This is a genomic window from Tenacibaculum sp. MAR_2009_124 (genome assembly GCF_900105455.1).
GTDB lineage: Bacteria > Bacteroidota > Bacteroidia > Flavobacteriales > Flavobacteriaceae > Polaribacter.
In genome coordinates, this window is sequence record NZ_FNSF01000006.1 from 1 (window position 1) to 57,671 (window position 57,671).

At 28.4% G+C, this 57,671-nt stretch carries 64 protein-coding genes and 1 pseudogene (1 of these 65 running past the window's edge); 41 read left to right on the plus strand and 24 right to left on the minus strand.

The genetic code is table 11. From position 1 onward, the window contains the following. Positions 1-160: 160 nt before the first annotated feature. The 13 genes and pseudogenes from BLW23_RS16390 to BLW23_RS16445 all read right to left on the minus strand — a co-directional run bounded on the left by BLW23_RS16390 (position 161) and on the right by BLW23_RS16445 (position 9,508). On the minus strand, positions 161-451 hold the full coding sequence (locus BLW23_RS16390) for a hypothetical protein (protein ID WP_093671885.1): 291 nt from the start codon (positions 449-451) through the stop codon (positions 161-163). A 4-nt stretch (positions 452-455) separates the two neighbouring features. Continuing rightward, positions 456-710: a hypothetical protein gene (locus BLW23_RS16395; protein ID WP_093671887.1), complete on the minus strand. Its 255-nt coding sequence runs from the start codon at positions 708-710 to the stop codon at positions 456-458. A 67-nt stretch (positions 711-777) separates the two neighbouring features. Then, the gene (locus BLW23_RS16400; RefSeq protein ID WP_176829857.1) at positions 778-1,002 is read right to left on the minus strand and encodes a PRTRC system protein C; all 225 of its coding nucleotides are present in this window, start codon (positions 1,000-1,002) and stop codon (positions 778-780) included. A gap of 90 nt (positions 1,003-1,092) precedes the next feature. Further along, positions 1,093-1,467 (minus strand): annotated as a pseudogene (locus tag BLW23_RS16405) (PRTRC system protein E); the annotation flags it as partial. Between the two features lie 35 nt (positions 1,468-1,502). Next, positions 1,503-1,835, minus strand: coding sequence for a hypothetical protein (locus BLW23_RS16410; RefSeq protein WP_093671893.1), 333 nt, complete (start codon positions 1,833-1,835; stop codon positions 1,503-1,505). 321 nt (positions 1,836-2,156) lie between these two features. Next, positions 2,157-2,669, minus strand: a complete 513-nt coding sequence (locus BLW23_RS16415) for a hypothetical protein (protein WP_143032205.1) — start codon at positions 2,667-2,669, stop codon at positions 2,157-2,159. Positions 2,670-3,103: 434 nt separating this feature from the next. Beyond that, the gene (locus BLW23_RS23925; RefSeq protein WP_093672117.1) at positions 3,104-3,604 is read right to left on the minus strand and encodes a helicase C-terminal domain-containing protein; all 501 of its coding nucleotides are present in this window, start codon (positions 3,602-3,604) and stop codon (positions 3,104-3,106) included. Continuing rightward, positions 3,526-4,164: an SNF2-related protein gene (locus BLW23_RS16425; RefSeq protein ID WP_093671897.1), complete on the minus strand. Its 639-nt coding sequence runs from the start codon at positions 4,162-4,164 to the stop codon at positions 3,526-3,528. Before BLW23_RS16425 ends, BLW23_RS23925 begins: the two co-directional genes overlap by 79 nt. Before the next feature lie 359 nt (positions 4,165-4,523). Next, positions 4,524-4,865: a hypothetical protein gene (locus BLW23_RS16430; RefSeq protein WP_093671899.1), complete on the minus strand. Its 342-nt coding sequence runs from the start codon at positions 4,863-4,865 to the stop codon at positions 4,524-4,526. Positions 4,866-5,037: 172 nt separating this feature from the next. Next, positions 5,038-5,163 carry a hypothetical protein gene (locus BLW23_RS23730; protein WP_255362820.1) on the minus strand — a complete coding sequence of 42 codons (126 nt, stop codon included), beginning with the start codon at positions 5,161-5,163 and terminating at the stop codon, positions 5,038-5,040. Between the two features lie 824 nt (positions 5,164-5,987). After that, positions 5,988-7,019, minus strand: a complete 1,032-nt coding sequence (locus tag BLW23_RS16435; RefSeq protein ID WP_093671901.1) for an N-6 DNA methylase — start codon at positions 7,017-7,019, stop codon at positions 5,988-5,990. A gap of 378 nt (positions 7,020-7,397) precedes the next feature. Further along, complete coding sequence (locus BLW23_RS16440) at positions 7,398-8,672, minus strand: hypothetical protein (RefSeq protein ID WP_093671903.1); 1,275 nt, start codon at positions 8,670-8,672, stop codon at positions 7,398-7,400. Positions 8,673-8,707: 35 nt separating this feature from the next. Then, on the minus strand, positions 8,708-9,508 hold the full coding sequence (locus BLW23_RS16445) for a M23 family metallopeptidase (protein WP_093671905.1): 801 nt from the start codon (positions 9,506-9,508) through the stop codon (positions 8,708-8,710). 91 nt (positions 9,509-9,599) lie between these two features. On the opposite strand from BLW23_RS16445, the gene BLW23_RS16450 reads away from it, so the two are divergent. The 6 genes from BLW23_RS16450 (at position 9,600) to BLW23_RS16480 (ending at position 17,000) form a co-directional block, all read left to right on the plus strand. After that, positions 9,600-10,838 carry a hypothetical protein gene (locus BLW23_RS16450; RefSeq protein ID WP_093671907.1) on the plus strand — a complete coding sequence of 413 codons (1,239 nt, stop codon included), beginning with the start codon at positions 9,600-9,602 and terminating at the stop codon, positions 10,836-10,838. A 170-nt stretch (positions 10,839-11,008) separates the two neighbouring features. Continuing rightward, positions 11,009-11,869, plus strand: coding sequence for a DUF3945 domain-containing protein (locus tag BLW23_RS16455; protein ID WP_143032206.1), 861 nt, complete (start codon positions 11,009-11,011; stop codon positions 11,867-11,869). An 83-nt stretch (positions 11,870-11,952) separates the two neighbouring features. After that, entirely contained in the window at positions 11,953-13,458 is a 1,506-nt protein-coding gene (locus BLW23_RS16460; protein ID WP_093671911.1) for a hypothetical protein, read from the plus strand. A gap of 2 nt (positions 13,459-13,460) precedes the next feature. Then, a complete protein-coding gene (locus BLW23_RS16465) occupies positions 13,461-13,718 on the plus strand; it encodes a hypothetical protein (protein WP_093671913.1) in 258 nt (85 codons plus the stop codon). Positions 13,719-13,958: 240 nt separating this feature from the next. After that, positions 13,959-14,429 (plus strand): hypothetical protein, encoded by a 471-nt coding sequence (locus tag BLW23_RS16475; RefSeq protein WP_093671917.1) that lies wholly within the window; start codon positions 13,959-13,961, stop codon positions 14,427-14,429. A 30-nt stretch (positions 14,430-14,459) separates the two neighbouring features. Continuing rightward, on the plus strand, positions 14,460-17,000 hold the full coding sequence (locus tag BLW23_RS16480; RefSeq protein WP_093671919.1) for a type IV secretory system conjugative DNA transfer family protein: 2,541 nt from the start codon (positions 14,460-14,462) through the stop codon (positions 16,998-17,000). Positions 17,001-17,050: 50 nt separating this feature from the next. Here BLW23_RS16480 and BLW23_RS16485 read toward each other — a convergent pair whose 3' ends face one another. Beyond that, the gene (locus BLW23_RS16485; protein WP_093671921.1) at positions 17,051-17,674 is read right to left on the minus strand and encodes a GLPGLI family protein; all 624 of its coding nucleotides are present in this window, start codon (positions 17,672-17,674) and stop codon (positions 17,051-17,053) included. Between the two features lie 168 nt (positions 17,675-17,842). Here BLW23_RS16485 and BLW23_RS16490 point away from each other — a divergent pair, with 168 nt between their 5' ends. From BLW23_RS16490 to gwsS, 11 genes are all read left to right on the plus strand, one after another. After that, positions 17,843-18,247, plus strand: coding sequence for a helix-turn-helix domain-containing protein (locus tag BLW23_RS16490; protein ID WP_093671923.1), 405 nt, complete (start codon positions 17,843-17,845; stop codon positions 18,245-18,247). A 154-nt stretch (positions 18,248-18,401) separates the two neighbouring features. Further along, on the plus strand, positions 18,402-19,349 hold the full coding sequence (locus BLW23_RS16495) for a hypothetical protein (protein WP_143032207.1): 948 nt from the start codon (positions 18,402-18,404) through the stop codon (positions 19,347-19,349). A 48-nt stretch (positions 19,350-19,397) separates the two neighbouring features. Beyond that, a complete protein-coding gene (locus tag BLW23_RS16500) occupies positions 19,398-19,613 on the plus strand; it encodes a hypothetical protein (protein ID WP_093671927.1) in 216 nt (71 codons plus the stop codon). Between the two features lie 119 nt (positions 19,614-19,732). Then, positions 19,733-19,960, plus strand: a complete 228-nt coding sequence (locus BLW23_RS16505; RefSeq protein WP_093671929.1) for a hypothetical protein — start codon at positions 19,733-19,735, stop codon at positions 19,958-19,960. A 73-nt stretch (positions 19,961-20,033) separates the two neighbouring features. Continuing rightward, positions 20,034-20,321, plus strand: a complete 288-nt coding sequence (locus BLW23_RS16510; RefSeq protein WP_093671931.1) for a hypothetical protein — start codon at positions 20,034-20,036, stop codon at positions 20,319-20,321. Between the two features lie 90 nt (positions 20,322-20,411). Continuing rightward, a complete protein-coding gene (locus tag BLW23_RS16515) occupies positions 20,412-20,762 on the plus strand; it encodes a DUF2158 domain-containing protein (protein ID WP_093671933.1) in 351 nt (116 codons plus the stop codon). A 21-nt stretch (positions 20,763-20,783) separates the two neighbouring features. Next, on the plus strand, positions 20,784-20,951 hold the full coding sequence (locus BLW23_RS16520; RefSeq protein ID WP_093671935.1) for a DUF1737 domain-containing protein: 168 nt from the start codon (positions 20,784-20,786) through the stop codon (positions 20,949-20,951). Positions 20,952-20,996: 45 nt separating this feature from the next. Continuing rightward, complete coding sequence (locus BLW23_RS16525) at positions 20,997-21,236, plus strand: hypothetical protein (RefSeq protein WP_093671936.1); 240 nt, start codon at positions 20,997-20,999, stop codon at positions 21,234-21,236. A gap of 62 nt (positions 21,237-21,298) precedes the next feature. After that, the gene (locus BLW23_RS16530) at positions 21,299-21,676 is read left to right on the plus strand and encodes a hypothetical protein (RefSeq protein ID WP_093671938.1); all 378 of its coding nucleotides are present in this window, start codon (positions 21,299-21,301) and stop codon (positions 21,674-21,676) included. 9 nt (positions 21,677-21,685) lie between these two features. Then, positions 21,686-22,627 carry a grasp-with-spasm system ATP-grasp peptide maturase gene (gene gwsG / locus BLW23_RS16535; RefSeq protein ID WP_093671940.1) on the plus strand — a complete coding sequence of 314 codons (942 nt, stop codon included), beginning with the start codon at positions 21,686-21,688 and terminating at the stop codon, positions 22,625-22,627. A 148-nt stretch (positions 22,628-22,775) separates the two neighbouring features. Beyond that, positions 22,776-23,819, plus strand: a complete 1,044-nt coding sequence (gene gwsS, locus BLW23_RS16540) for a grasp-with-spasm system SPASM domain peptide maturase (RefSeq protein ID WP_093671942.1) — start codon at positions 22,776-22,778, stop codon at positions 23,817-23,819. A 53-nt stretch (positions 23,820-23,872) separates the two neighbouring features. Here the strand turns inward: gwsS and BLW23_RS16545 are convergent, their stop codons facing one another. Continuing rightward, a complete protein-coding gene (locus tag BLW23_RS16545) occupies positions 23,873-24,280 on the minus strand; it encodes a hypothetical protein (RefSeq protein ID WP_093671944.1) in 408 nt (135 codons plus the stop codon). A 73-nt stretch (positions 24,281-24,353) separates the two neighbouring features. Further along, the gene (locus BLW23_RS16550) at positions 24,354-24,788 is read right to left on the minus strand and encodes a DUF7659 family protein (RefSeq protein ID WP_093671946.1); all 435 of its coding nucleotides are present in this window, start codon (positions 24,786-24,788) and stop codon (positions 24,354-24,356) included. A 304-nt stretch (positions 24,789-25,092) separates the two neighbouring features. Here BLW23_RS16550 and BLW23_RS16555 point away from each other — a divergent pair, with 304 nt between their 5' ends. The 4 genes from BLW23_RS16555 (at position 25,093) to BLW23_RS16565 (ending at position 27,957) form a co-directional block, all read left to right on the plus strand. Further along, the gene (locus BLW23_RS16555) at positions 25,093-25,734 is read left to right on the plus strand and encodes a hypothetical protein (RefSeq protein ID WP_093671948.1); all 642 of its coding nucleotides are present in this window, start codon (positions 25,093-25,095) and stop codon (positions 25,732-25,734) included. A gap of 36 nt (positions 25,735-25,770) precedes the next feature. Then, positions 25,771-25,947 (plus strand): hypothetical protein, encoded by a 177-nt coding sequence (locus tag BLW23_RS23310; RefSeq protein WP_176829858.1) that lies wholly within the window; start codon positions 25,771-25,773, stop codon positions 25,945-25,947. Positions 25,948-25,987: 40 nt separating this feature from the next. After that, positions 25,988-26,860 (plus strand): GIY-YIG nuclease family protein, encoded by an 873-nt coding sequence (locus tag BLW23_RS16560; RefSeq protein ID WP_093671950.1) that lies wholly within the window; start codon positions 25,988-25,990, stop codon positions 26,858-26,860. Positions 26,861-27,459: 599 nt separating this feature from the next. Continuing rightward, positions 27,460-27,957 carry a DUF6169 family protein gene (locus BLW23_RS16565; protein WP_093671952.1) on the plus strand — a complete coding sequence of 166 codons (498 nt, stop codon included), beginning with the start codon at positions 27,460-27,462 and terminating at the stop codon, positions 27,955-27,957. Between the two features lie 217 nt (positions 27,958-28,174). Here BLW23_RS16565 and BLW23_RS16570 read toward each other — a convergent pair whose 3' ends face one another. The 3 genes from BLW23_RS16570 to BLW23_RS16580 all read right to left on the minus strand — a co-directional run bounded on the left by BLW23_RS16570 (position 28,175) and on the right by BLW23_RS16580 (position 31,850). Further along, a complete protein-coding gene (locus BLW23_RS16570) occupies positions 28,175-28,945 on the minus strand; it encodes an N-6 DNA methylase (RefSeq protein ID WP_093671954.1) in 771 nt (256 codons plus the stop codon). A 246-nt stretch (positions 28,946-29,191) separates the two neighbouring features. Continuing rightward, positions 29,192-31,474, minus strand: coding sequence for a relaxase/mobilization nuclease domain-containing protein (locus BLW23_RS16575; RefSeq protein WP_093671956.1), 2,283 nt, complete (start codon positions 31,472-31,474; stop codon positions 29,192-29,194). Further along, entirely contained in the window at positions 31,452-31,850 is a 399-nt protein-coding gene (locus BLW23_RS16580; protein ID WP_093671958.1) for a plasmid mobilization relaxosome protein MobC, read from the minus strand. Before BLW23_RS16580 ends, BLW23_RS16575 begins: the two co-directional genes overlap by 23 nt. Before the next feature lie 845 nt (positions 31,851-32,695). On the opposite strand from BLW23_RS16580, the gene BLW23_RS16585 reads away from it, so the two are divergent. The 13 genes from BLW23_RS16585 to BLW23_RS16645 are packed head-to-tail and all read left to right on the plus strand — an operon-like array spanning position 32,696 to position 50,981. Beyond that, positions 32,696-33,382 carry a ParA family protein gene (locus tag BLW23_RS16585; RefSeq protein ID WP_176829859.1) on the plus strand — a complete coding sequence of 229 codons (687 nt, stop codon included), beginning with the start codon at positions 32,696-32,698 and terminating at the stop codon, positions 33,380-33,382. Positions 33,383-33,390: 8 nt separating this feature from the next. Continuing rightward, a complete protein-coding gene (locus tag BLW23_RS16590; RefSeq protein ID WP_093671962.1) occupies positions 33,391-33,822 on the plus strand; it encodes a hypothetical protein in 432 nt (143 codons plus the stop codon). A gap of 6 nt (positions 33,823-33,828) precedes the next feature. Beyond that, positions 33,829-34,188, plus strand: a complete 360-nt coding sequence (locus BLW23_RS16595; protein ID WP_093671964.1) for a hypothetical protein — start codon at positions 33,829-33,831, stop codon at positions 34,186-34,188. Next, a complete protein-coding gene (locus BLW23_RS16600) occupies positions 34,124-34,480 on the plus strand; it encodes a hypothetical protein (RefSeq protein WP_093671966.1) in 357 nt (118 codons plus the stop codon). The genes BLW23_RS16595 and BLW23_RS16600 overlap by 65 nt, the downstream gene beginning before the upstream one ends. An 11-nt stretch (positions 34,481-34,491) precedes the next feature. Next, positions 34,492-34,812, plus strand: coding sequence for a DUF4133 domain-containing protein (locus BLW23_RS16605; RefSeq protein ID WP_093671968.1), 321 nt, complete (start codon positions 34,492-34,494; stop codon positions 34,810-34,812). Next, the gene (locus BLW23_RS16610) at positions 34,797-37,328 is read left to right on the plus strand and encodes a TraG family conjugative transposon ATPase (RefSeq protein ID WP_093671970.1); all 2,532 of its coding nucleotides are present in this window, start codon (positions 34,797-34,799) and stop codon (positions 37,326-37,328) included. The genes BLW23_RS16605 and BLW23_RS16610 overlap by 16 nt, the downstream gene beginning before the upstream one ends. A 31-nt stretch (positions 37,329-37,359) precedes the next feature. Beyond that, positions 37,360-38,001: a hypothetical protein gene (locus BLW23_RS16615; protein ID WP_093671972.1), complete on the plus strand. Its 642-nt coding sequence runs from the start codon at positions 37,360-37,362 to the stop codon at positions 37,999-38,001. 3 nt (positions 38,002-38,004) lie between these two features. Beyond that, a complete protein-coding gene (locus tag BLW23_RS16620; RefSeq protein WP_093671974.1) occupies positions 38,005-38,922 on the plus strand; it encodes a type IV secretion system protein in 918 nt (305 codons plus the stop codon). Positions 38,923-38,928: 6 nt separating this feature from the next. After that, on the plus strand, positions 38,929-39,549 hold the full coding sequence (locus BLW23_RS16625) for a hypothetical protein (RefSeq protein ID WP_093671976.1): 621 nt from the start codon (positions 38,929-38,931) through the stop codon (positions 39,547-39,549). A 4-nt stretch (positions 39,550-39,553) separates the two neighbouring features. After that, positions 39,554-40,516 carry a conjugative transposon protein TraM gene (gene traM, locus BLW23_RS16630; RefSeq protein WP_093671978.1) on the plus strand — a complete coding sequence of 321 codons (963 nt, stop codon included), beginning with the start codon at positions 39,554-39,556 and terminating at the stop codon, positions 40,514-40,516. Positions 40,517-40,519: 3 nt separating this feature from the next. After that, positions 40,520-41,422, plus strand: a complete 903-nt coding sequence (locus BLW23_RS16635; protein ID WP_093671980.1) for a DUF4138 domain-containing protein — start codon at positions 40,520-40,522, stop codon at positions 41,420-41,422. A 3-nt stretch (positions 41,423-41,425) separates the two neighbouring features. Continuing rightward, entirely contained in the window at positions 41,426-41,980 is a 555-nt protein-coding gene (locus tag BLW23_RS16640) for a conjugal transfer protein TraO (RefSeq protein WP_093671982.1), read from the plus strand. Positions 41,981-41,999: 19 nt separating this feature from the next. Further along, the gene (locus BLW23_RS16645; RefSeq protein WP_093671984.1) at positions 42,000-50,981 is read left to right on the plus strand and encodes a TraQ conjugal transfer family protein; all 8,982 of its coding nucleotides are present in this window, start codon (positions 42,000-42,002) and stop codon (positions 50,979-50,981) included. 115 nt (positions 50,982-51,096) lie between these two features. Here the strand turns inward: BLW23_RS16645 and BLW23_RS16650 are convergent, their stop codons facing one another. The 4 genes from BLW23_RS16650 to BLW23_RS16665 form a co-directional block, all read right to left on the minus strand. Further along, a complete protein-coding gene (locus tag BLW23_RS16650) occupies positions 51,097-51,441 on the minus strand; it encodes a hypothetical protein (protein ID WP_093671986.1) in 345 nt (114 codons plus the stop codon). A gap of 10 nt (positions 51,442-51,451) precedes the next feature. Continuing rightward, the gene (locus tag BLW23_RS16655) at positions 51,452-51,844 is read right to left on the minus strand and encodes a hypothetical protein (RefSeq protein ID WP_093671988.1); all 393 of its coding nucleotides are present in this window, start codon (positions 51,842-51,844) and stop codon (positions 51,452-51,454) included. Positions 51,845-52,121: 277 nt separating this feature from the next. After that, complete coding sequence (locus BLW23_RS16660) at positions 52,122-52,352, minus strand: hypothetical protein (RefSeq protein ID WP_093671990.1); 231 nt, start codon at positions 52,350-52,352, stop codon at positions 52,122-52,124. 60 nt (positions 52,353-52,412) lie between these two features. Beyond that, positions 52,413-52,757, minus strand: coding sequence for a hypothetical protein (locus tag BLW23_RS16665; RefSeq protein ID WP_093671992.1), 345 nt, complete (start codon positions 52,755-52,757; stop codon positions 52,413-52,415). 736 nt (positions 52,758-53,493) lie between these two features. On the opposite strand from BLW23_RS16665, the gene BLW23_RS16670 reads away from it, so the two are divergent. From BLW23_RS16670 to BLW23_RS16685, 4 genes are all read left to right on the plus strand, one after another. Next, a complete protein-coding gene (locus BLW23_RS16670; RefSeq protein ID WP_093671994.1) occupies positions 53,494-54,171 on the plus strand; it encodes a response regulator transcription factor in 678 nt (225 codons plus the stop codon). A 111-nt stretch (positions 54,172-54,282) separates the two neighbouring features. Further along, entirely contained in the window at positions 54,283-55,038 is a 756-nt protein-coding gene (locus BLW23_RS16675) for a hypothetical protein (protein WP_093671996.1), read from the plus strand. A 134-nt stretch (positions 55,039-55,172) separates the two neighbouring features. Further along, positions 55,173-55,769, plus strand: a complete 597-nt coding sequence (locus BLW23_RS16680) for a tyrosine-type recombinase/integrase (protein ID WP_093671998.1) — start codon at positions 55,173-55,175, stop codon at positions 55,767-55,769. A 78-nt stretch (positions 55,770-55,847) separates the two neighbouring features. Then, positions 55,848-56,099, plus strand: coding sequence for a helix-turn-helix domain-containing protein (locus tag BLW23_RS16685; protein WP_093672000.1), 252 nt, complete (start codon positions 55,848-55,850; stop codon positions 56,097-56,099). Positions 56,100-56,313: 214 nt separating this feature from the next. Here BLW23_RS16685 and tnpA read toward each other — a convergent pair whose 3' ends face one another. After that, positions 56,314-56,757, minus strand: coding sequence for an IS200/IS605 family transposase (gene tnpA / locus BLW23_RS16690; protein ID WP_093667899.1), 444 nt, complete (start codon positions 56,755-56,757; stop codon positions 56,314-56,316). A 320-nt stretch (positions 56,758-57,077) separates the two neighbouring features. On the opposite strand from tnpA, the gene BLW23_RS16700 reads away from it, so the two are divergent. The 3 genes in view from BLW23_RS16700 to BLW23_RS16710 are tightly spaced (at most 40 nt apart) and all read left to right on the plus strand, a layout consistent with a single transcriptional unit that may run on beyond the window. Next, on the plus strand, positions 57,078-57,260 hold the full coding sequence (locus tag BLW23_RS16700) for a hypothetical protein (RefSeq protein WP_093672005.1): 183 nt from the start codon (positions 57,078-57,080) through the stop codon (positions 57,258-57,260). 40 nt (positions 57,261-57,300) lie between these two features. Further along, complete coding sequence (locus BLW23_RS16705) at positions 57,301-57,495, plus strand: hypothetical protein (RefSeq protein ID WP_093672007.1); 195 nt, start codon at positions 57,301-57,303, stop codon at positions 57,493-57,495. An 18-nt stretch (positions 57,496-57,513) separates the two neighbouring features. Continuing rightward, positions 57,514-57,671, plus strand: the 5' portion of a protein-coding gene (locus BLW23_RS16710) for a hypothetical protein (RefSeq protein WP_093672009.1). Its footprint extends 136 nt past the window's final position; 158 of the gene's 294 nt are visible here — the first part of the coding sequence; its start codon is at positions 57,514-57,516; its stop codon lies beyond the right edge, outside the window.

Genomic DNA, 57,671 nt, shown 5'->3' on the forward strand with positions numbered 1-57,671 from the left:
AAGTATTCTTTAAGGAAGCTATCGACAATTTCGAAGCTATTTTTATGGCTGTTGTTGGGGGCAACGAAAGAACTGGCTATACTTTTTAGATTTTGTCATTTATAAATACATCTTATTATTAAGATGTTGGAGTCTTTCAGATCATTAGAGGTACAGAAATTTATACTTCACCGTATCCGTACCCTTTGAATTGCAGCTCATCGGAAAGGGTTTTCCACGTAGCTTTTCTAAGTTTGGCTACACTCCAATGTTTTGGTGCTGTCAGTGGATTTTCTTTCATGTTATCCAGTTCCCATTGTAGGTACTGTATGTTATTGATAATTGGTATTTCGAAATTATCCACCTTTACTTTAGGCGCTTGAAACTCATTGATAAAAGCTGTATTAATAAGCTCAATGGTTTGTTCGTTTTGATATTGCTCTTTCAGGCAAGCTTTATAGAACCTACTCATATTATTATCTTTTAAGTTCAAATAGTTCGTTGGTGCATGGTACTACTTTAATACCATCATATAGAAAGACATCTATTTTCTGAGCTCCTACTTTTTTGGCTTGTTTATAGAAGTCATCGTAGTTATATTGAATAGAGGCGTTATCATAGGAGTTAATCCCGATAGAGACAAGCTCAAGTCTTAATTCTTTATTACGTTCTTGTTTATTGAGTTGTCTAAAAGGTTGAAATTCTAGACCATTGTACTTAAATTTTTTCATGACGTTATATTTTTTTAAAGAGGGGAAGTCCCTTACCTCTTCCCCTCTCAGTATATACAGGAACTAGCTATCCTTTAGTTCCTGCAATGGTTCTAAACTCTATTTTATTCTCCCCATCCACAAAACCAAGGTCTACTATTTTGGCTGTTGTCAGCTCTGGGTAAAGATTTGAAAAGTGGTTTAAGATATCTTCATTGGATAGTGTTGGATTGATATCATCTAGGGTTATTTTTTCGCTTCCATTTACAAACAGAAGTTTCTTTTGATTTGATCTATTTTCATAACTATTCACTAAAAAGAGAGGGTTTGTTATACTTTTTCATGGTCTCTATGATATCGAGAGCCTTTTTATTCTTAGGGTCAATGTCTAGGACTTTTTGTGCTAGATTGATTGCCTTTTGGTGATCTTTAAGAGCATTAAATTCTTTATGGTCTGTACATTCAGTAAGAGCGAGAATTGTTTTTTTGATTTTCTCCTTTTATCTTTATTGTATTGAGAATTTTTTTGAGCTTGTTCTAGATTTTTTTCATATTCTTCTATATTGGAGATTATTTCAGATGTTTTCTCCATTGGTTGTTGAATGATATCAAAGAATTTTTGATCTAGTTCTTCTGCTGATGCAGTAAGGGTCAATTGCTTGATTTTGGTAATGGCTTTATCCTGAGCATTTACCTTTGGCAGTACCGACACAGAAACGATTTTGTCGGTACTTATAGTGATTGCCAAGGTAACTTGCTTCACATTGAGTGTTTGCGAGTTTTTGAAAAAACATAATACTTAAACTTAAAAAATTAAAAAAGTGGGGTATAGATATTATCTTGATAACCTTCGGTTACTTCTACGAAATTGATCATTCGTTTAATAGTTTCAGTAAGATTTACGGCATTTTCCAGCACGTATTTTTTGACTTCTTCTTTGGAGTTTCCTAATAAGTTCAGGCGTGCATTTCCGATAAACTGATTGGTTTCGGTATCGGCTTTAATGGGGAGTTCCCAACCGACAAAAAGTAGATTTTGTGGGTCATTTATAAGGTAGACCTTTTTACGTTTGCCTTTAATCTTTCCGTAGTAGCCTTTTTCATTGTGTCCGTGTATGGTTGATTCGGTTTTACAAGTTATTGCCATAGCTTCGCCGACAGTAAAAAAGGGTAATTTTCGTGCCTTTTTTCAGGCTTTGAGAGTTTAGATTTTCCATAATTAGTGAGATTTAGAATATTCTTATATATATATATAAAGATACGAACAAACCTTTGTTTTTCTTGGAAAAACAAGGGTAAAACCCACCTTACTCTTCTTTTCCCTAACCATAAAAAGTGTTGGATTTAGTTAGGGCTAGCGTTCTTGATTGTAGAGATATTAAAGCCTTTGCTTTGTAAATTTTTGTTAGGAGGAAAAGCGACTTTAGAAGCTCTTTCTTTTGTTACAAAATCCAATGGCAAAGGCTTTTTATATAAGCGTAAAGCAAGGTGAAACGTCTTTATAAAACAGGTCCTTTATTTGATTGTTTTTCTTTGTTTTTGTTTTTCTTTTTATTTGATCATTTTTAGAATCTTCACTAGGAGTGTTTTCTTCTTGAATTTTATCTAACTTTTTATTGATCTGTGCTATTCTGCTTTCGATGCTATGTATTTGATCTTGTTTTTGAAAATCGGTATCTATGATAATTTGGTTTCCTTTAATTTCTTTTTTTGTCTTTTCTACTAACTCTTTATACTCTTTGAGTAATGGAGTTACTTTTAAAAGAGCATTTTTAATATACATTGCAACATCTTTTTCATTTTTATTAAGTTGTCTTTTGCCATATCCATAGGTGTTTTCACTATTAGTTCTTACTAGAATGTTTCCGTGAGAATAGAATAAAGTTGCTTTATAAAAAGTAGCAATATCAAATTCCTGTTGCTTTTGAGATTTTTCTTGACAGTATTCAATAATATGTTTTCCGAGTACTTTAGGTTTCATAAAATTTTTTCCATTGATAAGAATAATGTTTTGGTAATAGTTTGAGTCTTCCAATATGGTTTGAGGGAAATCTTTATGGTCTATTTGAAGATTTTTTTCTATGTCTTGATAATTCTTGAAACGTTCCTTTTGGCGATATTGGGCAAACTTTGCGCTCTGATGATTTTTTTTAAATACTTCTTTTTCAATTTTTAAAGACTCCAGTTCTTTTTTAAGATTTTCTTTTTAAAAAAGAGGGCTATCGTGTGCCAGGGCTAATAAGGAGTTATAGTCCATTTCACCTTTATCATCGATAGGACCTAAATCAATAGAATTAAGTTTAATAGAAACCGTTGACTAGTTGGCTAATAAAACGGGCTTTGGTATTTACATGGTTTAACATGACAGCATCGGAAGTGTTTTTGGTTATATAGAAATTGACTTTTACTTGGTTATTATAATGAGATTTGGCAAAAAACATTATCTGGTCTTGCTCCTCTACCGTTTCTCTGATCTATTTTAGAGGGGTCAAAAGGAATATCTACATGATGAATATGAATAAGTCTATTTTGAAAATTTGTTCCAGTACCTAGTTTATCGGTTGAACCGATAACAATACGATAAATACCTGCATTTAAATCTTTAAAGCACTGTTCTCTTTGAAGGTCATTTTTAAAGTCATGAATAAAAATGATTTCATTAGGATTAATTTTGTGTTTATCAATTAAAGTATTTTTAATATGATCATAGACATTAAAACTATCCTTGGGAGTTCCTATATCAGAGAATATGGCTTGTACTCCTTTAAATTCGTTCGTTTCATAGTAAGTATTGGCAACATGCTCTGAGATAATTGATAGTTTATTATTTTCATTTTCTATAAGGTCTTGGTTAAGTAATCGTACATCAATAGAGAATACCTCATGTGATGGAGTGCTATTAAAGATACTGCTGATAGTTCATAATTTTTACTATCACCTGTATTGATAAAGTCTCTAATATTTTCAAAATAGTTGTTTTGAAGTTTTGTAGGTTTAATTTGAATGGCCTCGACAACGATTTGAGGCTTGTCTACTTTATGAGTAGTTGAATTGACAATAATAGAGACTTGTCTATAAAGAGAGGCAAGGAGGCGTAATTTTTTAAATTCTCTAAAACGCTCTTTTACTTTAAAATCACCATTAATAGTAGGTTCAAATTCATAGGTTTTATTGGCAAACATTTGAGCCCATTGATCAAAAGATTCTATGTTGAGTTGTTTAAGTTTTTCAGGAATTAGGTATTTAAAAATTACATAAGCTTCAGTGATAGAGTTTTTAATTGGTGTACCAGAAAAAAAAGAGGCTTGATAATCTTTACCTGATATTTTTTGAAGTGTTCGAAGTGATGCTAATAGATTCTTACTTCTTTCAGATCCAGAGGAGGTATTTAAACCACCAACACGGTTGTGTCTAGTGGTATACATTAAGTTTTTGAATTTATGGTATTCATCCACCATAATATGATTGATTTTCATACTTTCAAAATCCAGTGTATTGTCTTTTTTAAATTCTAGTTTAGCATAAATTTCTTTTAATTCAACGGTTAAATTTTGTTTTTCTTCGTTCTAGGCCGTGTAAGGTCGCTTTATGTATTTTAAATGAATTATTATGAATTACTGAAAGGTCTTTTTCCAAGTGATTTAATTCATTTTGAATAATTTCAACAATGGTATGAACAGATTGGGGGATCTGTTTAAAAGTTTCATGACTCATCAATATAATATCATAATCATTGTGAGCAATGTTTGCAAAAGCGATTTCTCGTTTAGTTTTGGTTTTTGCGTTTTTGTCATCTAGTACGAAAAGATTGGCATTAGGAAAAGCGTTTCTAAAGTTAGATTCTAGCTGTTTTAACGTGGGTTTTAAACCAACAATAAGTGTTTTTTTTAGAAATCCCTAACTCTTTTAATTTCATTGCGGAAATAGCCATAGAAAGCGTTTTTCCGAAGCCTACTTCTTTATGAACTAAGAGTCCTTCATTTTGTAAGATACCGGCGGTAGTGTTGAGTTGATAATTATAAGGGGTAAAGTGTTCAAGACCTTTAAAGGTTAGATGTTTTCCATCATATACAGGATTGAGATGAGCTTCATATTTATTATAGAAAATCGTTTCTATTTTATCTTTGATTGTTGGATTGTCTAATACGTATTGTTTGAATCTTGTAGAGTAGTTCAAATTTAATTTTGAACTCGGTCATTTTAACCTTATCTGTTTTCTTATTGTCTTTATCCCCTTTAGTTACATAAGGTATAGATTGGTTAAGAGCAGCTGCGAGTACTTTTTCAAAATCGTAATAAATGTTTTGAGTTTGAATGGTAAATCTTTTGGTAAGATCGAAATCTAATGATCAACTCTGACCATATATTTGAACTACTTTGATTAAATCGAATGACAACCTGAGTAAAGTATTTATATCAATAAAATCTTCAACCATATCATAGGGCATCCATGATTCGTGAAGCTTAATATCCATGTCTTCAAAAGAAGTTATGGGTGGTTTAACCTCTTCGAGTTTAGCAATGGTTTTATCTAAGTAGGATTTGTCTATATAACTTTGTATTTTCCAAAATCCCCATTTTTATAGAGATCTATTTTTTGATAGATCAAACCGCTGAAGAATTCTTGTGAAGTAACGATATTCACTTTTGGTTCTTTTGAAAATCGAAGTAGAAAAGTTGCTCCGAAATTCCTTGTTCTATAATTTGTTTTTGAGGTATATTTAAAAGAGATGAAATTTCTTTGATATCTAATCTATTGTATTTATTTAAACTATAAAAATAGCATCGTTGAGAGAATCAATTTTTACTTCAGATTCCTTGATTCTTTGACTTGATGAGAAGATATCGGATTTGATAATGTTTTTGTTCTAGTTTTTCAAGACCTAGAATAAGTGGAGCTTGTCTATCAAGAGCTACAAATGTCTATTTCTTTTTCATTAAGAGCACCGTATTGAAAGAAAAACAAATCGTAATCATAATTAAGTTCTTTTTGTATGGAGTTAAAAAGTCTCTATTTTTGATTCATTGATAAGATCTATATAACGATCTCTGATGTGAATAATTTAGATAATTTATCAAATTCAAGGGGTTTGTTTAATGTAATCAAGAGTTTTGAAGCTGATATTTTAGCAATTATTTTTGATCAACGATAATATTGCCAGGTTGTAATTCGCCTCTATATAGAACAGCACTTGGCAAGTTAGTTTCTACTGCTACTTCTTGGTTTCTAGGGTTCTTGAGATTTAAGAGAAAGGTAAAGTCTATGCTTTTAAAATTAGAAAATTGATCAAAACTATGCTTAGGTAATGTTCAATACTATTGTTAAAAGAGTCGATAGTATAATCCTATTATGATAAAGTCCGCCTTCTATGATTTCACCAAGTACATTCTCTGGATATTCCTTAAAATAGGCACTATAGGAGACTTTATTGTCTCCAACATTAATGGCTTTAGTATCAATAAAGAGTTGGTTTAAATCCTTTTGTTCTTTAGTGGTAATAAGTCCTTGATTATTTTGAAAAAAAAGGAGATCTGTTACAACTTTAGTGTTTTCCTTTTCAAAGGTATCATTTGGAAGTCTGAAACCTCCAATAAAATTGGATTGGTTAATAATTTGTTGTCTAATTTTTTGGTTTTTCTCTCTATCCAATAGATTTTTAGTAGTAATAATAACGGCAATTCCTTTGGGGTTTAATAGTGTATTGATTTTAAATGAGAAATAGCCATGTAGGCTTTTTTTAATTACGTAATCGTCTTCATAATGTGATATGGAAGGGTCAAAAACGGATGCACTACCGAAAGGTATATTAGAAATTATCAGATCATAGGTTTTAGGTGCATCGGTATTGGCGTGTACTTCAAAAGGAATTCCATAGAGAGTAACGTTTTTATTGTTTTGAAAATTGTGAGAGAATATAGAGGAGGTGATAACATCTTTTTCAAAGGCAGTGTATTTAGCTTGAGGAAAAACTTTGAGAAGAGATTTTACAAAAGCACCGTTTCCTGCGGCAGGTTCTAATATGGTTTTAGGAAGAAAGGTATTGTTTTTATTTAAAAAGTTCACAATAAGATCGACCAGTGGATCGGGAGTAAAATAAGAAGTTAAAGAAGCTTGCTTTAGGCTACTTAAAACAGTTTGAGAATATTGTTCTCCGTAAAATTTATTTAGTGTTTGTTCGAGTAATTGAAAGTCTTTTTCAGATTTAATAATATCAAATATTCGTCCGAAACCAGGGTTATTAATAAAAGTATTTTTAAAGTTATTACTATTATTTATAGCTTCAATAGTTTGAATGATGTACTGTAAGTACTTCTTTTTGGATAGCTTCATAATTTTGAGATGAGATTTAGAATAATACTAAGTAAAACAGGGAAGGGATGCTGTTTTACTTAGTTAGTTTTAAAATATATTATTGAGTAATAAGGGAGTTAGTTTTCTTGATAGTTTTGCATCTTTTCGATAACTATATTCATGATTTTATTTTTGAGCTCATTTGTCTTTGAGATGTTATTACAATAGATGATAATGTGGGTTTTATTTTCAGAAGAAATTTTTAAGGAAAAGTTACCTTTACTATTACGATAGCTTTTAGAGAAATTGAGTTTTTCTATAAGTTCTGTAACGGAATCAAAAAAAATTAGAGTATTGAATACTTCTTGTTTTGTTTGATGATTTTGAATTGATAATGTGAATTGCATTGAGTGAGTTTTATAATGAGATTTCTTTTTTTTTGTCTTTAGGCAGATATTTTGATATTTGATTTAGTTTATGATAGTTCTTATCATTATTAAATTCTTTAACCAATTTATCAAAAGATTTTTTATTGAGTGGTTCAAACTGAATATCTCTATTATTAGCGATATGTTTTGTTATGAAATATTTTTGAGTTTGAAAGTGTTTTTTTATTTCAACTGATTTTTGGTTTTTATTTAGTGAAATACTTTCAGATTCGAGAAAGAAGTTTTTGTCGAAAATTACATTTTTATGAATGTTGTTTCGAACCTTTAGAGGAATATTTTCATTGGAGAGAAACTGTTCCATTGAATACCATTTAGTTTGAGATTGCCCTTTTTCACTGATAATAGTTCCTATTTTAAGTTCTCCATGGCTTTGCCCTAAATAATATTTAGAATTTAGTTTTGAAATAAGTTGTATATTATTTTGATTGACTTGGTGTTGTATATCCTTTGGAGTAAGAAGGTATATATTATTTTGATTTGATTTTTGAATTAGGGGTTCAATAGAAATAAAATCTTTGTTGATTTCATTGACCGTTCCTATGATTGATTTTCCTTTGTGATCAAATTTAATATTTTGATGAAGGTATTTGTCTTTGTTTTGGAAAATATCTAGGTTAATAAGTTGTACGTTTTTTTGAAAATACTTATTGTTTTTAAAAGCTTCTACAACAATAGCATTGAATTGGTTTTGAATAAAAGTTTGTTTTTCTTTAGATATAGATTGAATATCTTTTTTAAAAAAGAGTCTTTTAAACTGAAGATTGGAACTATTTAGAGGGTGTAATTTATGAAGTTGTTCTTTAATTTTTCTTGGGGAATAGGGATTCCATATAGGTAGGTTATTTACTTTATTATAGGAAAGGTAAAACTTATTATTTTTACTGTTATATCCAATTATAATGTTTTTATTAACGATAGAATTGTCGAGAATTTCAATGTTTCCAATGGGGATTATTTTTTGATCTTTTTCGCTTTGTTTTTCTAAGAGTTGATGTTTGGCTATGAGTTCGTTAAGGTTGTGGGTGATAAAACCTTTTTTTTCCAGATCGATGTTTTTTAGGTAGATAAGGTGTTTGAGGCTTGTGATTTCTTGGGGAGAAACGTTTTTATATTCTATGTTTTTAAAAATTTTAAAATCGAGGTCGTTAATAGCGTTAACTTTATTTTTTATTTTAAATACTTTTTTTTTGAAGTTGTGAAGAAATTTTTGAAGTTGTGAGAATTCTTGTATTGAATGTTCCATAATTAATGAGATTTGAGATTTTTTTTAGAATATTATTACAGGTTTATAATTTTTTCAAAGATGTCCCTTTTGAGATTAAATGAGGCTTTGGGGTCAATCTTTTCTTTGTTTTTTATGATTTCATAATGTAAATGGCTTCCGGTGGACGCTCCAGTGTTTCCAATAGTTCCTATAAGTTGGTTTTGTTTGATTCGATCACCGCGAGATACTAGGATTTTATCCATATGTGCATAGAGTGTTTGAAAACCGAAACGATGTTGAATAATAACGTGATGGCCATAGCCATTCTTATCTAGTTTAGCCTCAATTATAAATCCGTTAGCGGAGGCATATATTTCTTTACCCACTGGACCAGCAAGGTCTATGCCATAATGTTTTTTGTATTTCTTATCAATAGGATGAAAACGTGTTCCAAAATTACTTGATAGTTGATAATCTCCTTTTTCCAAAGGAACAATAGAAGGGATATCATCTAGTACCGCAGGAACAAATATTAAATAAGGTTCGAGCACATTGATATAACTATATGAATTTAGTTTATAAAGATATACTCCAATATTTTTATTAATTTTTTTTATGATTATTTTTTGTTCTCTAGCTAAAAAAAGAGAATCAATAAGGCTATCTTTTGAAGATTTACTGAGTTGATAGGATAATTTTTCGAATTCACTTTTTTGTTCCATAAGCCACTTGGGACTATCTGAAAATTTTTTATTAAACAAGGTAAAACATATAATAATAATAAAAAAACCAATGGCAAGTGCCTGGCTTGAAGAGAGATCTTTGAAAAACGTTCTCAAGAAACTAAGTGTTTTTTTTATATAAATATCCTTCATTTTATTTGCGGTTTTAATTTTAATTTGTAGTTTTGTTTTATAGTTTATTTACAAACTTAGTAATTATTTACAAATTTAAAAAGAGAAACAAGTGTTAAATTATTGGAGTGATCATAATCAGAGGGTTTATTTACCGACACTATTTGACTATCTAAATTACAAGCTATTAGCTACAGATAAGAAGTATGTTGTATACGGAAAATCTGGGTTTTATTATGTAGTTATTAAAACAGATAAGGGGTTTTTATACTATAATACACAACAACCTGAGTTAAAGTTGCAAGCTTCTGATTTGGTAGAAGAGTATGTTGCAAAGATTGAAGGTAGAGAGGTTAAAGGATTATGGGGTAAGTTGCACAATAAGTTTAATGAATATCTTGATAAAGAGTGTGATTTACTTTTAAATACGGAAGAAATTGCATTAGAAATAGTTGACACAAATTTTAATCATTTCCTTTTACTTAATATTCCATTCTCATCTCAAGCAAATGCAAATAATTCAAAGGAAGTAGATAAATTATACAAGGGGTTAGAAGACGATCCGATTATAAAGGGTCGTCTTTTTTTAACAAAACAGGGTGAGGTGAAATTTCCTCTTTTCAATAGTGGTAATAAGATTTGTGGATATTTAGTTGATGGTAAACAATTAAATAAGGACGAATTTACTACTGTAAAAAACAGTATATGGTTTAGTAATATTCCCAAGAAAATAGAGCGTATTGTAGTTTTCAAGGATCCAAAAGAAGCTATATCATTTTACAAGACTTTTAACTTGGATGATTCGTTGTATTTAGCCATACCTGATATCAATTATGAGACTACGAAAATATTAATGAAAATAAAAGAAATAGCAAAAGCAAAGAAGTTAATTATATCTTTTACTGGATCAAAAGACATTGATGGTTATTTAAGGGATTTACAATTTATTTCTTTTTTGACTCAGGATAACTTTAATGTGAGTATTCTTCATAATTACATATCAGTGGTCTTTAAAAAAGGAGAAGAAAAAACTTTTATACGTTATTTCAATAAATTAAAAGAATTTAATGCTGGTGTAAGTAATGATTTTATTGAGTACAATAAATTTCCCAATCAGCAAAAGATCAATAGATCGATAATAGGACTATCAAGTGAAAAGGATATGGTAAAATTAAGGATACCGATAGAGGTAAATGCCATTAAATTTTCGGTATGGAATTATTTCAAGCATTATTTAAAAGAGGGCTTAGAAATATTAAAACCTAAGAAACATTCTTGGGTTAATGAATTTAACACAAAATCGACGGCTAATGAAGGAAATACTTTTGAGGAGTATAAGATAGCACAATAAAAAAAAGGAAGCTCTCACACTTCCTTTTAAATAATATTCTAAATCTCACTCATTAAATATGATGTTCTCACGCATCATATTCACGTTTAATGTTTCTCACGCATTAAACCATGAAATCTATTACAAATATAGTAATAAAAATAATATTCAAATCTCAAATCTCATTAATTATGGAAAAACAAGAACAAAAAAAGTATGCATTCGTTAAGTTGAACAATGTATGGCAGCGAGCCATCGTTACAAAAGAGGAAGACTTAAATATTCACTTTAAGTTTAAAAGTGGACAAGAAGAGGTTTTCTCAAAGGATAGTAAGTTTTACGAGCTTAGTTCGAATCCAAAACAAAGATATGCTAAAAAGGAAGTTGAGGAAAAACTTGCTAACGTTTTTATAAAACAAAAAGAAGTTGACCCATACGTGAAGAGTCTTTTATCTCAAGGTCAGGACGCTTACTATGAATACACTTATAAAGATACTCAGGGGGTTAACAGAGATGGTGTAAAAATGCTTCGCATGAAATTTGATCAAGATCTTGGTTCAAAGCTTGATGTTACTATTAAAAGCAATAAGGAATTCACCTTAGCCAATGCTGTCTCAAGAAACTACCAATTTACCAAAGAAGAATACAATCAATTGATAATGGGAAAACAGGTATTGTATAACGCGGTATCAAAGGATGGTGAACAATATCCCAAAATTGGTTGGTATTCTGAAAAGTTAAATCAGGTAATTGATCGTTCATTGCTTTCAGAAAACACCTATGTGTATGGTCAAAAGTTAACACATGACCAAGCCAAAAGTTTAAATGAAGGGGAGACTATTAAGTTTGAGTACACCACTAAAGGTGGTGAGAAAAACACCGTTGATATCTATTATGATGCGAAGGGTGATAAAACTAGAAGCCCCAAGAATGAACAGGCAAAGAACTTGGATGTAACTTTTGAGGAAGTAGGTCTTAAAACTTCAAATGAGCAAGGAAAAGTAAAGAATTCCGAAAAAAAAAATAGTAAAAAACAAGGAATAACAATGTAGTCCCCCAGGCTTTTTTTAATTTTCCCTATTTTTATCAATAGCCAATATGAAAATATTGGCTATTGTTGTAAAACAATTAGAGTATGAATTACGACGACATAAAAAAAAACGGATATATTGATAAGATTAATACAGAGGTTAATTTCCCTATGTATTTAAAAACTATTGGTTTTGATTTGTATAAAAAGAGTGCTGGCTCGATGGAGTTCAGAAAAAAGAACTCTAATGAAAAAATTGTTTTAAATACTTCAAGAGATATTATCAGTTATTTTGATAGAAACGATTCAGAGAACAAAGGATATTTTTTTAAATTTTTAAGAAACTACAAGCGTCTTAATTTTTTTGAAGCCGTAAAAGAAGGTCTAGAAATAATTAATAGAGCTGAACTTATCAATATAGAAGAATTAAAAGTAACTAAAAGAGTGAAATCAAGTGATAAATCGCTTGAGAATAATTACAATATTACTGATTTAAAAAATCCTAGGCATTTGGTAGTTGACAGGCACATTTCGAGGGAAACCTTGGAATCTCCATATTTAAAGGGACGAATTTTCAATGCGTATCACATCAATGATAATGGAAGTAGAATACCTAATATTGCTTTTCCTAAATATGATAGTTCGGGTATAATTAAGAATTATATTGTTTATAACAAGCCTTATTTAAGTAAGAAGACCGATAAGGTCGAGAAATTCAGAGTTGTATTAAATAACAAGGATCGTTATTTATTTTATACGAACCCAAATTTAGGTAAAACCGACACTATTTATTTTGCTGAAGATGGAAAAGATTTAGCGGCTCATATTGAGCTGAAAAATCCTAAGAATGCGATGTATTTTTCCTTTGGAGGAAATGTTTATAAAGAAAAGTTGGAAGAATTTAGTTCTAACATATTACCAAGAATAGTATCTAACCCTAATATTCAAATTCATTCTATTACAGATAATGACGCTGCTGGTTTTTCTTTTGATGTAAGTGTTTATACCCATATGACTAGTGAACTAAATAAGGAAATTATGGTAACAACGGGTCATAAGGATAACAATGCTTGGATTATGGTTCATTATAATAATATAAGTGATATTGAAAAGGATTACAAGTATATAAAATCTGAATTAGAAGCTACCTCTATAAATACTGTGTTGTTTAAAGATAAAGTAAAATTTGAGTATCAAAAAAAGCATTCTAATAACGAAAAAGGAATTAGTATTGATAACAAAAGAATGTTGTCTGTTTTCAATAAAGTGTATCTTCCTATAAAGGGGGCTAAACTTGAAAAATCTGTAGCTAAAGATTGGAATGATGATTTAATCATTTATAAGAAAAATAGGGTAAAATCTCTTAATTCTTTTACCATTGAAGACTTTGAAAGAGGGGATCGTATTAAACTAAAAAGTGAAAAAGGACCCGAAGGGACATCCAATGAAGGCATTGTAAATAAAAAAGATAAGGAGAAATTAGTTGTTGATTTTGGTTTAAATCATCAATACATCATTCCCTTAGATGCAATTAATATTCTATATAAATCTCATTATAAGGTAGCCGATAAATCGGTTATCGAAAAAAAAAACAATAATTTAAAATTATAATCATGAAATCAAATCAAGTAAATTTCGATCACCATTATTACAGTGATTTTATCAAAAATATATTAGATCAAGATGAATATATTTCATTAAAACATAGATTAGAAATAAACGATTCATACATTGATTATGTAGCCAAGAAGTCTATAAATTTATTTGATAATACTGTAGAGAAGTCAGAAAAGGAAAAAATTAGTTTTTTAGAGGCTCAAGAATTTATTTTGGAGGACTTTAAAAATGAAATTTCACAAGATCATGAATAAGAGTATATGGCACTTAGTGCTTTTTTCTTTGATTGGTTATGTTTTATTTGTTCTTACGTGTTCTACTAGTTTTTATATGATCCAGAGTGATCCTGAAATTTATAAGGAAACTTTTAAAATTTTAGTAAAAACTGGGCTGTTAATTCCAGGATTATCGTTAATCATTATTTTAGGTATACGGTTAAAAAAAGTTTTACAATGGATTGGTTCATCTTTATTTAACATTAAGAGAATAAAGTCATGAAGCCTATAACACATACAGAGCTTGTTGAATTAGGTTATAAGTGGTGTTTAAAGCGTTGTGGTGTTGCTTTTAAGGAATTAAAGACCACTAACAAAGAAATACCTGATGTGATAGGTTTTAGATCTTGTAATTATACTTTTTTATTAGAGGCAAAAGTTTCTCGATCTGATTTTATGGTTGATAAAAAGAAATCTTTTCGAGAGCAACCAGAAAAAGGTATGGGTGATTTTCGTTTTTATATTACTCCAAAGGGCTTACTTACAAAAGAAGAACTTCCTTTTAAATGGGGGCTTATAGAGGTTGATTCTTATAATAGGATGAAAACGGTTTATAATCCTTTTGGAACTGGAAATATTTATAGTAGATGGAACAAGAATGAAAAAAACACTGAGGCTGAGTCTAGAATAATGTATTCAGTTTTACGTAGATTACAGGAGCAAAAAGTAATTGATACAATATACTCCTAACTTTAAAAATAATATTCTAATTCTCAAAATATGAACTCAAAAACAACTTCCTACTCAGGGATGTTTCTATCTGTAGTCGTTTTTTTAATGATAGCTTATATAACTTACTACCCTTTAATCATTTATCACAAATTAGATGGTTTTTACAGTAATGGTTTTTATATATTTTTTCAAAAATTCGAGATTTTAAAAAAACCTTACCACAACAAGTTAATTTTATTAATGTTTATTATTGGTTCTGTTTTTATGTATAGACCAAAAAAAAGAGAAGGAGTTTCAGTCTATAGTGCTATTATACTTTTCTTTTCTGGAATTTCATTTTTGTTTTTATCGGATTTAATAAGAGATGATGCAATGATTTCATTTTACGAATCGATTTCGTTTTATTCTGTTGGGTTCATTTTAACAATTATTGGTTGTATAAAGTTTTTTGAAGTAATGGCTTTTAAAGATTTATCGAAAGAGGATCCTTTCAATGATGAAAATGAGACTTTTCAACAGACTGAGCAAAAAATAGAAAACGAGTATTCAGTAAATATTCCGTATCTCTATAGGTATCAAGGAAAGATGAGAAAGGGATGGATTAATTTTGTAAACTTATTTCGTGCGTTATTAATTATTGGTACTCCTGGTAGTGGTAAATCTTTTGCTTTTTTTGAAGAAATTATTGAACAGATGCTTCAAAAGTTTTTCACCTTGCTTATTTATGACTTTAAGTTTGATTCTTTAAGCCGTATATCTTACAATTATTTAGAAAAATTAAAAGAAAAGTATAAAGATGACCCTGAGAAGTTGAAACTGATACCTACACCATATTTTATTTGTTTTGATAATATAGAAAAATCTCATAGATGTAACCCTATCAATCCTTATTTAATGACCAATCAAACGGACGCAGGAGACGCTGCTAATATTTTGATGAAAAATTTAAATAAGGAATGGATCAAAAAAACGGATTTTTTTGCTAAGTCGGCCATAAGCTTTGTTTCTGGATTGATTTGGTACTTAAAAAAGAAATCTGAAGAAAAGGGAAAGAATTTGTGTACGTTGCCACATGTAATAACTCTTTCTTCGGTAAATGTGGAGTATTTATTAGAAATTATGCTCAAGGACATGGAGGTTAGGAGTTTAATGATACCGTTTAAAGACGCTTTAGAGAGAGAAGCTAATCAACAGCTATCGGGGCAAACGGCAAGTGCTCAAATTTCGCTTTCTCAATTATCTAATAAGGAACTTTTCTATGTAATGAGTGGTAATGATTTTTCTATACAAATAAACGACCCTAATCACCCTAAAATGGTTTGTATACAAAACAATCCTGACAGGCAGGAAATTTATTCAGCTCCTATTGGATTGTATATCAATAAAATTCTTCAGGTAGTTAATAAAAAAGGGATGCGTCCATTAGGTTTAATATTGGATGAGCTTCCCACCATTTTTATCATGGGCCTTAGAAAAGTTATTGATACTGGAAGATCTAATTTTATTGCTACTATATTGGGTATACAGAGTATTTCTCAGTTGTTTTCCAGTTATGGAAAGGAAGAATCAGATGTAGTTTATGATAACTGTGCTAATGCGGTATGTGGAAGTGCTAAAGGAGAAACTGCAAAAAGGGTTAGTCAAATATTTGGTAAAATTCATCAAAAGAAAACGAGTCATACTATTAATAAGAATGATACGTCAACAAGTGTAAGCACTCAAATGCAAGAGCTGTTGCCGGTAAGTAAAATAACAGCAATGAGTACAGGGGATTTTGCAGGTATAGTTGCAGACACTTTTAAAGAAAAAATTGCTCAGAAACTCTTTTATGGGAGTATTATGCCGAACATGGAATCTAAGAAAATCCAAAACAAGTATGAAATTCCAATTATTAATGAATTTAGGGATGATGAACATGAGGAAGAAATAAAGGATGTAATAAAACTAATGGAGGAATTAGATTTTTACGATGTAATTGTAAAGATAGATACTGATTTTAAAGATTATATATTGTTTTACAATCAACATATATTAGATATTGCTCAATCGAATTACGAGCATATTTTGGAAAGACAGAAGTTTGTTGGTTTAATAAAGGATATGAAACTATTCAATCACCTCCAGCTTATAAAAGATTATAATAATCTGTCTCAGGAAGAAACCCAAAATTTAGATAAAAAAGTAAAAACGAAATTTATAGGACAAATAAATAGTATTATAGATTCTTTTTTGGTTCAAAAAAAGATAGACAAATTACTAGACGATAATTTTATTGAGATTATTATTGATGTTGACGAGCTAGTGAAAGAGGAATATTATGCGGCAAAAGGAAAACTTCCAGAACATACAATTTTTGATAAGGATAAAATATCAGAAGAAATAGAAACCAGCATAAATGAAAGTGAAAGTCTGGCTACAAATTTCATGAATGATATGAATAAGGCTCCTTCTAAAAAATTAGTTGATATGTTTGGGAAATCCAAATCAGAATTAAATTCAGAAGTGAATTCAAATGATGATATCGATGATGATAATATAATAGATCATTATAATACTGATGATTCCTATCATATTGAATATGATGATTGACAAAAAAAAGGAGTACAAAATGTACTCCTTTTTTTTATTAATATTGAAGATTAATTAACAGCTAATAATTGATTCTTAGAAAAATGATAGTCTAATTGTTGTTTTACATTTAAGTCTATTTTAACAGCCGTATATATATAATTACTATCATTTAGTTCTAATATTACACCTGGTAAGTTTCCATAGTTAAAAGGACCTAATGGACGTTTTAGTTCATTAGAGTACCATGCTATAATCTTTTTATTTTTAATTGTTTTTATAGCTTTTTTACATGTAAATTCCCCAACCTTCTTTGTTTCATTTAGTAGCGTCCAAGCCTCATTATTAGAATTAAATCTAGCTTTGTTTAATATTATATTGATTAGATCAAGATTCATTTCATTGGTAACCTTAATTCTATAATTACTTGAAATTTGGTTAAAGTTTAGTTCAAATTCGAGATTGTTGAGCGTTGTAATAATATCTTTTTCGAAAGTATCTATTTGATTAGGGTCATTATAGATATCTTGGCTCTCTTGATAGCTAAATTTATTATTATGTTTAGGATCCAATATTTTAAAGGTGATTTTCACATTTTTTAAACTATTATTTTCTGCTATATTTTTTTGAGCATTTAAGCTATTAGATAGAAATGAGAATCCGATTAATGCGATAGTAAATGTCTTTAGTTTCATGATAATTATGAGTTTAGAATATTATGTTTCGATTCAAAGTTATAAATATATTTAACATTCATTTAGTTATTTGCTAATTATTTACTAATTTTGTGTAAAAGATATTTTTACGCATTTTTTTTGCGTGTGAGTTATCTGTATTTTTGATAAACAGATTATAAGGCAAAAATGGAAATAGATCAGATATTAAAGAATAAGGCTAAGGATTTTTACTATATAGGAGAGCGGTTAAAAAAGATAAGAAAAGAACTAGAAGAAAATGATGATACTGTAGAGACAAAAAAGCACAGTAAATTTTCTAGAACAAATATAGCCAATGCGCTTGGAGTAGACTATTCCACAATGGGGAATGTTGAGCGTGGTCCTATCTCTGTTAATACAATAAAATTGATTATCTTCTATTATTATTTAGGGTATAATCCTATGTGGATATTAGCTCCTAATAACGATTTTATTGACAAGAAAAACATTGGAGGAGAAAACCTGGTATATAGGACAGAAGTTCAGAATCAATATAAGGAAATGGAGGATAATATAATGCTTGCTTTAGAGGTATTTAAAAAGAAAATATAAAGGAAATTTCGTTTTTTTTAGTTTTCAAAATAATTTATTTTTTTGTGAATTATTTACGCATTATTGATTTATTTATAAATAAATTTGTTTTTTAGTTTTTTATCTATTAGGTTTGTACAAGAAATTATTTACCATTTAAATAATAATTTACAAAATGACGTACAAACATTTTTATTTAACTATAATGAGTTTTTTCTTTGCAATGAGCATTGGATGTTCGAGTGTTGAAAAAACTGCTATTACTTCAAAAACCTCGTATACTACTTTAAATGGAGCTGCATATTATAATGAGGTTTCTATAGCAGATAGTTTGTTTATGAATCAGTCATATAGGGCTTCATTTAATAAGTTGAATTTCTTATTGAATAATGGAGGCTTAAAAAATAGTTTTAGAAATTCTGAGTATAGAGTATATATGCTAACTAAGCATTATCTGGGAAAACAAATAACTCGTAAAGACTTTGAATTACTTATTGCTAAATACGGTATTATAGAGCCTAACATAAAAAGTGATACTCTATTATTTCCATATTATCAAAAATCTGGTATTACCCCGGTTATCTATAAAGAATTAAGGTCTGAATACTTAAAATCTCTAGATTTAGAATTAAGGGATAGTATAATACTGATGGTAGAAAAAGATCAGTATTATAGGGTTGAGTATTATGGAGATGATAGATTAGAAAAGAGAAAACAAATTGATATTAAACATGAAAAGGTTTTAATTGATTTGTTTGAAAAAGAAATATATCCTTCTCAGGAGGTTGTAGGAAACTACTTTGTTGACAATAAATTTATAGATACGGAACTTTTACTATTGCATACTCAAGATAGTATTAGGTTGAAGTATTTTTTACCTAAAATTAGAAAATTCATTTTAGAGAAGAAGTGTTCTCCTTATTTATATGCTAATATGGTAGATCAATATCAACTATATAATGAAAAAGAGCAAATTTATGGCAGTTATAATATTGCTCAACTTGAAGAGAAGGATTTTTCAAGATATAACAGAAATAGAAAATTATTAGGCTTAGGTCTTCGCTCGGTAGAGTATGATATATGGAGAGATAAGCTTATACGATCAAAATATTATTCTAAATAAATCTCACAGAAAAGTAATTTTATTATTAACCATTAAATATCATGTATTATGAAGAAAGTTTTAAATTCAATTGATCAATTTGCTGGAGAAAGCAAAACAATTTCAAAAGAAGCGATGAAAAATGTCGCTGGAGGTAGACACGCTATAGAATCGAGTGTTATACGTAAATCTTCTACAGGTTCAAGTGGAGGAGGTGACACGGATTGTAGAGATGTTCACTCAGGAGATATCGGTGGTTTCGGAACTATTACGGTTTCTCACTAAAGTTTTTATTTCATTTAAGGGATTTTAAAAAAATGCTAGGTAAGGGGTTATCTAGCATTTTTACTTCGTATATGTTTCATTAGCGTTTTCTTTTGGAACAATAAAAAACATTTTAAAATATGGAAAGATTTAAGCCAAGCTTTAAGGAGTTTATGGAAGCGAGTCATGTCGTTTCTCTTTTTTTAAGAAGTATGAGGACTGAAGGTTATTTTGGAAAAAGTCCTCAATTAAAATCAGACTTGTCTTTACAATTTGATTATATCAGACAACATGAATCTTTAATTGATTTCGTAGAAAAGTGTAATAAGATGAACAAAAACAGAGATAAATCATCTAAAAAGAACTGAAGTTATCCCACCACTACTAAAACAAAATAATATTAAAGAATATTTAACCAATCACTAAAACACAACAATATTTATGATCTTAAAAAAGAAAGTAATACCAAAAGGTTTGTCAGTTAATAACTTTTCATTCTTCTTTTTTGAAATAATGTGGAATATGCAAGATGAAAAATTTAGAGATTTTTTTATTAAGAAAGTTCTCACATATAGACCTCATGAATTAGTCGGAATGTTAGAAATGAAATTAGGCCATTTAGATTATAGCACAGTAGATAGATCTGAACTAACGAAATTAGTTCAAGATTGTATAATAAATTTCGAGGATTATATGAAAGATTATTTTAAGATAAAATACCATTCTTAACTAAAAAGAGATCGTTAGCCTGGTCCATTTCATGGAACTTGGCCAACTAACCAAAATATAATTAACCGATCACTAAACAACGATAAGATTATGAAAAATTTAATGCTTGTAAAAAATATATTAATAGCAATAGTTTTTGGACTTATTCTATATGGTATTACTTCTTCTTTTGGTAATATTTATGTTGAGTATTCTAAAGAAGAAATAAAAATTCTTAAAGAGAATAAAAACAAACGCTTATTTAATATTGGAGATATAGTTATGTTAAAGTCAGGAAGCCCTAACATGACTATTAAAGATACCATTACAGAAATAGAGGTAGATAAAAAATTAGTTAAATTTTTATACAAGTGTACCTGGTATAATGAAAACAAGAAATGGTATAATGATAATTATGCTATTGAAAATTTTGAGGAATCAGAACTAATTAAAGTTCAATAAAACGATAAGATAAATAATAAAATGGAATATAAAATATTAAAGGGAAGAGATGTACAACATTTAGAAATGGAGGTGTCTAATTATATTAATAAAGGATGGAAGCCATTAGGAGGATTTTCAAGTGTTATAGTACCTAAAACTATTAGTTTAGAAGGGTATGAATTATTACAACCAATGTTAAAAGAATAGTTCAATAAACCGATCAGTTAAAAGCGACCAAAAATCGTAAAAAAAATGTTTAATTCATCAAACAAATTCTTAATTGAAAAAGTAAAAAAAATGACAGCTTTTGATATTGATAGACATCTGCATAAAGTTGAATCTATGATAGAAATAAATTTAGTCGATATAACGTATTTTGAAAAAGATAAAAAGATCAGTAAGAAAACTAAAAATTCTTTATTTAAAAGAATTGATGTTTTGATAGAATATAATCGTGTTTTAGAACTCTATTGGGGTAAACAGACAATATAAACACTCAAAGAGAAAAGGTTTACCAGTTCTTTAAAAATAGAATTAAAAAGTATAAAATAACGATGGAAAAAAAGAAGTATATAGCACGAGAACTTTATCAAGCTCAACATAATTGGATGGTTTGGGTGAACTTAGGAGAATATGATACAGAAGAAGAAGCGGAAAATTTAGCTAATAATATTGATACGAGTTTATATTTAGAAAATGATAATCTATATCTATATTTTAAAAACAGCATAAAGATGAAAACCTTTACTAATGGAGATATAGAAATACAAAAGTTAAAAGATAAGTCCTTAGATAAAATTATTTGTGATGATACCGATTATCAAACTATGAATATCAAAATATCTGAAATAAAAAATTATCCAGATTTAGCTTGTGGTTTTTCTTCGATTGGATATGAAGTAGTAAAAACTGTAATTAACCAATTAAAATAGAATAATGTAATGATACTTGTAATTTCAAATAGTTCAGATTCTTCTACTTCAGATGTTATAGCTTGGTTAGTTGCTAAGAAAGCTAAATGGACAAGAATTAATAGAGAAGATAAGGTTCACTTAGAATTTCTAATAAATGAAATAAAGTTTAATGTCAACAATACCAGTTTCTATTTATCCGAGGTTAAAACAATTTGGTATCGTCGTGGGTTTATTTCAAACGATTTCTTAAACTTTTCTTTAATGAAAAAAGAAGGAAATACTGCAAAAGGTATTTTAGACTTTTTGGATATAGAATCTGAAACACTAAGAGAGTATTTTTATTATCAGCTGCATCAAAAGAAACACTTAAACTCGTTACATAATGGGAGAATAAACAAACTCATAACATGTGAAATTGCAAAAAGTGTTGGTCTTGATGTTCCGGATTCATTTATTTTATCGAACAGAGGTGAATTCCAAAAAATAGCGAGTAATAAACGTTTAATAACTAAAGCTCTTGGAGGAGATCCTCACATACTATTAGATGATAAGAATGGAATGATGTATACAAAAGAAGTGACAAAAATTAATGAGCAGTCTTTTTTCCCGTCTTTATTTCAAGAAATGATTATAAAAAAGTATGAGTTAAGGATTTTTTATTTAGATGGAGATTTTTATTCAATGGCTATCTTCTCTCAAGAGGACAAACAAACTCAAGTCGATTTTCGAAAATATAATGATAAGGTTCCTAATAGAACCGTTCCTTATAAGCTACCTTCAGAAATAGAACGAAAATTACATTTGTTAATGCAAAAAATAGGTAGAAACTGTGGTTCAATTGATATGATGGTTTCTTCAGAAAACAAATATTATTTTCTTGAAATAAACCCTGGAGGCCAATTTGGTATGGTTTCTTACCCATGTAATTATCATTTAGAAGAAAAGATAGCGGAATATTTAATTCAATAACTATGAAAAATCTACCTATTGTATTTGAATACATTGAGTACGTCGAAAAATCTATTGATGAGAATCAAGTACAAAAAATAATATCGGTTCAAAAATACAAATCGGACCAGGTAAAATTAATGAAACATCATAAACCAATAATAAAGTTATGAGATCTGAAAAAAATTATTTCCAACTATTTTCAAATTGTATTTTAGTAAAAGGAGCAAATAGAGCTACTATAAATGATCTTCAGAGAAATGATTTATTTATTATTTCGAATCAGTTTTGTGATATAATTGAGGGGTTAAACGCCAAATTACCAATTACAGAATTAAAGAAAGAATATTCTCAAGAAGATATTTTTGAGATTGATAAGACTCTTGAGTTTTTAGAGTCAAAAGAGTATGGTTTTTTTTGTGATATTGACGATTTTTCTTTGTTTCCAAAATTAGACACTGCATATAAATCACATTGTGATGTAACAAATATAATTTTGGAGAAGGAAAGTTTTTCATTAGAAAAAATTCAGAAAACAAAAGATATAATAAACTCAACACTTTGTGAATCTATTGTTATACTTTGTTATTTTAAAATAGATGAAGATCAATTATTAAAAATAACATCTATTTTGAACAACACTACTTTAAGATCTTTAGAACTTGTGATTCCATACAATAAAAACATTGATTCTGAAGCACTGAAAAGAATAAGAAACCAAAATACTAAATTAAGCTCTATTACTTTTTATAATTCTCCTGATGAATGGAATATTGACTTTAATATAAATTTATTTTCTGTTAGTTATAGAAGAAAAAATATTGACGATTTTTCTTTTTGTGGGAGTGTCAATAAAAAAGACTTTAACGTTAATAAAGAGAAATTTCTTGAATCACTAAATTATAATTCTTGTCTATATAAAAAGTTAGCTATTGACAGGAAAGGTAATATTAAGAATTGTCCGGCGTTTAAAAATGATTTTGGGAATATTAAAACAATAAACACTAAGAAAATAAAAGAAACCATTTTAAGTAAAAATAGCTTCAAAAGTGTTGGTTTAATAAATAAGGATTCAATTGAAGTCTGCAAAGATTGCGAATTTAGGCATGTCTGTACCGACTGTAGAGCATATTTAAGTGAGTCATCAAATATTAAATCAAAGCCTCTAAAATGTGGTTACAATCCATATAATAATACTTGGTTTCAGAATTAATATAAAATAGGTTTTTCCATTTATAGATTGAATAGAAAAACCTATTTGCGTAGTTAGTATCTATGCACCTGTTTAATTTGGTTTTTATATTTAATTTTATTTTTCAGCACTTTAATGAACCAGTCATACTCAAGGCTACCTGTTTTTGACATAGGAACCATCGACAGAAAACTGACAGGACATCTATCTTCTAAAGGTCCCATTGATGCAGTTACTTCTTTATAAAAAATTTCTTTATTATAAATTGAAATTAAAACGAGCATAATAAAGTTATATCCTTCTTTATGTTTCATCACAAGATAAACAACATGATTATCTTCCTCAAAAGAGGCTTTTTGAAAATAGAATTTTATAAGGTTATAGTTTTCTTTATTGTATTGATTGATACAAAATGTATATGCATTATTAGCATTAAACGTCTTGTGTGTAGATTCCGTGTATGTATAAGATGTCCATCCCATAAATATATTGTTTAGGTAACAAGCTCATTAAAAAAGATAACAAGCTTGTTAATAGTTTAAAATAATTTCTTAATTAAAAACAATCATTATCATTTACATATTTCCAATGATCTTTTTGAGCTTTTTTATAAGCCTTTACCACTAAAGAATCGTCAGTATCAATTGCAAAATCTTTAAATACATCTTCGTAGGTATAATTTATATGTGCTTCATGGTTACCGAATTCATAATAAAACATCTGATATAAAAAGTTTTCTCTTTTATGTAAAACTTCTATTGATCGATTGTACCATTCGAAATATGATTTTAGCTTGTGAGCTTCTGATTTTAAGACAACACCATCTAAGGCAAGAAATAGTTTGTCTTTTGCGGTTTTATCTGTAACTCCTAATTTTTTATAGACTTCTTCTTTTTGTTCTTTACTAAAGAAATAGTGTACTGGTACTTCTTCAAATCTTTTGCTTGAAATTTCTTTAAAATCTTGATAAGATATAGATGCTAAATCCATAATGATAAATTTTTAGATTAATAATTAATATTTGCACACCTTTCAGCTTAAGATGAGATTATCGAGGAAAGGAAACGGAATAAATAAGCGACATAGGAGCGTATGCCGTAGTCTTTTCGAAGTAAATCGAACGTGCTGTTCTTTGTGTAAATATTGATTAGTAGAATAGCACGAAGTGCGTTCCTATTATTTGATTCTTTGTCTTCAGACGAAAGATTAGAAAAAAAAAGGTTCGATACCTTTTTTGATGCTAAATAAAACACATATATTTAAACATATTACATAGAATCCTTGATAAAATGTTATGATAAATAGAGTTGAAAAAAGCGATTTAATTGAATATTATTCTGCTAAAAACTTAAAAACAGAAGAGGGAATTAAATATAACTATAGTCTTGATTGGAGATTATTTGCACACAGAATAAATAAAAATCCGTTTTTTAAAAACTTTAAAATAATTTCCCAAACTAAAATTTGTCCTATATGCGGTCATGAATTAGATGGTAAAATATGTCTACATCATATAGATTACGACCATATTTGCCAAAGAGGAGAAAATATTTTAATTGGTAAAAATATGCCTAATTGTAAAATTTGCTTTAATGAAACTCCAGATTTCTTTATTTCTTGCTCTATAAGAACAGTAGTCGTTCATAATAGTTGTCACGGCAAACTCCACAATGATAGTAAGTTCAAAGATAATGGGCTCGAACCAAATAAAAGTGATGAATCTAAAAATGACAACAAAACATATACTACGAAACAGAGGAAAACAGAATATAAGAATGCTTATAAACCTTGGACTTCTGAAGAGGATAAAAAATTAGAAAAACTTTTTTTTGAAGGAAAAAAAACAAGGGAATTATCAATTATATTTGATAGAAAAATTGGAGCTATAAGGTCAAGAATAAAAAAACTAGAGTTCCAAAAAAAGTACAGAAATTAAAAAATCGTTATTTTAAAAGCTTAATAAAAAGTATAAATGTTTGTCCTTCTCACTGCCGAAAACACCTACTATACAGCGAACAAAAAAACACCTTTCTCAAAAAACATAAGCGACGCAATTGTATTTGATAGTCTTGAAAATGCTAAAAAAGAACAGCAAATAATGTCAAGAAAATATCATAAAACAACCAGTATCAACACCTTTATCGGTTAAATTATTAGATTAAAACCAAATTTTTAAAAATTAAAATATTATGGAAATTTTTTGTGTATATATGTTCCTAGATAAAAAAGGGAAGCCTTTGTATATTGGTAGTTCAATTAATTTAAAAATAAGAATAGAAACCAATCACTTTAGGTCAGAGAATGGAAACCTCACAAGAAAATGCGTAGAAGAAACCGTTGAAATATTGTACCATGAGGCAACCTCAGTGGATGATATGAAAATAAAGGAGAGATATTTAATTAATAGACTAAAGCCTGTCTATAATATTCATATGAATAATAAGAGTGAGTTTTCTTTTGATATTAAAATTAAATGGAAAGAATACGATTTTGATAAAGAAGTTATCTTAAGCAATAAACGGATAAAAAGAAATAGTAAAACTATTAATCATATTTATGATATTGATAAAGTTTATGATTCTTGGCTTCCTTATGGAGTTAAAATCGGTACGAGAAGCCATAATTATATTGTTTTAAATGATAAGAAGAATCTTTCAGGTATAGAGGTTTCAATGTATTACGATACAGGAGATGAGTATTATATAGATAAACTTTTTAAAAATTATTCAAGGTTTTATATCATAATGATTAATAATGAGGTTTATATATCAAATCATTACTTTTTAGGTTATTCTATAGCTCATTATAAAGATTTATGTATTAAGTATAAACTAGATGAAAAAAAGGACTTTTTATCGGTTGAAGCTCCTGTTGATAATCGTTTGTTTAAGCCTCATAATGATAAGCCTGATGAAGGGAAATGGGATTTAAGAGGCGTAAGTTTTCTTAGATATAATGTTTGTAAAAAATTAGAAATATTGAACGACAATATTATTGAGTTTATCGATAGTACTATCCAGAATATTAAATTTTACAAGGAAGAAAGCAAGAGGGGTTATTAAATCTTACCTCCAATCTTTGCTGGTCTCATTTCGTTAAAGGTGTTTTATTAAAAGGCTAATATAAAACTAAGATTACTAGCCTGATTGGTTGTAATAAAAAATTTAAACAACCATCTTTAAGTAAAGTCTTTTTTATACCTCTATAAAACTTTTTTCTGTATATGATTTTCTAGTTTTTAAGGAACTGGAAAACCTTTATTTAATTAGTGTATTAGCACGAAGTGCGTTCTTATTATTTCATTCTTTGTCTTCAGACGAAAGAATAGACGATAAAAGGTTAGATACCTTTTTTGATACTGTTTTTGTTTCTTTTAATAAAAGAAAGTATCAAGGCTGTTTTAGCTTTTCTATAATTTATACGGAATTAAATAAAAAACATTATCTTTGTAACGTTTTCTATAAGTAAAGGAACCCTAACTTTTAGAACACCTATAATTAATTAAAGGATATACTTTTTTTAGTAGTTATGAATAAAAACAGAATAAATAAAGATTTTATTTTTAAGTCAATTACCAAAATGGTATCTGACAAACAAGCTGTTCGTTCATATATTAAGGGAGACACAGATTTTAAAACCATCGAAAATAAAGGTATTAAATTTGCAAACCCCATATAACTACTTATTTGACAATACTTCGAAAACTTATCAATTCACAACTAAAAACGACATAGTCTATAAAGTTGCTTTTATTGAGGATAGTACATTAAATTCTATTTCATCATCAGGTATGGAATTCGAAAATATGTATCAAATTATTATTGATAAGGTAACAGATGTAGTAGAACCTTTAGACTTTAAAGTTTCTTTAACTATTGATTTAATAATCAGCAATTTCTTTAAAACTATAGAAAATGCTCTTATTTATATATGCTCAGAAGATAATGGTAAAGAAACAAAAAGGTATAATGCTTTTAATCGTTGGTATGAAAATAGCAAGCGTAAACAAATTATAACTAAAATAGATAATGTATTAGAATTTGATGAAACAACTTCAGTTATTTATACATCATTATTGTATCATAATAATAATCCAAATATCAAATATATTCTTACTGCATTTAATGAGATAAAAGAGGTTATAAATGAAGAAAAGTAGTCTTATTTATTCTTTTCAATTGGCTATAGTTTTGTTTCCTCAGTGTTGAATGACTTTTTTAACCTTTTAGATATATGAAAATAAAAGGTTGAATTTATATTATAAATTTTAAGATCAAACTCTCTATATATATTTATATTCTGCCATTTCATAATTAAGTATTTAGGTTAGATAAGGAAGTTTTGATCTTTGTAAAAAAACACCTGATAAGCCTTTTTTAAAAAAGGCTTATTTGACCAGTTTTAGAATTTACTATTAAATCTTTAATATCTGAGTTATCAATTGGTCCTTCGGTAACTTGTTTTGCCTTCCCTCCTAGCCTTAGTCTTAAATAATTATAAGCAAAGTTGACATTTTCAGTAAATTCTATTCTAGGTATTTTTTCGATATAGAGATATTTGTTTACTAAAAAAGCTCCTTGAAAGGATGTTCCAGGACATAAAGCATTATCACATATAACCACTCCTTGAATTCCATGTAATAGAAGATTTAAAGCACTCATCTTAGCACAGGTATAATCTTTATCAATTAAAACATGAAACATCCCCAAACTATCAGAATTTGCCGCTAAAGATAGCCTAGCGGATCCCGAACAAGGATCATGAAAGTTTTTTGTGTCCTTATCTATTGACGCTATTGTGCTCATTAGGCGGCAAACTGGCATTGGAGTAAAAAACTGTCCAAAATACTTATTATGTAAACTTTTTAGTTCGTAGAAAGTTCCAAACAAATCATAGCAATCTTCGAATTTTAGTTTCTTCTGAAGAATCAAAAGGCTCTGTTGAATGAGTTCTCCGAAGATTATACGTTCTTCTTCGTTATATCGTTCTCTTATATTTTCTAAATCAATTTTATGATCGAATGAAAAACTGTTTATAAATAAATCTAAATAATCTTCGAATACTTTGTAATGATTATGCTTATATGAGAGCTTGTCATAGATTTTGATAAATTCTTTTAATTCTGATGGTGCATATTTCGTACTCATAATAAATGGAGTTAATTAATTTGCACCGCCACTAAACGGAAGATAAAATTTTGCTCAAATTTTTAATTGTAAAATTAGATGGGCCCCCTGAACTTGTGAAGAGGGTTAATCTCATTTTATAAGCAATAAAATTTGAAAGTAAATATTTTACGAGTTTTACTTTGTGCTAATGTTGATTGAGGTATTCTTTTTCTTGTATTAGGTTCGATACCTAATACAAGAAATAAAAGGTATTACAAATAAAGTCTATAATTCTAAATTCCTATATTTTGAATAATCAGTAAGTTCATCTTTAAAACCATTATAAGCTTCATTACTTGTATTCTTATTTGAATTTAATAGAGATTTCAATGAGTATAAAATTTGATTACGTGCATTGATTTTTTCTTGAGTTAATTTTCTGTTTCTATAAGTCATTATTTGGTCCTGTAACCCGTTTTTTAAGTGATCTTGATATATATGATTAGGTATAATAGGATCCATTTTTTTATATACAATCATGAAAGCTGCTTTGTCGTATATTTTTTTATCAATTAGATTAGATAACCATAGATAGTTAAACTTTTCTTCTTTAGGGTAAGAATCAAATTTTGATAATATATCCTGTTGTTTATACAAAAGAAAATCTAATTGATTAGTAGAGTTTAGATATTCATAATGGTTATGACTTAATAGAGTTTTTGTTTCATTATCTGTGAAGATAGATTTAGCGAATATTTTATCTCTCTCTTTAGACAAGAAGATACCTTTATGATTCAAATTCTGAATAAAATTATACTGATTTTTCTCATACTGTATTTGTGACCTATGTACTTTTTCAAAGAATTTAGTCAATACCAATTTTTCATATTTTAACTTATCAGTTCTTTCTATTCTATTATACAATTCTGGATATATCATTGGTAGAAAAAAAGAGGAATCATTTATAAGTTTTGTGTTTTTTTCTTTATTCAAAAATAAATATTCAAGCATTCTGTAATTTTGATCAGCTAAACCAGGAGAATAAAATTTGTTTAGGTTATCAGGTATCTTTTCAAAATTCTGTTTAGTCTTTTCCTCATACTTGTCACTGTTTATAAAAGAAATAACGGATCCACTTTTTTTCAAACCTAAGCTTTGTATTAAATGATATTGAGTTAGATCTGAATCAAATTGTATGTGATCGGATATAGCGTTCAACAATTGATGTTTATCTTTTAATTGACTGTGTTCAGATTTCTCAACCCTGTTTAAAAGCTTCTCCCTTTCATTTAAAAAGATGAATTTTAATTTCTTGTCGAATTGTTGACGATCCTTATTACTCATAAATGATCTAACTGTTTTAAACTTTTCATTGTTATTGATATCTCCTATCAAGTCTTTTAAGTTCGTGGTGTTAATTATTTCTGAATACAAAGATTCTTTTTTAATGTATTTAAAATAACGTCTTTTAAACGCTTCGTTAATAATGCTATAAACTAAATTATCAAAGGACTTCGAATTGAAGTTAATAGACGTTTTAACCTCCTTTCCTACTCTATTCTCTAGAGAGTTCAATGTATATTTTTTACCTAGTTCTGAAGCTTTAAATATATATTTCGATTTATCATAAATTTTATATCCTTGGTTAACGTTCTTTTTATTCTTAATTAATTCAATTATCGTGTTATTATGAATAAGATTCAATTTGGAATAGTCTTCTATATTTATTGATTCATATAAATCCAAAAGTGTATCAAATTGTTTTATAATTCTCTGTTTGATGGATTTTAAAGATTTATTGTTTTTGTTTTTATCAAATTCCTTCTCCAGTTTAGGTAAACTTAAATTAACATGTATTTTAGATCCAGGGATAACAGGTGTTTTAAAGTTGTTGTTAGTTTCTAAACCAAAAAGAATACCGTTTTTCGATTCTGAAATAACAGCTTTAATGTCATATTTTTTTAACTCAGATTTAAGTTCATTAAGGCTCTTAAATTTATTCTTCTGTCTCAATAAATTAATTACTTCTCTTATATAATTTCTTGCTCCCTGATCCGTTTTTATAGTTTCAATTATATTATCATTTCTAAAAACTTCTAACTTGTTAATTGATTTTTCTGAAGTAACTTTATCTAAGTTATACTTAATTTCTAACTCTCTTGAAATCGCTTTGGCTCTATTATAGTCGAATTTATCAGTAATTAATGTTGAGTTTTCCCGTACTCTAGAGGTTAATATATGAACATGGTTATGATCAGTATCATTATGTTTTACGACAACGTATGGCTGATTACCATACCCAAAATTACTCATAAAATCATTAGTTAAATCAAAAAACTCATTATTAGTTATGGTGTCATTTAATGATAGATTAAGACTTATGTGTACAACTTTGTTATTCTTGTCACTTCTATTGTTTAAAAAATTAAGTGTATTTTCAAAAAATAATTGATTAGTTTTAGCTTTAGAATACATATTTTGATACCCTAATATTTCGGCGTTATCTTTCTTAGTTATATATTCTAAAACGGCTTTTGTATTATCTCTATATAGTATTTTGGCTATCATTATCCGCTATAATTTCATTCACTCTCAAGTACATATTGTGCATTATTCTATTGAGTTCTTTAAGATCATGTTCCAAATTAACATTATTTTTATTTATGTTTTTCTGATTCATTAGTCTTACAACTTGATTTACATTTACTCCGATTTTATTGATTTCGTAAACAAGTTTAGAAATCATATTCTGATCATAAATGTTACTTCCTTTAGACGATTGTATTAAAAATTGCCTAATAAATGGTCTTATAGTTCCTTTTTTTTCTTTATCGATGAAATAAGCATCTAATAAATTATTAAGTAGTTTATTCTCTTCTTCATTAAATCGAATCTTGTATTCGATGGTTCTCTTTTCTTCTGGATTCTTGCTTGGTCTAGCCATATTTACCAATGATTTAAAAAAACAACTTAGGCGTTTTTTCCACTTATAATTTATTATAAGTAGCAGTTTTAAGACCCTTAAAACATAACTTGCTGTTAACTATGTTAACAAATTTACTGTTTTATATTAATTAAGTCAAGTGTAAAGTAAAATAAGATCTTTTAAAAACTCATTAGACCTATTATCATTTGGCTTCATCCCAAAGTTTTTGAAATTTTCGTTAGTGATAGTAAATTAATTGAAAGCTTCTGATAATTTTTAAATTAAAAATTGATTTTTTACTCCCCCCTATTTTATAGGTTTATAATTTATATCCTTATTCTATGTTTAGATAAACATTTGAACACATCAACAATTGTGGATATAAAAATGTATAGTTTGCTATATAAACAATTAAGCTATATCGTTAAGATAAAAAATTGCATATATAATCATTTAACCATACAAACACATGTATATATGTTTAAATAAACTAAAGTATAGATGTTTACAAGTATAAATAAACATTTGTTAGCATAGTTGTTCAAACAAATAAATATCAAAACATATGCCTATATCACCACTTAAACAAGTAGGCATATATATAAATATACATTTAATCAATTAACTAACTCAACAATTGCATATTTGTACACATCAACATTTAGACATATATACATGCGTTTATATATCTATTTAAATAAACAATCATATAAACAGATGTTTATATCTACATTTACACATTTATATGTTTATGTATGTGTGTAAATAAACATATATATGTATACACAAATAACTACACATACATTTGTATGTTTGGATATATAAATATATATTTGTTTATCTCAATAAATATTTATACAATCATGAAAGAAAAAAACACTAAAATAATCTCTGCTGTATCGAGTAAGGGAGGGGTTGGTAAATCGACTCTAAATATTTTATTAGCAACAAACCTTTATTATAAACACAAAAAATCACTTGTTTTATTTGATACTGATAATCCCCAGTATTCGCTGCACACAAAAAGACTTAAAGATATAGATGGTTGGGGAGATGAAATTAATTCGGATGAGGCTTATCCTATAGTAAGGACGAATTTTAAAACTATTTTTGAAGATATTAACGAATATTATGGAAAAGTAGATTATATAATAATAGACTTCCCAGGAACTATTAATAAAGAATCCGCTACAGCTCTTTTTTATTTGCATCACATATTTATACCTTTTACGTCAGATGAATTTGAAATTGAAAGTACATACAGCTTTTACGAAAATTTAATGAATCACTATATAAATAATGATAGCAGTAATTTAGAAAGTATTCATGTTTTCTTTAATCAATATGAAAGAGTAAAGAAAAAGAAATTTGAAGAAGATCAAGAGATGCTTGAACAAGCCGGTGTAAAAATGTTAAAAAGTAGAGTTTTGCGTAAAACAGTTTATACTGAAAAATACAGAGACACATTATGTCCTATACCAGATGTTAAAGAAAATCATCCAGAGGATGTAAAAGCCTTTTTTAGAGAAGTAATGGAAATAACAAAATAAAAGAAATAATGCCAAAGAAATCAAGTTCAAGAATACCTTTAGGTATAAAAAAAGTTCCAGAGAATATTGTAAATAAAACTCTCAGTGATCTAAAAGGAAATGACGAAACTACAAAAGTTGATAGGGAAATAGAAGAGGGTGATGCTTTAAAAAAGCAAGGAGTAAAAAAGAGAACCATTGAAAAGGAGGCCAAAGAAGAGACTAATGATTCTAAAAAACTTAAGTCCTTTAAAAAAATGATTGGAAGTGAGTTTTATAATGATAAGAAAGTCGTATTTAATTTTTCATTAAGTGGAGATTGTAGTGATAAAGTAGAAGAGCTTGTCTTTATTTATAACTACAAGAATAAGGCTAAACTTAATAGAAATGATGTAATAAGAAAACTTGTAGAGAAATTTGCTCTTGAGGATGCTCAAAACTTGATAGATGAATTAGAATAAACGATTATGGATAAATTTAATTCCTTAGACATATATATTACATGCGCTGTTGGGCTTTCATTACTTTATTACTATTTCATTTGGAAAGTGGTTCGTAAAAAAAACAAAAAAAATGTTGAAAATATGCAAATAAATGATAAATTTGTAAATAATTCATCAACAAAAGAAAGTTTAAAAGAAGAATCTACAAGTTTCGATAAATTGTTTCAAGAAATGGAAGATGACGTTTCTAATAGCGAACTCTTAAATGCTTTTAAGGTTGATGAACAAGAAAATAATAATTCTAAATCTCAACCAAGTAATGAAAATTTTAAGATTATCAGAAACGAGCCAAAAGCTCCAAAAGAAGACAATTTGGATACCTAATCATATTGTCATTTTTATTTTTCTATTCTTCGTAGGAAACTTAATAGGATATGCACAACTTGATCAACTTGCAAATGAAGTAACAAATTTCGTAGACACATCAGGGTCTATTGCAGATGATTTTATAAAAATAGTAAAAATCATTGCTTTTGTAGCATTGGGAATCACCGGACTAGGATTTCTTTATTTAAGAAATAACAATCAAGATTTATCGGAAAAAATAGGTAAAATCGTATTAGGCATAGCTATCTTCTTGATTTTACTTCAGGTAGGAGAGTCTTTGAGAAGTTAAAAAAATGACTCATGGACGGTTCAGTGAAAATTAAAAAAGGACTCCAAAAGGAAGTTCTTTTTTACAATTTAAAAGCAAAATACATTAATTACTTTATTGGCGTTGGTTTTTCTATAGTACTTATAGGGGTTTTATTATCTATTGTAGTAAGCACTTATTTAGCCGGTAGTTTAATGATCATACTTATTATAGTTTCATTTAGCATATTTTTCTTTTATTCAAAAACTTATGGCGAAAATGGGTTTATAAAAAAAATGGCTGATCGAAAAATGCCTAGTTCAATAAAATTAGATCAAAAATTCTCAAACCTATTATTATGGAAAAAGAAATAACGCTAATGGAAAGTTTTCCTATTTACGGTTATGAAAACAATTCCCTAATTTCAAAAGAGAAAGGTTGTATAACTATTCCTATAGAAATTAAACTTCCAGATGTATTCACATTAGATCAAGACGACTATGATAGATTAAATCGTCTTAACATGACTATAATCGACACATTAGGTCCAAATACATTAATCCATAGACAAAATTATTTTCTAAAGGAAAAATATACGCCTATAATAGAAAACCTAGAAGGAGATCCTCTACAAGTTGCTAGTGAGAATCATTTTACAGGTAGAGAATGTTTTAGATTATATACATATTGGTATATATCTATTGTTCCTAATAATTACTTTAAATCAAGTGCAAACAAGGTTAATCGATATTTAAAAAAAAAATTGGATAGTTTTTTTGATTATAGTGTGCATGAAGATTATATGAATTCGGGCTTAATCGATTCATTTCATGCTAAGGTAAGTAATGTTTGTAATTTAATTAATGAATGTGAAATCATAAGTGCTAATATTTTGACCGAGAAAGAACTTTTTAATAATAACAACGGTTTGTTTAAAAAATATTACACTCTTAGCAATGACATAGATAAAGCTACCGATATATCTTTTGATGATAATACAATACATGTTGGGAATAAAAGAGCTCAATTTTATACTATAGAAAATTTAGATCAGTTTACAAACGAAGACATTCATCCTTATAACTACTATAGAAAATTTAGTTCGGAATCAAATCCTTTTCCAATAGGAAATTTATTTTCTATTGGCTTTAAAATACCTTTTGAACATATTATTAACGAATATACATATATTCCAGAACCAGAAAAAGTTATAAAAGGATTAAGAAACAAAGCTAAAAACTTCAAGAAATATGGTGGTGATAGTATTGATGATAATAATGTCATTTATGCAAATCAAATCTATGAGTTTAATAAAGAAATAATTGAAACTCATAAAGATCTAGTCTTTTACCATTTAAATGTGGTTGGTTTTACTGATAATAAAGTCGAATTTAATACCATGTGTCAAAAGATAAAAAGCGCTTTTAATAATATTAAATTAAAACCTATTGAAAACACTTTAGATCGAAAAAATTTGTTTTTTGCTGGCGTTCCCGGAAATGCAATTGGAATTTCCTCAGACATGTATATGCCCATGCCAAGTGATATGGCAAGTTATCTAAGCTATTATGAAGGTGAATATTCAGAACCAGGTTGGGCCATAGATGGCGTAAGATTAGTGGATAGAATTAATGGTAGACCACTATCAGTAAGTTGGTATAAAAAGCCTGAGGAATTGGGTTGGATATTTAACAGAGGAACATTAGTAGCTTCCGGGTCCGGTGGAGGTAAGTCCTATATAGCAAATCATTATTTTGCTTCAGAACTAAGAACTGGTGCCCATATAATTATAATGGAAGATGGTGATTCATATGAGAAATTAGTTAAATTCTATGGTGGTATTATATTGGAAAACAATGATGAGAAACCATATACTTTTGCTCCTTTTAAATTAGATAAATACGATTATGTTAATTCAAAAGAAAAAGGAAAGAAATTATCAGAAGAGAAGATTGTCTCATTGGTAACTTTATTGTTAGTTATATCGGGAGGAGTCGATCAAAAGGTTGTTAGTGTTGATCATGAGGTGAGAAAAACGGTATTGGAAAACAGCATTGTAGGGTATTACCAGTATATGTGGGAGAATGATATAAATGATTTTTCATTTAATACATATTACGAATATTTGAAAAACAACTTAGAGAAGACCATACGGGATAAAAAAATAGAGAAGGTGTTTGATATAAATACTTTTTTCTTTCTTCTGGAAAAGTACTATAAAGGAGGGGTAAGAGAGGATTTACTAAATAAAGACGATGACAGAATAGGTAGGCTAAGTAGTGAGAGACTTATTTATTTTAAATTAACTGGAATTATAGATAATGAACTTCTATTTCCTATATTTTCATTAATGATAATGGAGATATTTAATAAAAAATTACTGGATAAAGAAAAAAGACACATCAATAAAATTTTAAACCTCGACGAAGCTTGGAAAGTTTTAGTTAGACCTGAATTGGAAGATTATTTTAATGCTCAATCAAGACTTGCACGTAAATATGGTGGACAACCAATGTTTATTTCTCAAAAAGTTGATGATTTTTTAGCTTCAGAAGTAATTAAAAATGCTATTGTAGTTAATTCTCATATTAAAGTTTTTTTGGATATGAATGACCTTGAGCAAAACTTTGATCCAATTCAACAAATGATGGGGTTAACCGACAAACAAAGGAAATCTATACTAAGTATAAATAAAGATCTTCCTGAAGACCGAAAATTAAGAGAAGTAGCCATTGCTTGGAAGAGCAATATAAAAGTCTATGGAATAGAGACTTCTCTTGAAGAAAAATGTATTTATGAAACAAAACCTAATGAGGTTAAAAAAATAAATACGATATTTGATAAGCATAGGAATTGGGAGATAACTGCTAAGACCTATGCGGGTAAATAATATAATATTCTAATTCTCAAATCTCTCAACCATGAAATACTATTTAATAATATTTCTATTTATTTTATCCACAATTAGTGGATATACACAAGTAGCAACAATAGATGTAGGTACTCATACTGCTTTAACAACTTTAAAGGGCTCGGTTCTTACTACAAATGCTAAACTTTCTAAAATGACAGCTCAAAATGAAGTAATCATTAAAAAGTTAGCAGATATCATTACTTTATTAGAAAAACAAAATAACATATCCAAAGACTCAAAGGATATACTTGACGAAGAGCTTACTGCAAAAAAAACTACTCCAGATTACGTTTTTAGTTCTAGAGAAATTCAAGACGCAATTGTGTTAAAGGATAAAATTATTAGAACATTTAATTCTTCCAAAAGAATTATTGAAGAGTTGGAATTTCTTGAAAGAAAAGAAATAGAGAGTTTTATAACTTTTTGTGCCAGAACACTAAGAAAAGCAAATTCATTATTCAAAGAATCAAGAAAAATTCTTCAAACGAAATCTATAATAAACCCAGAGGAAAGATTAAAAAGAATAGATCAAATAAATATAAAACTTGAAAGTCTTCTTGATGCCTTTAATCAAAATACAAGTGAATTAAGATCTATTAACCATAGTAGAAAAAGCAAAAACTCGTTGATTAACCTTTCAAAGAGCTAAGCTATGGTATTAGTTACTGAAAATCCAGGGATGAGAGAAATGGTTAATTCTCTTTTTAATAGATATATCAGCGATGCGTTTGCTAATGTAAATGTATTCGTTGAAATGGGCCAAATATTTGCGCATATAGGTATTGCAATTATTGCATTGCAATTATTCATTAGTGAAGATAGGACAAATGTTTTTAAGGCTCTTAAATGGGTTCCTTTGGCTGCATTATTATTTATGTACAAGGAGTTTGTTGGAGCAATATTCCAATTCTATAATAATATAGGTTCTTCACTTCAACATAATGACATTACTTGGGATACCATATTTAATAAAATATCAGTAGCTCAGAATTATAATATAGAAGCTAGTGGTATAGGGGTCGGTCCTAGTTTACTTTTTAACCCATCAGCTTTGGAGGGAGTAATCATGACTCAAATAGTAACAATTTTGGTGTATTTAGGTGCCGGAATCAGTACTATTATTTTTATAGGAGTTAAAGCAATGTCTGTAATTTATTTGTTTGTTTTAATTGTTTTTGGCCCTTTGAACATAGGTTTATCTTTTATACCTGCATTATCAGGTATGTGGAAATCTTGGCTTCAGAAATTTATGTCAGTGTGTCTATGGATACCAATCCTTTACTTGATTGATAACTTTATGTTAGGGGTTATGGATAATGTTATATCTAGATTATTACACCCGGAAAATATTGACACAGGAATGGTACTGACTGGGACTTTACTGATCTTTATGAATGCTTTTATTTATTTAAAAGCACCGACTTTGGCAAACTTTGTTGTACAAGGTATGAATGTAGGTGCTAGCCAATTAAAGGATAAACCGAAACAAAAAGGTAAAAAAGCTGTTCAAGCGGCTATGGATGCAAAAACAGGAGGAGCTTCTAAGGCTGTAAGAACAATTTTTCAATAATTAATTATGGAATACAAAATATTTAATGATATATCTAAGTCTGAGAAAAAAAGTAGGAAAATAATATTCTTTTCTATTACAAGCGTTTTGTTGATCGCTATAGCTGCGATGCATTATGTCTATAAAACAAATGAAAGTGTAAAAAATTCATTTTACTTAATTGATGGAGGTCAAAAAGTCGCAACAATAAGGGTGAAAGATTTTAGAAAGGCCGTGGATATTCTTACCGAAGGGCATATTAGTCTTTTTCATCAGTTATTTTTTTCAATCGAACCAGATTGGGAGTATATAAAACGAAATATAGAAGAAAAGGCTCTATATATGATCGACAGATCGGGTACAAAAGTTTATAACGATTTACTCAATGATAATTATTTCGAAAGTGTAGTAATGAGCAGATATCGCATTGAAGTTGAAATGGATAGCATGAACATTGACTATAGCAAATATCCCTATAAGTTTATGTTTCATGGAAAGCAAAAGATTTTTTATAAGAGAGATATCACTTATAGGAAACTTATTACTAAAGGCTATATAGAAGAAACGGCCGTAAGTCCGAATAACCTAAACGGAATGAAAATTATTGATTGGTCGATAGTTAATAATGACGACATAAGTAAAAATTAGTAAAATGAAATTTAACAAAGAAAAATTCGAAAATTGGATTAAAAAAAATTTATTATTTGCTGTTCTTCTACCTATAATTCTTTTTGGGGGAGGCTATTACGTATATGCCAGTATTAAGAAAGTTGGTGTGAATCAAGGTGTCTCAATTGAGAAAGGTTACAATAACAAACTTCCTTTTAAAAAGAAGGAAGTTGAAGTAAAAAACCCACAAGATTATTATAAGAAAGAAGTTAAAGATTCAATCATTAATAGTTCTGTAAAAAAACACCAAATAAAATCTTTTACAAAAAAAGACAGAGAAAAGGATAGTTTCACTAAAGTTTTGAATAGTCTGGAAAATTTCTCTTTTAAAGAAAAACCAAAGAAAGAAAACACAAGAAAAACATATAATAAAAATAAATCGGTTAACTCTAGTAAACCGTATAGCAATAAAAGTGAAAGCGAAAGTATAGATCAATGGAGGCAAAGGATTGAAAAAGAAAATGAAGACTTTTACAACTCACCTTCTGCAAAGTATAATGAAAGTAATTCTGTTCAAAAGACTTTAAAAAGTGATAATGAAATCTATGCCGTTGTTTATAAAGATCAGGAAATTTTGAATAATGGAAGAGTATGGTTACGATTGAGTCAAGATGCTTTAATTAATGGAGTTATTTTTAAAAGAAACACCTTGTTTTATGGGTTTACAAAATTTGCTAAAAACCGTATTTATATCAATATAAATAGTATTAATGATGTTAAAGTCAATTTATCAGCCTATGACGCTCAAGACTCTAATATCGGTCTTTATACGGAAGTAGAATTTTTCAGTATTGCCTCTAATGAAATTCATGATGACGCAATAGATGAAGTAAACACTTCTAAAATTCCATTAGGAAATACGTTAAAAAGAATTATAAAAAAGAAAAAGCGAGTAGATAAAGTTCCTTTATTAAATGAATCAAAATTAACACTTAAAACGAACTAAAACATGCATAGAAATTTATATATTATCATACTATTATTTGGCGTTTCATCTTATTCTCAAGTAAGAAAAATATACGTTAATAGTAACAATAAAGTTTTTTTAATATTCGATAGTCCTATTAAGCATGGCAAGGAAGGATCCAGAGAGTATATTTTCGGGTATAATAAAAATTCACCTAACAAAATAGGAAATTTAATTGCTAAAAAAAATGCTAACCCAACTAATCTTTTTGTGGTTACTACGGACGAAAAAATGTATTCTTTTGAATTAGAATATAAAGAGAATCTAAAACCTGAAGAATTTACATATATAGTTAACCCTAAATATGCAATAGGAGGAGGTAATAACTTCTTAAAATCAGAAAAAAGAGAAACGAAAAAAACTAATGTAAAAGTAGTAAGTAAAACAATAGGTCATGATAACTATGATTATCATTATCATGAATCAAATCCAGATGAAGGAAGATATCTTAATCTCTCTAAAAAGATTGCACTTAAAGATGAAAGCTATTTTAGAAATCAGATAAGAGTAATTGATAAAATATACTTTAGTTTAAAAAATTACTATTATAACAAAGATGAGCTATATTTTTATTTTGAAATACAAAATCATTCGAAGTTAGATTTTGATATTAACTTTATTAAATTTTTTACTACTACCAAAAAGAGAAAGAACAGAACTATTTCTCAACAAATATTTCTAGGTCAGAATGGCTCTCCTATGCTGACCTATAATCTTCCTAAACGAATAAAAAAAGGGCAAAAAATAAACTTTGTTTGTGTCTTTAAAAAATTCTCACTTAACAAGAATAAGTCTCTTTTGATAAATCTCTCAGAATTGAAAGGGGAAAGAGTTCTTGAACTCGATATTCTAAGTAAAATAATAAATAATCCTCAAATATTTTAATTTATGAAACAAATATTCTTTATTCTCACTTTATTAATAAGTCTACTTTCTTTTAATAAAGTATTTTCTCAAATCGATGATACATCAATGGTAGGTTTAACTGTTGGTGCAGCCGAAAATGGTTTCGGCTTCTCATTAAATTATAATTACTATTTCGAAAGAAATGAGTATTTATCAGGTGATATCTTACTTACTTTTTCATCAGATAGAGTTAGTGAATTTAACATAAGAGTACCTTATAATGCTATATACCTAAATGCAGGCTATTTCAATCAATTTTATGAAACCAATCGAGAACTATTTAGGTTTAGTGCCGGTGCAGGTCTGAGCTTTGGTTATCAGGTTATAAATAATGGATCTAAAGAAATTGAAACTGGAGCTTTGATTACTTCAGACTCTAAGTTTATTTATGGAGCATTTATTGGAATTGATACAAAACTGTTTATTTCATATAAATATACAGGAATGTTGGTGTTAAGGGAGTTTTATCATATCAATAGTGATATAGGAAAATTCACCCCATATATAGGTCTAGGAGTTACTTACTCACTTTTTTAATTATTCAAAACTTTAACTAATGAAAAAATATATAAATATTGGTATAAGAAGCGTTGTTCTTATGCTTTTAATAATAGTAGCCTGTACTCACGAGGTTGATATTAAAACGGACTTTATGTTTGAAGTCAATTTCTCACATAATGAGGAAGGTTTTATGAGAGATTATTTAGAAAACACAATACAAATTGTTCCGGAAAGAAAAGTAAAAGGAGTTAAATATTCCTTTTCTTATAAGGTGAAGACTGGTGAGGGTGAATTTCATTTTCAACCAGATACAGCTTTAGAACCATTAAGAGATTATCCCATTGAGGATTTAGAAAATTTCGAATTTAAAACGCATTATTATGCTAAAAAATTAGGAGAAAACAAGGTTGAAATAACGATTAAAGATAGTAATGGACAAGAAAACAAATACGACCTAATTTATAATATTAAATATGCAGATTTTACTTTTATTTTTAATAAAAGTGCTGAGGAATATCCTATAGGAGTCAAATCTCCATTTGCATTAACCTTACTAAATAATAAGGATGGGGATCAAGATTTCAAAATAACTTATAATATTGAAGATGGTGATGGTAAATTTTATAATGCCGATACACTATTTTTAGAAAAAGGAGAAACTCATTTAGTAAAAGAAGGTGTTGCTACATGGAGATATGAACCAGATGTTATTGGTACACATAAAATAGTAGCTACTGCTGAAAATATCGATGGAAATATCATAGAACGTATAGTTGAAATGGACGTCAGAAATGTAAACTGGACATTTGATATATCTGGAAGAGAAACTTCTACAGTATCTACGGAAAACATGGAGGTAACCGTTGATTTGAATACTATAGATACAAATAATAATCCCACTTATAAATATTATATTGAAGTTTTAGAAAATGATGGGGATATTATAGATGATCAAAATAATATAATAGTACCTGGAGAAAGAGCCGATATTGTTGAAGGAACTAAAACTTTTAATTTTAAACCAAGGAGTTTAGGAGACACAAAAATAATGTTCTATGCAATAGATAATTACAATGAGGTAAAAAGAGATAGTTTACAAGTTAGGGTAGAGCGTGTTCCATACACGTTTACAGCCGCTTCAACAGTTCAAGATATTCAAGTAAATGAGTTAGCTCCGATTAATTTTGGATTAGATCCTCAAGGAAATTTTGAAGGACTTGAATATAATATTAAATATGTTATAAATAATGGAGAAGGAGTAATGCTTGATGAGAACAATCAAGAAATACCTATTGCACAAAATAAAGAGGTGAACCCTGGAGATTGGACGTGGAAATTTAAACCAAGTTCTGTTACAGAAAACACTTCGGTTACTTTTACTATAATCGATAGTTATGGAGAAGAAAAAACGCAGGAAGTTAATTTCAATGTAAGCAATGTTGATTTCGATTTTTCTGTAACACCTTCTCAAGTTGTACATGTTAATCAGTGGAACCAAATGACATTTAGTTTAGTGCCTTCAGGCGATCAAACGGATATTGCTTATAAAATGTCTTACGATTTAATAGAAGGTAGTGGTGTACTAGGTAAAAGAAATTCAAATACTAGATATGATCAAAATGTTCCTTTTGATGTTCAAATAGGTACTTATTCCCTTGATTATATTCCTTCTAGTGTAGGAGTCCATAAAATTAATTTTAAAGCAATATCAAACACTGGTAGAAGTAAGACAATACCACTAGAAATTGAGGTTGTAAGTACAGCGTTTAGCTTTACAGCAAATGCAACTAATAGTGAGATTTTTAAAAATTATGAAGATAATATTGCTCTTTCATTACAACAGCAACAAGGAAATAACACGATTTCTTATACTTTAGAATATAATATTGTTGGAAACGGAAAATTATATAAGGATAATACTGAGGCACCAGCCTCTCAAACAATAGAACCAGGTAATTATACTAATTACAAATTTTCTTCTGAGGTTGCTGGTAATTCTACTATCAATTTTAAAATAACAGATAGTAATGGTACTGAACAAACCCAAGAATTAATATATGTTGTAAATAATACTGATTTTACAATTAACTCTTCAGGAGATGGTAATCTTTTTATCAATGAAGATAAGCCTATATTGTTTAGTATTTCTCAAGAAAGTGAAGATAGTAGTGCTTCTTATCAATATAAGTATGAGGTTGTAAATGGTTCAGGAAAACTAAAAACTCCAGAAGGAGTAGAAGTACCTCTTGCTTTATATCAAGATGCAGAAGTTGGTATTAATAATTTAGTTTTTACAAGTGATTATATTGGTGAAACAAAAATATTAATTACATCAAAAGATAATTACGGGCATTTTCATACTACTGAATTATTGTTTAATACTAATAACATAGAGTATAATTTCAATGCAACTAGTAGTGTTAATGAACTTAATATTTTAGATGAAGCTTTAATTAATTTTTCTATCGTTCAAAATAGAGAAGTAACTGGAATCACCTACACAATGAACTATGAAACAAATAGTGAAGGTGTACTAATTGGTAGTGATGGGATTGAAAAAGTGCGAGGTGTTGACTTTGATGTTCAAAGAGGTGTATTTACTATGAAATACAAACCTAGTAGAGTAGGGGAGCACACTTTAACATTCAAAACAAAAAGTTCATCAGGTGTAGAAAGAACAAAGCAAATATTTCTTAATGTAACCAATATCAACTTTGCTCTTAGTGCAACGGTTCCTAGTACAGTATATGTAAATGAACAAAATCCTTTTGCTTTTTCTTTAGTAGAACAAGGATCTCCTTCAGGAGCTACATTTACGATGGAATATAACGTTTTACAAGGTGCAGGAAAATTTTATAATGGAAATAGCATTGTTAATGAAAGCATTCCTTTTGATGTAAATACAGGAGATTTTGGTTATACGTTTTTACCTTCTGAAGCCGGAACTACGTCTGTTGAGTTTACAGTAAAAACAAATACTGGGGCTGAACTAAAAGTTGTAAAGAATTTTGAAGTTATTGCTACTGATTTCTCGTTAAGAGTATTTGCAACAGATACTAATATTGCTAAGAATGAAGAGGATAAAATAACGGTTTCACTACAACAAAATGCAACAAATTCTAACATAACTTATACACTAGAGTATAACATTGTCGGAAATGGAACTTTATATAAGGATAATAGCGAAGCACCAGCTTCTGAAAGTATTACGCCAGGTAATTACAATAATTACAAATTTGTATCGTCTGAAGCTGGTGCAAGTACTATCAACTTCACTATCAACGATAGTAATGGACAAACAGAATCTCAACAATTAATCTACACTGTAAGTAATCCTAGTTTTGATTTAAATACTATCGGTGGTACTGAACTATATTTAAACGATTCAGAAGATTTCACTTTCAATATAACACAACAATATACAGATAATCAAGCTTCATATCAGTATTCTTATGAGTTCGTTCAAGGAAATGGAGAATTAAAAGATAGCAGTGGTTCTGTGATTGTTCCTGGTTCATATTATGATGCCTCAGTAGGATTAAATCAATTGAACTTTGAGGCTATTAGAAATGGAATTAACACTGTTAAACTTACGGTAAGAGATAATTACGGTAACACTCAATACAGAGAAATTACCTTTACAGTAAATGAAATTTCTTTTGATTATAGTGCAGCTTCAGCTTCAGCAAATATAGCTTATGGTGAAGATATTAAAATCACTCAAAATATTTCTTCTCAAGTAGAGAACGGCAATATCCAATACGAATTATCATATACGACAAGCGGTACTGGGACTTTATCTTACAATGGCGTTGATTATTCTCCAGGAGAAGTTATTGATGTATCTGATGGTCAATTTAACACTTATTATAAAGGATTAAGTGTTGGTACTCATGAAATTATTTTTAGTGTTAAGAGTACTCAAAATATAACAAAAACTTCACAAGTTAGAATTGATGTAAGCTCTATCGATTTTAATTTCTTAGCAGACGCTCAAGACAATAGTATTTACAAAAACGAGGAGACAAATATCAATTTTGATATTAGCGAAAGCGTAGGTTCTTCATCTGATACTTATGAAGTATCATATTCATTAACAAGAGGTGGTGGAATATTAAAGGATATTACGGGAACAGCTCTTACTTCTTCAACATTTTATACGGTTTCTAGTGGACCAACAAATTGGATATTTGAAGGAACTGATGTTGGCGAAGTCGAAATCAAATTAATAGCTAGAAATAGTACAGGTACATCGAGAGAAGTTAAAGTACAATTGGAAGTAAAACAAACAGATTTTGTTTTTCAATCTATAGTAGCTGAAAGCGCCGCTAATATTAACGAAGAAGTTCCTGTAAGTTTTGTTCTTACTCCTAATGGAGAAGAGAACTTAACCTATGACTTACTTTTTAGTTCAACTGTATCAGGTAAACTTAAGTTAAACGGTACTAGTTATAATGCTGGACAACAAATAGTGGTAACACCAGGTAATTTTGTTGGTTCATTTACAAGTTCAGTACCGGGAACAAACGACATTACTTTTGAGGTAACCGCTTCGAACAATGTAAAGAAAACAGATAATATCACTATAGATTTTGGTGAACCGGATTATTCATTCTCCGCAGATATTGAAAAAACTTCAATGTATAAAGAAGAAAGTAGTGATATTAACTTTAATATATCTCAAAGTGGATCTGCGCTTAATTATGAAATAGCATATATTATAAATAGTGGTAATGCAGTGATAAAAGATAGGAATGGAACTATCTTAAATTCAAATAGTTTTTATTCAGTACCTCTTGGAAGTTCTAATTGGGTTATTGAAGGAAGCGACGTAGGTAATGTTGATGTAACTTTTAAATCCAAAAATAGTACAGGAACTGAAAAAAATGTAAACGATGATATAATAGTCAATAAAACAGATTTTAATTTTACTGCTATTGCTGCACAGACTTCATCTTTTGTAAATGAAATTGTACCTATCAATTTTGTGTTAACCAGATTAGGAACTGAAAATCTTACCTATAAAATGGTTTATTCAAGTTCTTTAAATGGTAGTTTAAAAATTGGAACAACAACATATAGTGCTGGAGAGGAAATAACTATTAATCCTGGCAACTTTAATGCTGAATATATCGGGGAAAATCAAGGAAATCACGATATAGAGTTTAGAGTTACGGCCTCTAATGCTATTGCAAAATCAGATAATACAAAGATAGATGTTTCATTTCTTGATTTTACATTAACTGCTGATTCGCAAGATAACAGTATCTATAAAAATGAAAGTACTAACTTAAACTTTAATATTAGTCAAGCTGGTAACCCACTTACTTATGAAATGTCGTATACAATTAATAGTGGTAATGCTACTGTTAAAAATGCAGCTGGTAGTACGTTGAATTCTTCTTCTTATTACCCCGTTAGTCATGGTAATTTTAATTGGCAATTTATAGGTTCAGTTGAAGGAAATGTTTCAATTACATTTACCGCTCGTAATTCCTCTGGAGCTACGAAATCCAAAACAGTAGATATAACTGTAAATAAAACAGATTTTAATTTTAACGCTGTTTCTACTCAAACAACTGCTAATGTGAATGAGGAAGTTCCTGTAAACTTCTCTCTAACTAAATTAGGTACGGAAAATATCACATACAAACTATCATTTGCTTCTACTATTAATAGTAGTTTAAAAATGGGGGGTACTACCTATAGCGCTGGAGAAGAAATTACTGTTATTCCTGGTAACTTCTCTGCTGATATTATAACACAAGAAAGCGGAACAAATAAAGTTACATTTACGGTTGTTGCATCTAATAATGTTACTCATAATAAAGAAGTGACTATAACAGCTGCTCCGTTAGACTTTACTTTAACTGCTGATTCGCAAGATAACAGTATCTATAAAAATGAAAGTACTAACTTAAACTTTAATATTAGTCAAGCTGGTAACCCACTTACTTATGAAATGTCGTATACAATTAATAGTGGTAATGCTACTGTTAAAAATGCAGCTGGTAGTACGTTGAATTCTTCTTCTTATTACCCCGTTAGTCATGGTAATTTTAATTGGCAATTTATAGGTTCAGTTGAAGGAAATGTTTCAATTACATTTACCGCTCGTAATTCCTCTGGAGCTACGAAATCCAAAACAGTAGATATAACTGTAAATAAAACAGATTTTAATTTTAACGCTGTTTCTACTCAAACAACTGCTAATGTGAATGAGGAAGTTCCTGTAAACTTCTCTCTAACTAAATTAGGTACGGAAAATATCACATACAAACTATCATTTGCTTCTACTATTAATAGTAGTTTAAAAATGGGGGGTACTACCTATAGCGCTGGAGAAGAAATTACTGTTATTCCTGGTAACTTCTCTGCTGACATTATAACACAAGAAAGCGGAACAAATAAAGTTACATTTACGGTCGTTGCATCTAATAATGTTACTCATAATAAAGAAGTGACTATAACAGCTGCTCCGTTAGACTTTACTTTAACTGCTGATTCGCAAGATAACAGTATCTATAAAAATGAAAGTACTAACTTAAACTTTAATATTAGTCAAGCTGGTAACCCACTTACTTATGAAATGTCGTATACAATTAATAGTGGTAATGCAACAATTAAAAACGCTGCCGGTAGTACGTTGAATTCTTCTTCTTATTACCCCGTTAGTCATGGTAATTTTAATTGGCAATTTATCGGTTCAGTTGAAGGAAATGTTTCAATTACATTTACCGCTCGTAATTCCTCTGGAGCTACGAAATCCAAAACAGTAGATATAACTGTAAATAAAACAGATTTTAATTTTAACGCAATTTCTACGCAAACGACTGCTAGTGTTGGTAATTTGGTTCCAGTGAATTTTACATTAAGTAAGCTAGGTACTGAATCTATTAGCTACAATTTAAGTTTTTCTTCAACTATAACTAGTAAATTAAAAATAGGAGGAACTACATATACAGCTGGTCAACAAATTCCTGTTAATATTGGTAATTTCTCTGGAGATTTAATTACAGAAAGCACAGGTAATAATGAAGTAACTTTTACCATAACAGCTTCTAATAATGTGACTAAATCAGATGATATTTCAATATCTATATCACCATTAGATTTTACTTTAGAGGGTAGTCCACAACAAAATAGCATTTATAAAAATGAAAGCACTAATCTTAACTTTGAGGTTAGTCAGTCAGGAACACCGCTTACCTATGAAATGTCTTATGTTATAAATAGTGGTAATGCGACAATTAAAAACGCTGCTGGTAGTACGTTGAATTCTACTACTTATTACCCGATTAGCCTTGGTAATTTTAATTGGCAGTTTGTTGGATCTTCTGAAGGAAATGTATCAATTACATTTACTGCTCGTAATTCCTCTGGAGCTATAAAGTCAAAAACAATTTCAGTTGAAGTAAAACAAACAGACTTCACTTTTACAGCAATTGCCGGACAATCTTCGACTAATGTAAATGAAAGCGTTCCAGTTAATTTTGTTTTAACAAAATTAGGAACCGAAAATGTTACATATAATTTAGTATATAATTCGAGTTCTAATGGAACCTTAAAAGTTGGAGGAGTAACCTATAGTGATGGGCAGCAAATCACTGTTAATACAGGAAATTTCTCTGGAGAATATATTGGGACGAGTAATGGAACTCACAGAATTGATTTTACAGTCACTGCGTCAAATAATATTGTTCACTCTGATTCTGAAAATATATCATTTAATCAAATTGATTTTAATTTTAGTGGTGATATAGAAGAAACTAGTATCTATAAAGATGAAGAAAGTAATATTAATTTTAATCTTAATCAATCAGGAACATCTTTATCTTATGAAATTTCATATGTTTTTGAATCTGGTAATGGAGTGATAAAAAATAGTTCAGGAGTTACGTTAACTTCTGCTACTTATTACCCAGTTAACTTAGGTAACTTTAATTGGAAATTTATTGGAACTAATGATGGTAATGTTAAAATAAAATTTACTGTACGAAATACATCAGGAACTACAAAAAATGTAACCGATGATATAACAGTTAATAAAACTAATTTTAACTTTACTTCTATAGAAACTAACTCATCTAGTAACGTTAATCAAGAAATACCTATTAATTTTATTTTAACAAAATTAGGAACTGAAAATATAACTTATTCTATGATTTTCACTTCGAATGGAACAGGTACTTTAGAAATAGGTGGAAATATATATTCTCCAGGACAGCAAATATCTGTAACATCAGGAAATTTCACAGGAAACTACACTGGAACCAGTTCTGGAAATCATAATGTCACCTTTACAGTAGTAGCGTCAAATAATATTACCAAAAATGACAATGTATCAATTGAGTTTAAGTCTGCTAATTTTATTTATTCTGTAAATGGTTATGGTGATACCATTCAAGAGACAAACACAACGAATTTGATACTGAATATAACACCAGAAGATTATTCAATATCTGCACAATACAAATTAACTTTTACCTCCAACCTAAATAACTCTATAACTTATAATGGAAATACATTTAATTCTGGAGAGGAAATTACTTTAAACAGTTTAAATAACAACCTCATATACAATGGAATTAACTCTGGAGATGATACTATAAATTTAAGTGTAGTTAATAATTTTAATGTTACTAAAGTTAAAAATATTCAGGTCAAAGTGGTTGAGAAAACTCTGCTAGAAAGTTTCACTTATGAATGTGATAGAAATTATAACAGTGGATTTACAGCGACATATCATACTTTAAAATTGAGTAATCAAAATATAAATTATATTGATATTGAAATGTATGATCATTATACTGGGCAGTTGTTAACTGATTATCCTCCAATATTTGGAAGCTCTGGAACTCTAACAAAAACAGATTATCTAAACACAATAAATACAACAAGGGAATTAGGTTTAAGAGAAGCGGAATACAGAAGTTGCCTTACATGTAGCCCTCCTGGTTGTAAACCAAGAAGGAAATTCAGGTTAAAAGATGAATTTGGTTTCTGGTCAGATATTTTGATATCAACAGAAATTTAGTATCTTTGATTACGTAATAATTATTAATAGCGGTGTTTAATGACGCTATTATAAATGAAAAGGGCAATTAAATAATTGCCCTTTTTTATTTTCACATAACGTATTTATTATCTGACTATGATTCTAGATAAATTAACATGTTTTTTAATAATATTTTACTTTCAGAAACTTTACCTTTATCTAAGTAAAATCTTATCCTATTAATATAATCATTATATTTTTCCTTATTACTTAATTCTATAAAGCTATTTTCTAAAGTTCTAGCATTATTTAAAATAGATAAGGGTTTATTTATTTGATCTACCTTTCTTAATTTATTCTCTAACCTAATTCTAAGGTCTGAATTTTTGATATAGTAAAAATCTTGTTTTACCTCCAAATTTCTATTAATATCCTCTTGTGAATTTACAAAAGAGACTACTGTTAAAGTCAATACTATTGATAATACTATTTTTCTCATTTTTATTTTGTTAGATTAATTTTAATAATTCTTTTTTCAGATCTTTATATTGGTCATTTTTAAAACCTAAATCTTCTCTATTTTTTAAAGTTTTCTTTGCTAGGTGAATAATACTATTGTATTTAGACTTATCCTCCAAACTAAAATAAAACTTGATAAAAACCTTATAAAAGGTTTCATAACTCTCATTAGTTACAGTCTCATGTTGATTAAGAAAATCCTTGATAAAAGATTTCGCCTCTTCTGGAGACATTTCATCTATATTATTAGGAATTTGAAACGATGATTCATTCGAAGTTGAAACCGCTTTATTTGCAGAATCACTATTTGGACTATTTTCTTTTTTGCAACTAAAACCAATTACAATTAAAAAAATTATGATTAAAAACTGTCTATATCTCATGTTTTTCGTTTTGTTTAGTTTAATAATATTTCAAATATAGTTATTTTTTACGTAAATAATTAGCAAATATTAATTTATTTACGTTTTAATTTTATTTTAAGAATATCTATAACTGTATTTTAATCAATATAAAAAATACCATTACGGTTTATCAGTCTTATAATTGATTATAAGCAAACTATGTACTCCATTTTTTGCTAAACGTACAAAAAAAGGGATCTTTTACAAAATCCCTCAACCAAAAAAGAATAATAATTTTCTGATTCTGATTCTTTGTTTAAACGAAAGAAGTATTATATAAAACCTTTCTATTATCAAGTTCATCTTTGATCTTTTTTGCTTTTTCTTTTGTTTTTTGATAAGGGGGGTTCCAGTTTTTTAATCTATGGTATGCTCTCATACTATAACCAAATCCAACATCATTATAACTAGTAATTTGATCATAATATAAATTATCATATTTCTCTAACCTTTTTAAAAGTGTTTCAGTCTTATATTTTTTACACATAATATTCTATTTTTTTAATAAAATCTCCCAAGATTACTCTCGGGAGATAATCCAATTATTTTACATTTTATATAAATCTACTTTTTCTATTACGGTATCGATTCTATCTTGTAGTTCATCACAATAGACGTTTTCTTCTTTTTCTTTAGTTTCTTCATATTTATGATTTAAAAATCTCACTGTATATGTATCATTGAAGGCCAATGTTATAAGTACCCAACCTCTATGATGATAACCGTTAACCTTAAAAATCAATCCCTTATTCATTAAATTCATGGCGTCTTGAAAGCCCCAGGACCATAAAATTGAAATGTTAGCTTTTAACCATTGTAAGGTTTCATTAGGGTTAAATTCTCTCTCCGAATATTCATTCATAAATTTTTGATGAAATTTTGCTTTTTTCATATTCCAAACTTTTAGATTATTAATTAATATTTGCACGTATAAACAGCTTAATACGAAGTTTTCGAGGAAAGGAAAACGGAATAAATAAGCGACATAGGAGCGTATGCCGTAGTCTTTTCGAAGTAAATTGAGAGAGCTGTCCTTCGTGCTACTATTCATTAGTATAATAGCACGGAGTGCGTTCCTTAATTTTGGTTCTTTATCATCAGGTAAAAGAACAATAAGAATAAAGGTTCGATACCTTTATTCTTATTAGTTTTACAATCTTTTAAGTATAATTCTAAAAAAAAATGAAATTTTTAATCCTAAGTAAGGGTTTTGTCTATAACAAAAGAAAAAAAAAAGTTAGTTTTGTTGAAAGAAAAGAAAATTACTACAAAACATTATAAATTTACTAGTAGTAAATTCTAAGTAAATTTCTCACTTTATTCTTTTAAATAATATTCTGAATTAATCTGATCTAAATATGATGTTCTAATACATCATATTTAGACATCAGTATTTTTTGAGTTAATCTTAGAACGTTTTTATAGAATCTATATTTGAGAGGCATATGTTTCTTTCTTATATCAATTGTTAAAACACACTTTACTCAATTAAGAGCCTCTATATCGTAACAAAAACTAGTCAATATACTAAAATACAAGACCTAAACTAAAAAATAATTGTTTCTTCTAAGGGTTTTGTCGATGTTTATTTGTTAAAAAAAAATTATGTTTGTTAAAAACAAGAAAAAGTGTCAAAAAGAATAAGAATTCATATTGCAGAAGATCATCCACTGGTTAAAGATGGTATTGTCTCACTATTAGACAAAGTACAAATCGAAGTAGTAGGTTTTACCCAAAATGGAATGGAGACTATAAAATGGTTTGAAAACAACCAGGCAGATGTCTTAATTCTAGATTTGTCCTTGCCTATTATTAATGGCACAGACTTATTAAAATATTTTAAAGAAAATGACATAAGTACTAATGTTCTTATACATACTGCTGATGGTAATTCAGGCGTTATAAAGGAAGTATATAAAATAGGAGCTCTAGGCTACATCTTAAAAGATGATAATAAATATGATATAAATGAAGCCATAATAAATGTTTATAATGGTAAGTTCTTTTTTTCAGAGGGAATTGACAAAACTCTTATACAAGAGGCTCAAGATGAAATATTTGAAGAAAACTATGTTAATGAAGCTTTAAATGATTTATCGAAAAGGCAAAAAGAGGTACTAGAAATTATAGGAGATTCATATGATTATAATGGAAAAATAATATCAACAGACTTAGGGATTTCACCAAGTACGTTAAGAGATCATATAAGAAATATAAAGAAAAAATTAAATATAGACACTAAAGCTAAATTTCAATTTATTAAGATAGCAATCAATTTCGCAAAAGGAGAAAAAAATCAACAATAAGATTTTTCATAACTTTATGAGTTAATTTAAAACTCATAAACATGAAAAAATTACTTTTATTATTAGTTGTAAGCATCGCATTTATCTCTTGTACTGATAACTCTGAAGAACATGAAGAATTACTTAAACAACAAACTCAATTGGTCGACAAAGGATCAAATTCAACAGTCGGAGGCAGTTCTGGAGAAACAGGAAGTAACGACGAGGAATAAAAACTGGATATTATATCTATTTTTTATTCTTATAGGGTCCTTTTTCTATTTACATATTTATATTCCTCTTGATAACCATAGCTTTGTTAAAGCTAAAAAGCTACATATTCAAGAAAAAGAAAAGAGAACTAAAGCTTTAAATGCTATTAAAGAGTATTCTAAAGGAACTATATATTATGATGAATATTTAAAATATAAGGTTTCTACTCAAAATGCATGGAACGAATTACTAACAGAAAAAGAGAATCAAAAGCTTTTTATATTTGACTCTCTACATCAGTTTTTAGAAAGATTCGGACTAACATTGGTTATTTTCGTCGGAGCATTATTTAATTTAATAAGAAGCTTCTACAGGGAGCCTTATGTGATTTTTCCAAAGGTAGTAAACGCATATATTTTGTCTATTTCTGTATTTTACTTCTTCTGGATTTTTCAAAAATTTCAAGATGTAAGTAAAGTCAGTTATATTTTAATCACTTTGTTTTCTGCTTTTTTGATTTCAGTCGCCGTTTATCTCGCAACAAAAAGAAGAAAATTATATGTTGACCGAATTAAAGCGGATATGATTGAGTTAGCTAAGAAAGCCATTAAAGATTCTCAAATAGAGAAGCGTCCTGAAATGATTGATTTTATTGAAAAACTTGTAAAAAAGTAAAAACAAGAGTTCCATTTGATTCAAAACTTAAATAAAAACATTTATAAAACACAACTATTAACAAAATGTAGCAAAATGTTAAAAGTTTTATATCTTTCTCAGCTATTTTTCAACCTTTAAACCATTAAATTCAAATGAACCCTAATAGGCGTAATGTTAAAAGTTTTTCTGAAGATGCTGTGGATATAAAAACTAGAAGTAAAAACTATTTAACTCTAAAAGAGGTTAGGTTAATTTTGAAGGCTGCTAAAAAAACTAGATATCCAGATAGGAACTATTTAATTATATTAATGATGTTTCGTCACGGATTACGAGTAACTGAAGCAACAAATTTACTTATTAAAGAAATCAATTTCGACACATCTCACATATGGATTGAAAGATTAAAAAAAGGTCAGTCCGTAACTCATAGAATAGATGGAGACGAACTAAGAGCTATTAGACGGTATTTGCGCTCTAGAAATGATAACTTACCATGGCTATTTATTAATGAAAGAGGTAATCAGCTAACTAGGCATGCTGTATATCAAATGATAAAATCAGTTGCGAAAAAAGCTTCTATTGAAAATGTACATCCTCATACTTTAAGACATTCTTGTGGATTTTACTTAGCTAATGAAGGACACGGAATAAGAGTTATTCAAGATTATTTAGGGCACAGAGATATTAAGCATACAGTTATTTATACTAGAATTACGGGAAGACAATTTGAAAACATTAAATGGAAATAATGTTTTCGAAAAGTATTAACTAAAAAGATATACTTTTATAACGCATAATATTAGCTAAATCCAATTAATAGGAATCAGATGAAGAACGATAAGGTTGGTATAAAACCTGAAATTAATAACAAGCATAATCCTGAGAAAAGTGGGAAGTATATCAAAAGGTTAAGAAAAGAGCTTGGTCTTAATCAAGTTCAATTTGCACAAAAATTAGGCTTATCTCAAGGAAATATCTCAGATTTGGAAAGAGGAAAATATGATATAGTATTATCTCGATTCATAGAGATATGTAAAAAACTAGATTTTGATGATTTCGATAAAATTCTAAAAAAATAAAATATCTGTTACAACAGATTTTTAAATTATTATTTGTATATTTACATCAAATAGTTGATCAAACTCTTGATTCATTAGGTTTTATTAGTAATTTCCTTTTAACATCAAGAGTTTTTTTAGATTAAACAAAAAATGTATATACTTTATGTATATACTTTGTAATATAATAATTATGCATAATAATGAACTACCTCGAGGCAGAGCCATCGAGGTATCAAAACAATCGGAGTTGATCAGAATGTAGCTTCTCATAATCTGAATTACCTTGATTTTGAAGATACTTTTTTATCACTTCCTCATTTGCATATTGACCTACTGTATTAACATAATAACCGCTTGTCCAAAATTTTCCTCCCCATAAAAACCTTTTAATTTCTGGATGAAGTCTAAATATTTCTTTCGCCGTTATACTTTTTACTGCTCCAATAATCTTTTTTGGAGAATTCATAGGAACACTTTGAATCAAGAAATGAACATGGTTACCATCAATCCCTATTTCCAAAAACTGAATATCATATCGTAACTCTAGTTTCAAACATAAATCTTTAAATGTCTTTGAAATATCCGAAGTAAAAACTGTTCTTCTATATTTTACTGGACATACAAAATGATATAAAATCAAACTTTTATTATGACTCTTATAAATATGTTCGCTCATAATTACAAAAGTACATATCTTTACGCTACACCCGAGGCAGAGCCTCGGGGAATTCTATCGATTAAAAAAAAATCAAATAAAAGATATGAAGGTTTACATCCCAAACTTATTCACCTAGATGATAAAACATTCAATTTACTTACAAAATGTTCTCAATTAAGAAAAACTAATTTGAAAAAATATATAGAAGAACTATGCAGATTACAGGCAAAAGATGAAGCCGAAGCTTATATTAAACAACAAGAAAGTATAAAGAACCATACCAATAAAAAAGTATAGTTATTTCACACTTTTTTGACATTAAAAAAACAATATTAGTTATGTTAGAAGAAGCTATAAACGAAATAAAGAAACACATGGACTCTTATCCTGACATCTATAAATTTTCAATAGTTGATGATATCACTATTTATTATACTCTTGAAGAGTATGAGCAAAAATCTTTTAGTAATACTATTGAACTTATCGCATGGTGTGAAAATAACTTAGAACAAAAACTATAAGAGAACTCTAATTAACCGATCACTTAAACACAACAAGATTATGATAATTGAAAAATCAAATTTCTTAAGTTCAAATCATTCTAATAAAATATACTTATTAAAAGGAAATAAGACAGTTAGTCTTTCTTTAGAGGAATTAAATTCTAAAATTGAAAATTTACCTAAAGGGGAAAAAGTAATAGATTTTTTTCCTGGTCCAAAAGGAGAAGATTTAATAGAAACTAAAGTTCAATAAAACGATAAGTAAAACAATATGGAAAAATTAAGAAATGAAGAAAAAGAACTATTACTCGAAAAATTAAGTGTAGTAAAAAAAGAGTTTTCTCAAAAACTAAAGGCATTAAACTTAGGAAGTGATTCAATTAATGGTATGTTAAAAAGAACTAAACTAAGTCAAGAAGCAACAAGTAA

What these genes read in the sequence shown, in the direction of transcription:
- BLW23_RS16390 (WP_093671885.1), bottom strand. Translation starts at nt 451, where the DNA reads ATGAGTAGGTTCTATAAAGCTTGCCTGAAAGAGCAATATCAAAACGAA.
- BLW23_RS16395 (WP_093671887.1), bottom strand. Translation starts at nt 710, where the DNA reads ATGAAAAAATTTAAGTACAATGGTCTAGAATTTCAACCTTTTAGACAA.
- BLW23_RS16410 (WP_093671893.1), bottom strand. Translation starts at nt 1,835, where the DNA reads ATGGCAATAACTTGTAAAACCGAATCAACCATACACGGACACAATGAA.
- BLW23_RS16415 (WP_143032205.1), bottom strand. Translation starts at nt 2,669, where the DNA reads ATGAAACCTAAAGTACTCGGAAAACATATTATTGAATACTGTCAAGAA.
- BLW23_RS16425 (WP_093671897.1), bottom strand. Translation starts at nt 4,164, where the DNA reads ATGAAAATCAATCATATTATGGTGGATGAATACCATAAATTCAAAAAC.
- BLW23_RS23730 (WP_255362820.1), bottom strand. Translation starts at nt 5,163, where the DNA reads ATGGATATTAAGCTTCACGAATCATGGATGCCCTATGATATGGTTGAA.
- BLW23_RS16435 (WP_093671901.1), bottom strand. Translation starts at nt 7,019, where the DNA reads ATGAAGCTATCCAAAAAGAAGTACTTACAGTACATCATTCAAACTATT.
- BLW23_RS16440 (WP_093671903.1), bottom strand. Translation starts at nt 8,672, where the DNA reads ATGGAACATTCAATACAAGAATTCTCACAACTTCAAAAATTTCTTCAC.
- BLW23_RS16445 (WP_093671905.1), bottom strand. Translation starts at nt 9,508, where the DNA reads ATGAAGGATATTTATATAAAAAAAACACTTAGTTTCTTGAGAACGTTT.
- BLW23_RS16455 (WP_143032206.1), top strand. Translation starts at nt 11,009, where the DNA reads ATGGAAAAACAAGAACAAAAAAAGTATGCATTCGTTAAGTTGAACAAT.
- BLW23_RS16460 (WP_093671911.1), top strand. Translation starts at nt 11,953, where the DNA reads ATGAATTACGACGACATAAAAAAAAACGGATATATTGATAAGATTAAT.
- BLW23_RS16465 (WP_093671913.1), top strand. Translation starts at nt 13,461, where the DNA reads ATGAAATCAAATCAAGTAAATTTCGATCACCATTATTACAGTGATTTT.
- BLW23_RS16475 (WP_093671917.1), top strand. Translation starts at nt 13,959, where the DNA reads ATGAAGCCTATAACACATACAGAGCTTGTTGAATTAGGTTATAAGTGG.
- BLW23_RS16480 (WP_093671919.1), top strand. Translation starts at nt 14,460, where the DNA reads ATGAACTCAAAAACAACTTCCTACTCAGGGATGTTTCTATCTGTAGTC.
- BLW23_RS16485 (WP_093671921.1), bottom strand. Translation starts at nt 17,674, where the DNA reads ATGAAACTAAAGACATTTACTATCGCATTAATCGGATTCTCATTTCTA.
- BLW23_RS16490 (WP_093671923.1), top strand. Translation starts at nt 17,843, where the DNA reads ATGGAAATAGATCAGATATTAAAGAATAAGGCTAAGGATTTTTACTAT.
- BLW23_RS16495 (WP_143032207.1), top strand. Translation starts at nt 18,402, where the DNA reads ATGACGTACAAACATTTTTATTTAACTATAATGAGTTTTTTCTTTGCA.
- BLW23_RS16500 (WP_093671927.1), top strand. Translation starts at nt 19,398, where the DNA reads ATGAAGAAAGTTTTAAATTCAATTGATCAATTTGCTGGAGAAAGCAAA.
- BLW23_RS16505 (WP_093671929.1), top strand. Translation starts at nt 19,733, where the DNA reads ATGGAAAGATTTAAGCCAAGCTTTAAGGAGTTTATGGAAGCGAGTCAT.
- BLW23_RS16510 (WP_093671931.1), top strand. Translation starts at nt 20,034, where the DNA reads ATGATCTTAAAAAAGAAAGTAATACCAAAAGGTTTGTCAGTTAATAAC.
- BLW23_RS16515 (WP_093671933.1), top strand. Translation starts at nt 20,412, where the DNA reads ATGAAAAATTTAATGCTTGTAAAAAATATATTAATAGCAATAGTTTTT.
- BLW23_RS16520 (WP_093671935.1), top strand. Translation starts at nt 20,784, where the DNA reads ATGGAATATAAAATATTAAAGGGAAGAGATGTACAACATTTAGAAATG.
- BLW23_RS16525 (WP_093671936.1), top strand. Translation starts at nt 20,997, where the DNA reads ATGTTTAATTCATCAAACAAATTCTTAATTGAAAAAGTAAAAAAAATG.
- BLW23_RS16530 (WP_093671938.1), top strand. Translation starts at nt 21,299, where the DNA reads ATGGAAAAAAAGAAGTATATAGCACGAGAACTTTATCAAGCTCAACAT.
- gwsG (WP_093671940.1), top strand. Translation starts at nt 21,686, where the DNA reads ATGATACTTGTAATTTCAAATAGTTCAGATTCTTCTACTTCAGATGTT.
- gwsS (WP_093671942.1), top strand. Translation starts at nt 22,776, where the DNA reads ATGAGATCTGAAAAAAATTATTTCCAACTATTTTCAAATTGTATTTTA.
- BLW23_RS16545 (WP_093671944.1), bottom strand. Translation starts at nt 24,280, where the DNA reads ATGGGATGGACATCTTATACATACACGGAATCTACACACAAGACGTTT.
- BLW23_RS16550 (WP_093671946.1), bottom strand. Translation starts at nt 24,788, where the DNA reads ATGGATTTAGCATCTATATCTTATCAAGATTTTAAAGAAATTTCAAGC.
- BLW23_RS16555 (WP_093671948.1), top strand. Translation starts at nt 25,093, where the DNA reads ATGATAAATAGAGTTGAAAAAAGCGATTTAATTGAATATTATTCTGCT.
- BLW23_RS23310 (WP_176829858.1), top strand. Translation starts at nt 25,771, where the DNA reads ATGTTTGTCCTTCTCACTGCCGAAAACACCTACTATACAGCGAACAAA.
- BLW23_RS16560 (WP_093671950.1), top strand. Translation starts at nt 25,988, where the DNA reads ATGGAAATTTTTTGTGTATATATGTTCCTAGATAAAAAAGGGAAGCCT.
- BLW23_RS16570 (WP_093671954.1), bottom strand. Translation starts at nt 28,945, where the DNA reads ATGAGTACGAAATATGCACCATCAGAATTAAAAGAATTTATCAAAATC.
- BLW23_RS16575 (WP_093671956.1), bottom strand. Translation starts at nt 31,474, where the DNA reads ATGATAGCCAAAATACTATATAGAGATAATACAAAAGCCGTTTTAGAA.
- BLW23_RS16580 (WP_093671958.1), bottom strand. Translation starts at nt 31,850, where the DNA reads ATGGCTAGACCAAGCAAGAATCCAGAAGAAAAGAGAACCATCGAATAC.
- BLW23_RS16585 (WP_176829859.1), top strand. Translation starts at nt 32,696, where the DNA reads ATGAAAGAAAAAAACACTAAAATAATCTCTGCTGTATCGAGTAAGGGA.
- BLW23_RS16590 (WP_093671962.1), top strand. Translation starts at nt 33,391, where the DNA reads ATGCCAAAGAAATCAAGTTCAAGAATACCTTTAGGTATAAAAAAAGTT.
- BLW23_RS16595 (WP_093671964.1), top strand. Translation starts at nt 33,829, where the DNA reads ATGGATAAATTTAATTCCTTAGACATATATATTACATGCGCTGTTGGG.
- BLW23_RS16600 (WP_093671966.1), top strand. Translation starts at nt 34,124, where the DNA reads ATGAAAATTTTAAGATTATCAGAAACGAGCCAAAAGCTCCAAAAGAAG.
- BLW23_RS16605 (WP_093671968.1), top strand. Translation starts at nt 34,492, where the DNA reads ATGGACGGTTCAGTGAAAATTAAAAAAGGACTCCAAAAGGAAGTTCTT.
- BLW23_RS16610 (WP_093671970.1), top strand. Translation starts at nt 34,797, where the DNA reads ATGGAAAAAGAAATAACGCTAATGGAAAGTTTTCCTATTTACGGTTAT.
- BLW23_RS16615 (WP_093671972.1), top strand. Translation starts at nt 37,360, where the DNA reads ATGAAATACTATTTAATAATATTTCTATTTATTTTATCCACAATTAGT.
- BLW23_RS16620 (WP_093671974.1), top strand. Translation starts at nt 38,005, where the DNA reads ATGGTATTAGTTACTGAAAATCCAGGGATGAGAGAAATGGTTAATTCT.
- BLW23_RS16625 (WP_093671976.1), top strand. Translation starts at nt 38,929, where the DNA reads ATGGAATACAAAATATTTAATGATATATCTAAGTCTGAGAAAAAAAGT.
- traM (WP_093671978.1), top strand. Translation starts at nt 39,554, where the DNA reads ATGAAATTTAACAAAGAAAAATTCGAAAATTGGATTAAAAAAAATTTA.
- BLW23_RS16635 (WP_093671980.1), top strand. Translation starts at nt 40,520, where the DNA reads ATGCATAGAAATTTATATATTATCATACTATTATTTGGCGTTTCATCT.
- BLW23_RS16640 (WP_093671982.1), top strand. Translation starts at nt 41,426, where the DNA reads ATGAAACAAATATTCTTTATTCTCACTTTATTAATAAGTCTACTTTCT.
- BLW23_RS16645 (WP_093671984.1), top strand. Translation starts at nt 42,000, where the DNA reads ATGAAAAAATATATAAATATTGGTATAAGAAGCGTTGTTCTTATGCTT.
- BLW23_RS16650 (WP_093671986.1), bottom strand. Translation starts at nt 51,441, where the DNA reads ATGAGAAAAATAGTATTATCAATAGTATTGACTTTAACAGTAGTCTCT.
- BLW23_RS16655 (WP_093671988.1), bottom strand. Translation starts at nt 51,844, where the DNA reads ATGAGATATAGACAGTTTTTAATCATAATTTTTTTAATTGTAATTGGT.
- BLW23_RS16660 (WP_093671990.1), bottom strand. Translation starts at nt 52,352, where the DNA reads ATGTGTAAAAAATATAAGACTGAAACACTTTTAAAAAGGTTAGAGAAA.
- BLW23_RS16665 (WP_093671992.1), bottom strand. Translation starts at nt 52,757, where the DNA reads ATGAAAAAAGCAAAATTTCATCAAAAATTTATGAATGAATATTCGGAG.
- BLW23_RS16675 (WP_093671996.1), top strand. Translation starts at nt 54,283, where the DNA reads ATGAAGAATTACTTAAACAACAAACTCAATTGGTCGACAAAGGATCAA.
- BLW23_RS16680 (WP_093671998.1), top strand. Translation starts at nt 55,173, where the DNA reads ATGAACCCTAATAGGCGTAATGTTAAAAGTTTTTCTGAAGATGCTGTG.
- BLW23_RS16685 (WP_093672000.1), top strand. Translation starts at nt 55,848, where the DNA reads ATGAAGAACGATAAGGTTGGTATAAAACCTGAAATTAATAACAAGCAT.
- tnpA (WP_093667899.1), bottom strand. Translation starts at nt 56,757, where the DNA reads ATGAGCGAACATATTTATAAGAGTCATAATAAAAGTTTGATTTTATAT.
- BLW23_RS16700 (WP_093672005.1), top strand. Translation starts at nt 57,078, where the DNA reads ATGTTAGAAGAAGCTATAAACGAAATAAAGAAACACATGGACTCTTAT.
- BLW23_RS16705 (WP_093672007.1), top strand. Translation starts at nt 57,301, where the DNA reads ATGATAATTGAAAAATCAAATTTCTTAAGTTCAAATCATTCTAATAAA.